Annotated in this window: 37 protein-coding genes; 17 read left to right on the top strand and 20 right to left on the bottom strand. The window is 55.6% G+C overall.

The genetic code is table 11. The features are described from left to right. Window positions 1–282: 282 nt before the first annotated feature. The 3 genes from H6G52_RS17635 (at window position 283) to H6G52_RS17645 (ending at window position 4376) form a co-directional block, all read left to right on the top strand. The gene (locus tag H6G52_RS17635; protein WP_190530061.1) at window positions 283–3519 is read left to right on the top strand and encodes a valine--tRNA ligase; all 3237 of its coding nucleotides are present in this window, start codon (window positions 283–285) and stop codon (window positions 3517–3519) included. Between the two features lie 77 nt (window positions 3520–3596). Beyond that, entirely contained in the window at window positions 3597–4052 is a 456-nt protein-coding gene (locus H6G52_RS17640) for a hypothetical protein (RefSeq protein ID WP_190530064.1), read from the top strand. Between the two features lie 12 nt (window positions 4053–4064). Next, window positions 4065–4376, top strand: coding sequence for a DUF3593 domain-containing protein (locus H6G52_RS17645; RefSeq protein WP_190530065.1), 312 nt, complete (start codon window positions 4065–4067; stop codon window positions 4374–4376). 80 nt (window positions 4377–4456) lie between these two features. Here H6G52_RS17645 and H6G52_RS17650 read toward each other — a convergent pair whose 3' ends face one another. Continuing rightward, entirely contained in the window at window positions 4457–5338 is an 882-nt protein-coding gene (locus H6G52_RS17650; RefSeq protein ID WP_099532440.1) for a DUF1838 domain-containing protein, read from the bottom strand. A gap of 269 nt (window positions 5339–5607) precedes the next feature. Here H6G52_RS17650 and H6G52_RS17655 point away from each other — a divergent pair, with 269 nt between their 5' ends. Together H6G52_RS17655 and nadA are read left to right on the top strand one after the other, a co-directional pair. Then, window positions 5608–6897, top strand: a complete 1290-nt coding sequence (locus tag H6G52_RS17655; RefSeq protein ID WP_099532439.1) for a glucose-1-phosphate adenylyltransferase — start codon at window positions 5608–5610, stop codon at window positions 6895–6897. A gap of 412 nt (window positions 6898–7309) precedes the next feature. Next, entirely contained in the window at window positions 7310–8266 is a 957-nt protein-coding gene (nadA, locus tag H6G52_RS17660) for a quinolinate synthase NadA (protein WP_190355785.1), read from the top strand. Window positions 8267–8394: 128 nt separating this feature from the next. On the opposite strand, the gene H6G52_RS18670 is transcribed toward nadA, so the two are convergent. Then, window positions 8395–9450 carry a septal ring lytic transglycosylase RlpA family protein gene (locus H6G52_RS18670; RefSeq protein WP_190530067.1) on the bottom strand — a complete coding sequence of 352 codons (1056 nt, stop codon included), beginning with the start codon at window positions 9448–9450 and terminating at the stop codon, window positions 8395–8397. Between the two features lie 317 nt (window positions 9451–9767). Further along, window positions 9768–10160: a hypothetical protein gene (locus H6G52_RS17670; RefSeq protein ID WP_190530069.1), complete on the bottom strand. Its 393-nt coding sequence runs from the start codon at window positions 10158–10160 to the stop codon at window positions 9768–9770. Between the two features lie 351 nt (window positions 10161–10511). On the opposite strand from H6G52_RS17670, the gene purM reads away from it, so the two are divergent. The 3 genes from purM to H6G52_RS17685 all read left to right on the top strand — a co-directional run bounded on the left by purM (window position 10512) and on the right by H6G52_RS17685 (window position 14085). Beyond that, window positions 10512–11540: a phosphoribosylformylglycinamidine cyclo-ligase gene (purM, locus tag H6G52_RS17675; RefSeq protein ID WP_099532436.1), complete on the top strand. Its 1029-nt coding sequence runs from the start codon at window positions 10512–10514 to the stop codon at window positions 11538–11540. A 137-nt stretch (window positions 11541–11677) separates the two neighbouring features. Beyond that, window positions 11678–12514 carry a prolipoprotein diacylglyceryl transferase gene (lgt, locus tag H6G52_RS17680; protein WP_190531294.1) on the top strand — a complete coding sequence of 279 codons (837 nt, stop codon included), beginning with the start codon at window positions 11678–11680 and terminating at the stop codon, window positions 12512–12514. 206 nt (window positions 12515–12720) lie between these two features. Further along, a complete protein-coding gene (locus H6G52_RS17685; RefSeq protein WP_242026481.1) occupies window positions 12721–14085 on the top strand; it encodes an esterase-like activity of phytase family protein in 1365 nt (454 codons plus the stop codon). A 53-nt stretch (window positions 14086–14138) separates the two neighbouring features. Here the strand turns inward: H6G52_RS17685 and H6G52_RS17690 are convergent, their stop codons facing one another. From H6G52_RS17690 to H6G52_RS17710, 5 genes are all read right to left on the bottom strand, one after another. After that, window positions 14139–15221, bottom strand: coding sequence for a hypothetical protein (locus H6G52_RS17690; RefSeq protein WP_190530071.1), 1083 nt, complete (start codon window positions 15219–15221; stop codon window positions 14139–14141). Between the two features lie 20 nt (window positions 15222–15241). After that, on the bottom strand, window positions 15242–18808 hold the full coding sequence (locus tag H6G52_RS17695) for a DNA polymerase III subunit alpha (RefSeq protein ID WP_190530073.1): 3567 nt from the start codon (window positions 18806–18808) through the stop codon (window positions 15242–15244). A gap of 86 nt (window positions 18809–18894) precedes the next feature. Then, the gene (gene cheB, locus H6G52_RS17700) at window positions 18895–19968 is read right to left on the bottom strand and encodes a chemotaxis-specific protein-glutamate methyltransferase CheB (RefSeq protein WP_190530075.1); all 1074 of its coding nucleotides are present in this window, start codon (window positions 19966–19968) and stop codon (window positions 18895–18897) included. A 225-nt stretch (window positions 19969–20193) separates the two neighbouring features. Further along, the gene (gene holA, locus H6G52_RS17705) at window positions 20194–21177 is read right to left on the bottom strand and encodes a DNA polymerase III subunit delta (RefSeq protein WP_190530077.1); all 984 of its coding nucleotides are present in this window, start codon (window positions 21175–21177) and stop codon (window positions 20194–20196) included. Between the two features lie 58 nt (window positions 21178–21235). Continuing rightward, complete coding sequence (locus H6G52_RS17710; protein WP_190530078.1) at window positions 21236–22231, bottom strand: aspartate carbamoyltransferase catalytic subunit; 996 nt, start codon at window positions 22229–22231, stop codon at window positions 21236–21238. 480 nt (window positions 22232–22711) lie between these two features. Here H6G52_RS17710 and H6G52_RS17715 point away from each other — a divergent pair, with 480 nt between their 5' ends. After that, on the top strand, window positions 22712–23248 hold the full coding sequence (locus H6G52_RS17715) for a hypothetical protein (protein WP_190530080.1): 537 nt from the start codon (window positions 22712–22714) through the stop codon (window positions 23246–23248). Between the two features lie 104 nt (window positions 23249–23352). On the opposite strand, the gene lipA is transcribed toward H6G52_RS17715, so the two are convergent. Continuing rightward, window positions 23353–24273, bottom strand: coding sequence for a lipoyl synthase (gene lipA, locus H6G52_RS17720; protein WP_370567739.1), 921 nt, complete (start codon window positions 24271–24273; stop codon window positions 23353–23355). A gap of 622 nt (window positions 24274–24895) precedes the next feature. Here lipA and H6G52_RS17725 point away from each other — a divergent pair. Next, window positions 24896–25456: a response regulator gene (locus H6G52_RS17725; protein WP_099534327.1), complete on the top strand. Its 561-nt coding sequence runs from the start codon at window positions 24896–24898 to the stop codon at window positions 25454–25456. Between the two features lie 65 nt (window positions 25457–25521). Then, a complete protein-coding gene (locus H6G52_RS17730; RefSeq protein ID WP_190530084.1) occupies window positions 25522–26184 on the top strand; it encodes a hypothetical protein in 663 nt (220 codons plus the stop codon). A gap of 111 nt (window positions 26185–26295) precedes the next feature. On the opposite strand, the gene H6G52_RS17735 is transcribed toward H6G52_RS17730, so the two are convergent. The 7 genes from H6G52_RS17735 to H6G52_RS17765 all read right to left on the bottom strand — a co-directional run bounded on the left by H6G52_RS17735 (window position 26296) and on the right by H6G52_RS17765 (window position 30599). Beyond that, on the bottom strand, window positions 26296–26802 hold the full coding sequence (locus H6G52_RS17735; RefSeq protein WP_099534329.1) for a DUF177 domain-containing protein: 507 nt from the start codon (window positions 26800–26802) through the stop codon (window positions 26296–26298). Window positions 26803–26931: 129 nt separating this feature from the next. Further along, window positions 26932–27426 (bottom strand): R3H domain-containing nucleic acid-binding protein, encoded by a 495-nt coding sequence (locus H6G52_RS17740; RefSeq protein WP_190530086.1) that lies wholly within the window; start codon window positions 27424–27426, stop codon window positions 26932–26934. After that, the gene (gene yidC / locus H6G52_RS17745) at window positions 27426–28652 is read right to left on the bottom strand and encodes a membrane protein insertase YidC (RefSeq protein ID WP_190530088.1); all 1227 of its coding nucleotides are present in this window, start codon (window positions 28650–28652) and stop codon (window positions 27426–27428) included. Before yidC ends, H6G52_RS17740 begins: the two co-directional genes overlap by 1 nt. Before the next feature lie 355 nt (window positions 28653–29007). Further along, window positions 29008–29394: a PH domain-containing protein gene (locus tag H6G52_RS17750; protein WP_099534332.1), complete on the bottom strand. Its 387-nt coding sequence runs from the start codon at window positions 29392–29394 to the stop codon at window positions 29008–29010. A gap of 100 nt (window positions 29395–29494) precedes the next feature. Further along, the gene (gene rnpA, locus H6G52_RS17755) at window positions 29495–29947 is read right to left on the bottom strand and encodes a ribonuclease P protein component (protein WP_242026483.1); all 453 of its coding nucleotides are present in this window, start codon (window positions 29945–29947) and stop codon (window positions 29495–29497) included. Window positions 29948–29979: 32 nt separating this feature from the next. Then, window positions 29980–30117, bottom strand: coding sequence for a 50S ribosomal protein L34 (gene rpmH / locus H6G52_RS17760; protein WP_099534334.1), 138 nt, complete (start codon window positions 30115–30117; stop codon window positions 29980–29982). Between the two features lie 233 nt (window positions 30118–30350). Further along, on the bottom strand, window positions 30351–30599 hold the full coding sequence (locus H6G52_RS17765; RefSeq protein ID WP_099534335.1) for a hypothetical protein: 249 nt from the start codon (window positions 30597–30599) through the stop codon (window positions 30351–30353). Between the two features lie 101 nt (window positions 30600–30700). Here H6G52_RS17765 and H6G52_RS17770 point away from each other — a divergent pair, with 101 nt between their 5' ends. Then, the gene (locus tag H6G52_RS17770; RefSeq protein ID WP_199312490.1) at window positions 30701–33034 is read left to right on the top strand and encodes an NACHT domain-containing NTPase; all 2334 of its coding nucleotides are present in this window, start codon (window positions 30701–30703) and stop codon (window positions 33032–33034) included. On the opposite strand, the gene H6G52_RS17775 is transcribed toward H6G52_RS17770, so the two are convergent. Together H6G52_RS17775 and H6G52_RS17780 are read right to left on the bottom strand one after the other, a co-directional pair. Further along, window positions 33031–33351, bottom strand: a complete 321-nt coding sequence (locus H6G52_RS17775; RefSeq protein ID WP_190530090.1) for an element excision factor XisI family protein — start codon at window positions 33349–33351, stop codon at window positions 33031–33033. The genes H6G52_RS17770 and H6G52_RS17775 overlap by 4 nt on opposite strands. Further along, a complete protein-coding gene (locus tag H6G52_RS17780) occupies window positions 33336–33752 on the bottom strand; it encodes a XisH family protein (RefSeq protein WP_190530092.1) in 417 nt (138 codons plus the stop codon). Before H6G52_RS17780 ends, H6G52_RS17775 begins: the two co-directional genes overlap by 16 nt. 196 nt (window positions 33753–33948) lie before the next feature. On the opposite strand from H6G52_RS17780, the gene H6G52_RS17785 reads away from it, so the two are divergent. Genes H6G52_RS17785 through H6G52_RS17795 form a run of 3 tightly spaced genes read left to right on the top strand, consistent with a single transcriptional unit; the run spans window position 33949 to window position 34930 of the window. Beyond that, complete coding sequence (locus tag H6G52_RS17785) at window positions 33949–34308, top strand: nucleotidyltransferase family protein (RefSeq protein WP_190530095.1); 360 nt, start codon at window positions 33949–33951, stop codon at window positions 34306–34308. Window positions 34309–34310: 2 nt separating this feature from the next. Continuing rightward, window positions 34311–34643 carry a DUF86 domain-containing protein gene (locus tag H6G52_RS17790; protein ID WP_190530097.1) on the top strand — a complete coding sequence of 111 codons (333 nt, stop codon included), beginning with the start codon at window positions 34311–34313 and terminating at the stop codon, window positions 34641–34643. A gap of 23 nt (window positions 34644–34666) precedes the next feature. Next, window positions 34667–34930: a hypothetical protein gene (locus H6G52_RS17795; RefSeq protein WP_190530099.1), complete on the top strand. Its 264-nt coding sequence runs from the start codon at window positions 34667–34669 to the stop codon at window positions 34928–34930. Here H6G52_RS17795 and H6G52_RS17800 read toward each other — a convergent pair. Further along, window positions 34855–36279: an AAA family ATPase gene (locus H6G52_RS17800; RefSeq protein ID WP_190530101.1), complete on the bottom strand. Its 1425-nt coding sequence runs from the start codon at window positions 36277–36279 to the stop codon at window positions 34855–34857. The two genes, H6G52_RS17795 and H6G52_RS17800, sit on opposite strands and share 76 nt — an antisense overlap. 232 nt (window positions 36280–36511) lie before the next feature. On the opposite strand from H6G52_RS17800, the gene H6G52_RS17805 reads away from it, so the two are divergent. Both H6G52_RS17805 and H6G52_RS17810 read left to right on the top strand, forming a co-directional pair. Next, window positions 36512–37396, top strand: coding sequence for an NAD(P)-dependent oxidoreductase (locus tag H6G52_RS17805; protein WP_190530103.1), 885 nt, complete (start codon window positions 36512–36514; stop codon window positions 37394–37396). An 88-nt stretch (window positions 37397–37484) separates the two neighbouring features. Further along, a complete protein-coding gene (locus tag H6G52_RS17810) occupies window positions 37485–38738 on the top strand; it encodes a hypothetical protein (RefSeq protein WP_190355708.1) in 1254 nt (417 codons plus the stop codon). Window positions 38739–38802: 64 nt separating this feature from the next. On the opposite strand, the gene H6G52_RS17815 is transcribed toward H6G52_RS17810, so the two are convergent. Beyond that, window positions 38803–41013 carry a hybrid sensor histidine kinase/response regulator gene (locus H6G52_RS17815; protein ID WP_190530105.1) on the bottom strand — a complete coding sequence of 737 codons (2211 nt, stop codon included), beginning with the start codon at window positions 41011–41013 and terminating at the stop codon, window positions 38803–38805. Between the last annotated feature and the right edge of the window lie 121 nt (window positions 41014–41134).

Consider the following 41134-nt stretch of genomic DNA (forward strand, 5'->3'; position numbering starts at 1 on the left):
TGGCAATGACCGGGAGACGACTCATGAGCTGGGTGATGCTTCGGTTAGGTCTAGCCTAAAACCGGATTTAGAGCTACCAAGTCGGCTTTAGCTTCTCTTTATAAATTAGCTCTAAGGGGGCGGCCGTGGGCGCTGCGGATCTCACGGAATCCCCAAAAATCTGCCGATCGCGGCGATCGTACCCAGGAAGCCGGTTCCGGGATCGAGCGCGAACAGGGGTGCGCAACCGGGTAAGATAACAGCCTGAATCATTGACCTTCATTTGCCCCAGCCCTCGTCGCCATGACTGCCCCGGTAGACGCGCTTCCCACCCAATACGATCCCAAAGCTGCCGAAGCCAAATGGCAGAGCACCTGGGAGGACTCCGCTGCCTTTGCGGCCGATGTTGATGCCGCTGGCGAGCCGTTTTGCGTGGTGATTCCGCCGCCGAACGTCACCGGCAGTCTGCACATGGGCCATGCCTTTGAGCATTCTTTGATCGATGCCTTTGTGCGCTACCACCGGATGACCGGGCGCAACACCCTGTGGCTGCCGGGGACGGATCATGCCAGCATCGCCGTGCAGTCGATCTTGGATAAGCAACTGAAGGACGAGGGAACCGATCGCTTTGCCTTGGGTCGTGAGGCGTTTCTCGATCGCGCCTGGACTTGGAAAGAAGAATCCGGCGGCACGATCGTTGGGCAAATGCGCCGCCTGGGCCTGTCCGTCGATTGGGATCGCGAGCGGTTCACCATGGATGAAGGCCTTTCCAACGCCGTGTTGGAAGCCTTTGTGCGGCTCTACGAAGATGGGCTGATCTATCGCGGCAAATACATGGTCAACTGGTGCCCCGCCTCCCAGTCGGCCGTGTCCGATTTGGAAGTGGACAACAAAGAGGTGGATGGCAGCCTCTGGCATTTCCGCTACCCGCTGACCGATGGTTCCGGCGAAGTGGTCGTCGCCACGACCCGCCCGGAGACGATGCTGGGCGATACGGCGGTGGCGGTGAACCCCAAGGACGATCGCTACAAGGCCCTGATTGGCCAAACCGTCACCCTGCCCCTGGTGGGCCGGGAAATCCCGATCGTTGGCGATGAATTCGTCGATCCCACCTTTGGTACGGGTTGTGTGAAAGTCACGCCGGCCCACGATCCCAACGATTTCGAGATGGGCAAGCGCCACAACCTGCCCCAAATCGAGATCCTGAACAAAGACGGCACGGTCAACGAAAACGGCGGCGAATTCTGCGGCCAAGACCGGTTCGTGGCCCGCAAAAACCTCGTGGCCAAGATGGAGGAGCTGGGCTACCTGGAAAAGGTGGAAGCCTATCGCCACTCCGTGCCCTACAGCGAGCGCGGCAAAGTGCCCGTGGAGCCGCTGTTGTCGTCCCAGTGGTTCTTGCAGGTGCGCCCCTTGGCGGAAAAGGCCCTGGCGGATCTGGAAAACAACCGGGAGCCGCTGTTTGTGCCCGATCGCTGGACGAAGGTCTATCGCGATTGGCTGCTGAACCTGCGCGATTGGTGCATTTCCCGCCAGCTCTGGTGGGGCCACCAAATCCCCGCTTGGTACGTAATCAGCGAAACCAACGGCCAAGTGACGGAACACACGCCCTTCATCGTGGCCCGCACGGAAGCCGATGCTCTCAAGCAAGCCCAGGCCCGCTACGGCGAAGAGGCGGTGCTGGAGCGGGATGAGGACGTGCTGGATACTTGGTTCTCCTCTGGTTTATGGCCCTTCTCCACCTTGGGTTGGCCCAACGAATCCGCGGCCGATTTCCAAACCTATTACCCGAACACGATGCTAGTGACGGGCTTTGACATCATCTTTTTCTGGGTGGCCCGGATGACGATGATGGCGGGCTATTTCACCGGCCAAATGCCCTTCAAGACGGTTTATGTCCACGGGCTGGTGCGGGATGAAAATAACCAAAAAATGTCGAAATCCAAGGGCAATGGGATTGATCCCTTGCTGTTGATCGACAAATACGGCACGGATGCGGTGCGCTACACCCTGGTGCGGGAAGTGGCCGGCGCGGGTCAAGATATCCGCCTGGACTACAACCGCAAAACCGATGAGTCGGTGTCCGTGGAAGCGTCACGCAACTTTGCGAACAAGCTGTGGAATGCGTCGCGGTTTGTGTTGATGAATTTGGCGGGGGAAACGCCGGCCAGCTTGGGTGCGCCGGAGGCCGATCGCCTGGAGCTGGCTGATCGCTGGATCCTGTCGCGGTTTAACCAAACCGTGCGCCAAACCCGCCACGACATCGATCACTACGGCTTGGGCGAGGCGGCCAAGGGGCTTTACGAGTTCATCTGGGGTGACTTCTGCGACTGGTATATCGAGCTGGTGAAACCCCGGTTGAATGGCGACGATCCGGCGGCTCGGCGGACGGTGCAGCAGGTGTTGGCGCTGGTGTTGGATGGGACGCTGAAGCTGTTGCATCCCTTCATGCCCCACATCACTGAAGAGGTGTGGCACGCCCTGACGGGGGCGGCGGCGACGGACTTTTTGGCCCTGCAAGCCTACCCGGTGGCGATCGAGCAGGCGATCGATCGGGAGCTAGAAGCGCAATTTGAGGCGATCATCAACGCGATCCGCACGATCCGGAACCTGCGGGCCGAGGCAGATATCAAGCCTGGTCAGAAAGTGCCGATCGTCCTGCAACCGGAGACCGATCGGGAGCGGACGGCCTTTGAAATTGGCCGCGCCTACATTTGCAACCTGGCCAAGGTGTCCGACCTGACGATCCAGGGCGGTGCAACCCCGGTGAAACCGACAGCCGCCCCAGAGCCGACCCTGATGGATGCGGACACGGCAGCCCTGCTAGAGGCGATCGCCGCTGACGAAATGAATCTGGATGCCGACCAACTGGCTTGGGAGCAAAGCGAAAAACGGCGGGTGGCTCTGCTGACCCTGGCGATGATCGGGACGGCGGTCTTTGCGCTCTATTTGGCCAACAGCACCCTGGATGCGATCGACGAAATCCCGTTGCTGCCCTCGATCTTCCAGTTGATTGGCTTCTTCTGGACGGTCTACCACCTGCCCAAGACCCTGCTGTTCGCGCGCGATCGAGCGGCCTTTGCCAACGGCGTTCGGCAAACCAAACTGACCTACATCGGCGAGGGCAATCCCTTCGCGGTGCGGGCCTATCCTGGAGAAACCCCGGCCGCCGCTCCGACCAAGCCACAGCCGCTCCAGTTGCCGGCCGCCCAAGCGCCGGAAGTGACCTTGCCGATCGACCTGGGCCAGGCGGAACCGGAAGCCGTCCCGATCGAGCGGGCCATGGCCGGCGTGGTGGGTACGACCCAAGTGTTGCTGCCCCTGGTGGATGGCGTGGTGGACTTGGCCGCCCTGCGCGCTAAGTTAACCAAGGCCCTGACCAAGGCCGAAGGGGAAATCAAGGGGCTATCGGGTCGCCTCAGCAATCCGGGCTTTGTGGACAAGGCTCCCCCGGAAGTGGTGGCCAGCGCCCGGGCCGCCTTGGCGGAAGCGGAAACCCAAGCCCAATTGCTGCGCGATCGCCTGGCTCAGTTGCAATAATTGCCCCAAAAATCCTGAATTCAAGCAATTTCCTGAGTTCAAGAAACAAATCAGCGTATGGCTTCACCGGAGGGGAAATGGTGCTTTATTTAGCCCAAGTGCAACAACAGGAAACGGATCGCTCCCTAGCCTTGATGCCGCTGGCGGTGCAGTCCGTCGATCGGGGATGGCAAATTACCCGAGAGCGCCAACGCCAGACCCTGCCCTTGCCGGAACAGGCTCAATGTCATCCCCAGCAGTTGGTATTGATTGAGGTGGACAATGCCCAATTGGTGACCGACTGCCAAGATGCAACCGATTGGATTTTGGAGCTGATTAAAACCTACTTGAGCCTAGGAGTCACGCCCGAGGAGTTGGCCCACGAAGCCAATCGCCTAGAGCAGTGGAAACAGTCTCTGACCCTACAAAATCAAGAGCTATCGCGGCGATCGCTGGAGTTGGAAATTCGCCGCGATCAGCTACAGGCCCTGGAAGTGGCCCTCAAGATGTCTTCCCCGGAAGAAGAGGAAGCCACCGAAGCCACTGAGGATTAGTGGGGGAAATTAATGATGTCTTTTTTATCCAAAGAAACCCTGTTTGGTTTATCTCTGTTTCCCTATTTGGGGTTTCTGTGGTTTTTGACGCGATCGGGTCAAGCGCCCAAGCTCGGTCTGATTGGGTTTTACCTGACCCTTTTATTTGTGGCGATTACCATTCCCGCCGGTATCTACGCCCAGGTTCATTACAACCAAAGTCTCGCCGATGTGGATTGGCTCCATGGCAGCGCAGAGGTTTTTTTGACCTTGGCGAATTTGACCTTGGTGCTTGGGTTTCAACGGGCCATCAGCCAACTGAAAGCCACTAAAAAGGCCCCATAGGCCCGCTAGCCCGCTGAGTTGGGGCCCCAAACTGGGGTTGCCCAGGATTGATGCGGTGGGGATGGCTCAGCGGGCGGCGGCTAAACCGCTAGTTCTGGCAGCGGGAACATTTCACCCCGCAAATAGGCCTCAAAGTGCTCTTTGAAGTAGCGCCAAGAGGTCATGTTTTTCTGGGTGCTGTGGTGATCAGGCGCGTGGCGATACTTCGGGAGACGATCGCGGATTTCCGTTTGCAGCAGGGGCGGCAAGGCCTCGAAGCCCGCCACCCGTTGACCACAGGCGCTGTAGACCAACTGCCCGGAGCGATCGCCCATTTTCATCCAAGGCAACCAAGGGCCAATCCGATGCCAGGCAACGGTCATGGTTTCAACGGCGGCCAACTCCGGATTGGTTAGCTCCGAAAGCGGAACGGTCAGCTTGAAAAACTCAGCGGCGCTGTAGTGGGGGCTGGGGCTGTAGTCCTGAAAGCGCGGGTCATTGCCCAAGGGGTTGGGATAGGCCGGAAACACGTCACAGGTAAAAATCACCGCATCGCCCGCTAGGGTCGCTCCGAACGTGCCCGTGAGGCGACTTTGCACCGGGTCATTGGCCACATGCACCACCGGCACGGTTTCCCCCGTCCAGGGATTATCCCAACTGTGGAGCACGGCCCCCGTATCGGGATCCAAATAGTAGGTCAGCTCCCGGGACACCAAGCTCCAACTGCCATCTCCGTTGTTCACACCCCTGGCCACGTTCATGCCCACGATGTCAAACAGGTGGCATTGGGTTTGGTCGGGCAGCATGGCGTAGATGGAGCCAGTCCATTCCACATACACGTCCCGATCGTCCGTGGCGGCTCGGGCCTTGAGGAAAGTAGCCGCATCAAATTCCGATCGCCCGGAGCCAGGCGCGATCGGGTGAGGGCGGGCCGGTGCTGGGGAACTGCGCAAGGAACTAGGGTTGCCGGTCTGGATACTCATGGTTCAGCCTCCACCTCGGGGGATTGGCCCAAGAGAACTGTGGCGTGGTTGACACGCTTGTCACAATTTCAATATATCGCAACAAATTTTAACAGTAACCCTCGCTACGGTTTTTCTGGACTTCAGAATCTGCTTGGGATCGCGAATTCCCGTTCGATCGGCCCGGGAGCGATCGGGCTGAAATGGCTTTACTGTCAACCCCTTGTCAATTGCCACCGAGCAACGGACACTGGACGTGGAAGTGGATTGGCAGCGCTAGAGGTCGTCTTGTGAAAAGAGTTTTAGGCATCATCCTAGGCGGCGGAGCAGGAACCCGCCTGTATCCGCTGACCAAATTACGGGCAAAACCGGCAGTCCCCCTGGCGGGCAAATATCGGTTGATCGATATTCCGGTTAGTAACTGCATCAATTCCGAAATTCTTAAAATCTACGTCCTCACCCAGTTCAACTCTGCCTCGTTGAACCGTCACTTGTCCCGGGCCTATGCCATGTCCGGGTTCACCGATGGTTTTGTGGAGGTTTTGGCGGCCCAACAAACCCCCGATAGTCCCAATTGGTTCCAAGGCACTGCCGATGCGGTGCGGAAATATCTGTGGATTTTTGCCGACTGGGACGTGGATGAATACGTCATCTTGTCCGGCGATCATCTCTATCGGATGGACTATCGAAAATTTGTGGAGCATCACCGCGCCACCAATGCCGACATCACGTTATCGGTGATCCCCATTGATGAGAAGCGGGCCTCGGATTTTGGCCTGATGAAAATTGACGGCAACGGCCGGGTAACAAGCTTTAGCGAAAAACCGAAGGGGGATGCCCTCAAGACCATGGCGGTGGACACCACCGTTTTGGGTTTGCCGGCTGACCGGGCCCAGGAGATGCCTTATATCGCCTCCATGGGCATTTACGTCTTTAAGAAAGAAGTTTTGATTGACCTGTTGAATGAGTCCGTAGATCGCACGGATTTTGGGAAAGAAATCATTCCGCAGGCGGCTCCCAATTACAACGTTCAAGCCTATTTATTTGACGGTTATTGGGAAGATATTGGAACGATCGAAGCCTTCTTTGATGCAAATTTAGCGCTGACCAAGCAACCGCAGCCACCCTTTAGTTTTTACGATGAACATGCGCCGATCTATACCCGATCGCGCCATTTGCCCCCCACGAAAATTTTGAACGCCCAGGTTACCGATTCGATCGTGAGTGAGGGTTGCATCCTCAAAAACTGCACGATCGAGCATTCCGTGTTGGGGGTGCGCTCTCGGGTTGAATCTGGCTCTGTGATTGACAACGCCCTGTTGATGGGAGCGGATTACTATCAACCCTTCCCCGAGCGGATGGACTGCCTTGAGCGGGGCTACGTGCCGATCGGGATCGGGCCAGATTCCACAATTCGCCGCGCCATTATTGACAAGAACGCCCGCATTGGCCAAAAGGTGGCGATCGTCAACAAGGACAATGTGCAAGAGGCCAACCGCGAGGAGTTGGGCTTTGTCATTCGCAGCGGCATCGTGGTGGTTCTCAAGAACGCCACCATTCCCGACGGTATGGTCATTTAAGCCATGAGCATTTGACCCGGCAATTCGGTTGACCGGAAACCGGGTTATTAAAACGGCTGAATTGAAGTGCTCAGGTCGATCGGGCAGTGATCGATCGAGCAGTGATCGGTCAAGTATCGGTCGATCGGGCAGTGCTCGATTCAATCGATCGATCCAATCAACTGAATTGACTGGATCTATCGGATCTATTCGATCGGGAGTGGGCATTCGCTGACTCCCGATTTTGTTTTGCTGGCGGTGGGATGGTTGCCTGCTTGATTGTGGAGCGATTGGGCCAACAGCGGATCAAGTCCCGAGTGCCATCCCGATCAAAGCGGACTCGAATCGCGATCGCCCGGCAGAGGGGCTGGGTGTATATTTTGGTGAAAAGTACTATAATTGCCATACTTCACCCGCCTATCTTCATACTGCCGTGTTTGCAGCCGCGCTCGATCGCCCCACCGCCGTTCCTCACGATCTTTTTGCTGCCATTCGCGACCTCAAGCGCGAACTCAACGCCGTCATTTTGGCCCACTATTACCAAGAATCGGAAATTCAAGATATTGCCGACTATATTGGCGATTCGTTGGGTCTCTCCCAGCAGGCAGCCCAAACCGATGCGGATGTGATCGTGTTTGCGGGAGTTCATTTCATGGCAGAAACAGCCAAAATTCTGAACCCCCACAAGCAGGTGTTGTTACCGGATTTAGAAGCGGGCTGTTCTTTGGCGGACAGTTGCCCGGCGAGTGAATTTGCCGCTTTCAAGGCTCGCTATCCCGATCATTTGGTGATTAGTTACATCAATTGCACCGCTGAAATTAAGGCCCTGAGTGACATTATTTGCACCAGTTCCAATGCGGTCAAAATTGTGCAACAAATTCCCCCGGAGCAACCCATTATCTTTGCGCCCGATCGCAACTTAGGGCGCTATGTGATGCAGCAAACGGGTCGCGAGATGGTGCTTTGGGATGGTAGTTGCATTGTCCATGAAACCTTTTCGGAACAAAAATTGGTGCAACTTCAGGTTCAATATCCTGAGGCGGAAGTGATTGCCCATCCTGAATGTGAACCGCCCCTGCTGCGTCATGCCAGTTTCATTGGTTCCACCACGGCCTTGCTCAACCATGTGCAGCGGAGCGATCGGGCGGCGTTTATTGTGGCCACGGAACCTGGAATTTTGCACCAAATGCAAAAGGCAGAACCCCAAAAGCAATTTATCCCCGCGCCACCCGAGGGCAATTGTGCTTGTAATGAATGCCCGCACATGCGGCTGAATACTTTAGAAAAGCTCTATTTCTGCATGAAGACGCGATCGCCTGAAATCACGATGGATGAGTCCGTGCGATCGGCCGCTCTCCAGCCCATTCAACGAATGCTGGCGATGAGTTAGTAGCTGTTGATTTCTAAACCAGTCATGCAAAAAGGGGCTAATTCTTAAAGAACTAGCCCCCCTGTTTCGGAAAACCGAAGATTAAGGTTTTACGAGCAAGCTTTACGGGAAAGCTTTACAGGAAAATTCTACGGGTTAGGAACCGATGCCACATCACCCGGGAGAGCTTGCAGGACTTCCAACCGGACGGAAGCCACCCCGGAGCTGTACATGTCGATTTCGCGAGCAGCAGCCACCGACAGATCAACAATGCGGCCACGGGTGAAAGGCCCGCGATCGTTAATCCGCACAATCACCGATCGACCGTTGCGCAGGTTCGTGACCCGCACCAACGTGCCAAAAGGCAGGGTTCGGTGAGCAGCGGTGAGGGCGTTTTGGTTAAAACGCTCGCCGTTAGCTGTGCGGTTGCCGTGGAAACCGGGCCCATACCAGGAAGCCTGTCCCGTTTGGCTCGATCGCACCGCGTAGAGCACCCCGTTATGTCGCAGGCCATTAGCGTTGGGATTGCCCAAAGCATCATCGCCCGACTGGTTCGAGGCAGCCCGCATCCGCAACTGGCCGTTGTAAGCCAAGGGTTGAGCATTGCCCAACTGGCGGCGCAGGCGGTTGGTGACCTGCACTGCATCGGCTGAGTAGCTGGCAGTGGGTTGGGGGGCAAGGGTGGTTTGGTCGATCGCAACCAGCGGCTGGCCGCCCATCGTCACCCAATAGCGATTTTCGCGGTTGCTCCACTCGTAACGAATGGCCTGGGCATCCACACCGTTGGCGTGGCGTTGGTCAATTTCGCGAGCGGTGGCGGTGGCCCGTTCCAGGGCGTTGGTGGTGCTGGCTTCGTCGTTGGCCAGGAAAGTTACCACGGGGATGTTGCGAACATAGAGCGTCACTGCTGGCCGGTTGCCCAGTTGGTGGGCATGAACCTTGGTGATTCCGTACAGTTGCGACCCGATCGCGGTGGGCTGTGGAATCGCAGCAGCGGCGCTGATGCGCGCGCCAGTCATTTCAGCGGCTGGCTGGAGGGCCAGGGTGGGAGCGGTTAACTCCGCTGCCAAGATGACTGAGGGGGTGGGCTGAGCTTGGGCCGGAATGGGTTGAATTTCTTCCCCAAGGGCGGGAGCTTCAGCACCGAAGGCGACGGCGGCCACCGAGGCAGCCAACAACGTCAATTTTTGAATGGAATAATTCATGGCGTGGTGGGGTAAACGTCACGCGCGCCTCAAACAAGGTTCAGTGATCAGGCTCTGGCCGTCCGATGCTCACGAACATGCAATGGTCGAAGGGAAACGAAGTGGGAGCTAGTTGGAGTTAACTGACAAAAGACCACCAAGGGGCGATCGGGAAAGTTAAAGACGTTGGCGCAAAATGCACCGGAGCATCAACAGGTTTTGGAGTATCAGTTAATCGCCGGGGAACTCAGGGGGAGTTCATGGAGGTTAGTCAGGGGCGATCGAACTCGATATTGCAAAACCGGGAACCTAGGAGGTCTGTCGGTTGGTCATGCACCCTAGCAGAGCATCAACACAGCGGTTCCAAAGCAACCAAGCGTCCGTCTAAACTCCAGCGCAACATTCAGCACAGTGGAGATGGCGGCTTTGGTGAACTCGGAGGCTGGCCAATGCCGGAACCCAGTTAGCAATAGTTTCAAGGAACCAAAGCTGGGAACCAACGCTGCACAGGGCAACAACACAGTGGACAGAAAGCGATTGGCCGTGGCGATCGCAATCAATGGGTGGATAGCTGAATCGGCAAGATTTCCAACCGCTTCGCACTCTCCGGCAGTTGCCACCAAGGGTTTTGTTAAGAACCGCAAAGTTTTGACTGCAAGATTGACGTAGGTTACCACAGTCAACCGCAGCAGACTGCCTGATCCCCAGTGGCGGCGCTCTGGGTCTGGCATCGGTGGGGATCGCTCCCTGCTCGATCGCCATGGAAAACAAAGGATTTCAGCCCCTTAGGCTCGATCGTCGTTTTAATAAAAATTTAAGATTTCCCGACCCTAAATTAGTTCCTTTGGGAGCGCCCACAGGACAGAATCGCAACTGGCTGAAGGCTGGGCTAAACGCTTGGAAGGCTGAAGATTCATAGTGCTTGCGGCAACCTGAATGCTAAAATCCATGCCGTTCAGCGCCCCGCCCCCAACGATTTATTTCTCAAGGGACTATTTCTTCAGGGATTACTTCTCAAGGGATTATTTCTCAAGGAAAGTCTCCCTCAGGAGCGGCGGGCGACTTCGAGAGGAACAGCAACCGTGGACTATCGGGAAGCAGGGGTCGATATTGAAGCGGGTCGCGCCTTTGTGGATCGCATTCGCGATCGCGTGCAACGCACCTTCCGTCCTGAGGTGCTTGGGGGACTGGGCGGCTTTGGCGGTTGTTTTGCGCTGCCCACGGGCTATCAGGAGCCGGTATTGGTTTCCGGAACCGATGGCGTGGGTACAAAGCTGGAAATTGCCCAAAAAACCGGTCAACACAACACCGTGGGCATTGATTTGGTGGCCATGTGCGTCAACGATGTGCTGACCTCTGGAGCCGAACCCCTCTTTTTCTTGGACTACATCGCCACGGGCAAACTGCGCCCAGAGGCTATGGCTGATGTGGTGGAAGGCATTGCGATCGGCTGTGAGCAGGCGGGTTGTGCTTTGCTGGGCGGCGAAACAGCCGAAATGCCGGGATTTTATAGCGAAGGAAAATATGATTTGGCGGGCTTTTGCGTGGGCATTGCCGAGCGCAGCCGCCTCCTGACCGGTGCTCAGGTACAGGTGGGTGATGTGGCGATCGCCCTGCCCAGCTCAGGACTGCACAGCAATGGGTTTAGCCTGGTGCGCAAGGTAGTTGAACAGGCGGGCCTGACTTGGGGCGATCGAGTGGCAGGGCTGACGGGCGATCGCACCTTAGGTGAGCTGGTACTCACGCCCACCCAAATCTATGTTCAGCCCATTTTGAACTTGCTGAAGTCTGACCTGTCGATCCATGGCATGGCGCACATTACCGGTGGCGGACTGCCGGAGAACTTGCCGCGCACCCTGGGGCCGAACCAAGCCGTAGCGGTCGATCGCAACAGTTGGCAAATTCCCCCCCTGTTCCAGTGGTTGGCCCAAACGGGCGATGTGCCAACCGCGGCCATGTTCGATACCTTTAATATGGGCGTGGGCTTCGTGGTTTTGGTGCCTGCTGCTGAAGCTGCGGCTGCCTTGACGCAGTTCAATCAATTGGGAATTGCTGCTTGGCAATTAGGCGAAGTGGTGGCAGGTCAGGGCGAAATTCTAGGGCTGTTGTAATCAGGGCTGGTTCATTAGCTTTTTGGCTATTTTTGCCGATCTTTTCGCATTCTTCCTTCTGATTGGAAGCGGCTGAAAGGCGGTTTGGAAGAAGTTTTGATCCTGTCATTGCTGTTGCGTTTGAGAGAGCTGCTGTGCTGCCACTTGCCTTGCAATTCACTTCGCCAGGGCCCGTTTTTCTGAAATTTGGCCCTCTCATCATCCGCTGGTATGGACTCTTAATTGCGATCGCCCTGATGACGGGCGTGAGCCTATCTCAATGGCTAGCAACTAAGCGTCGAATCGATCGGGATTTGGTTGCCGATGTCTCCATTTGGTTGGTGTTAGCTGCCTTGCCGGCCGCTCGGATCTATTACGTGCTGTTTAATTGGTCAGCCTATGCAGCCCATCCAGAGCGGATCATCGCCATTTGGGAAGGCGGCATTGCAATTCATGGCGCTATTTTGGGTGGCTTGGCAGCATTGTTGCTGTTTTCTCGCCTCAACAAAATTCCCTTTTGGCAGTTGGTGGATGTCATTACGCCTTCGTTGATTTTGGGCCAGGCGATCGGGCGGTGGGGCAATTTCTTTAACTCCGAAGCCTTTGGGCGGCCAACGGATTTACCTTGGAAGCTTTATATTCCGCCCGATCGTCGTCCCTTGGGCTATGAAGGATTTGAGTATTTCCATCCCACATTCCTGTACGAATCGCTCTGGAATTTGGGAGTTTTTGGGTTATTAATGACCCTCTTTTTGCGGTTACCCAATTTGCGACCCGGGACGATCGGTTGTGTTTATGCCGTGACCTATAGTTTAGGTCGAGTTTGGATTGAAGGTTTACGCACCGATAGTCTGATGTTTGGCCCCCTGCGCATGGCCCAGATGGTGAGTTTGACCGGGGTAATTTTGGGCGGTTTGGGTTTGTTTTGGCTCTATAAACTTCGTCGATCGCTGCCTGATGTGGTGAGCGTGGGTCACGAAGCTTCCAATGGTTAAGGCTCCATTCTAATAATTATCAGAGGTAACCCAGCAGAACAGGAATTAGGCTGAAAAATTGGGGCAATAAAGTTCCCCAGTTAAGACCCCAAAATAGAGATCTTCAACGGCCAAAAAATCAAAACCAAGCCAACTCAAAACCAAACTAACAAAGCTACAGAATTACCAGCCAAGTAAACCCGTTTCCTTGATCGTTGGAGATCGCCATGCACAGCAGCCCACCCGATCGCAACTTCTTGGAACCTTGGTTCCGATCCCTATCCCAAATAGCCAGGCTCGATGGCTTCGGCTGGCATTCTGGACTGCAAGCGATCGGCAAGGGACGCTTGGCCCATTGCGGCCTGGCCTTGCTCATTTGTTTTGGATTGATGGTGGGCGGTTGTGGCTTGCCCCAAGTTAGTGCAGAGTCTCGGTTGCTATTGCCATTGTCCGTTGATTTTTTGGGGGCCTATTTGTTGCCCGCTCAACAGGTCATGGACACGCCCGTGGGAGGGCTTTCGGCCTTAGCATACGATCGCCAAACCGATCAATTTCTGGCCCTTTCTGACGATCGCTCCAACTTGGCCCCCGCAAGGTTTTATACGCTCAAAATTTCCTGGCGATCAACCGACAATCCTAATCCTTCTAAGTCCTCTGTTTCTAATCAAAATTCAGTACCTTCATCGGTCAAAGCGGGGCAGATGATCGATCGCGTGACGGTTGAAAATGTCACCATTTTACGAGATGAATCGGGTGAGCCTTTTGCAGCAGGAGAAATTGATCCTGAAGGGTTAGCAATTACCCCACGAAATACGGTTTTAATTTCCAGCGAAGGCGACGTAAAACAGGGCATTCCGCCCATGATTCGCGAGTTCGATCGCAAAACGGGCATGGCCACGCGATCGCCCCTGCCCTTGCCCAGTCGCTATCTACCCGGCAACGCGGCGGACGGTTCGCTCCAAGGAATTCGCGATAATTTGGGTTTTGAGGCGCTGGGCATTGTGCCCGTGGGAGCGAATCCTTCCCCTGTGGAGCCGTTTCGGGCGTTCACAGCCACCGAAGAAAACCTGGCTCAAGATTTGGAGCCGAAACCCGAGAAAGCCGAGGGCGATCGCCCCACAATTCCGTCCCGATCGCGCATTTTACATTTCAGTTTGGGCGACGGGCCCCCATTTCCCATTTCTGAGCATTTGTACGAAATGGATCCGGCCAGCAGCACCGCCATTAGTAACGGTTTGGTGGATTTGATGCCCCTCGATCAAGGCGGCCATTTCCTCAGTTTGGAGCGCACCTTTGACCCCCTAGAAGGCTTTGGAGCCAAACTCTTTCAGGTGGAATTAGGAACCGCCACAGACACCTCCAGTTATGCCAATTTGCGGGGGGCTTTGCCCGATGTGAAACCCGCTTATAAAAAATTACTGCTGGACTTTAAAACCCTGGGCATCCCGATCGATAACTTGGAAGGATTGACCCTTGGCCCCCAATTGCCGGACGGTCGCCAAAGCATCATTTTGGTAAGTGACAATAACTTTCGAGAAGCCCAAGTAACCCAGTTTATCTTGTTGGCACTGGATGGTTTTAAGGCTCAGTAAAAGGCTCAGTAAGCAGTTAGCTGAGTACTAAATTCGTGGAGCAAGCCATCAAATCATCCATTAGGAAAATTGTTGGCTGCATAGGAAACCACTTTGGGCTGAAATTGTACTAAGTGCAGGTTACTCAGCAAGTCTTGGCTGTTGTACTGTCCCCAATGCTCAATTTCCAGAAAGTTGGCCCATGATAGCGCCGGTTTATAGACCCGAAAATAGCGCATGAGGTGGAGCGAAGCAGCACTTTCCAAGGGGCCAATAAACTGATTGCTGGGTTGCCCAAAGTCCACTGTCGAAGCCCAAAGGGTCATTTGCGATCGGGTCAGAAAAAAGCAACCCGCATGGGGATTTCCCGCTCGTTGGAATTGGATCGGTTGACCGAGAAACTGGCCAACCAAAACGCGCCGCTCAGTGAAATGGTGGGCAAATCCCGGATTTTGGCCAGTTTTGCTTTCAAAGTCTGGATCAACATAGACCTTGTGATAGTTCGCGTGATAGTTCGCTGAATGATGGCTTTCTGGATGATTGCTGCCTAGTACATCAGGATGGGTTGAGCTGACCAAATGCGAGGTAGATGAGTCAGAGCATTCACCGATTTCATCGGTTGCCCAAGAACCGGTTGCTAAAGAATTATTGAGCCATGGATTTGACCATTCAAAACGATGGGGCTGCAAGATGGCAGTCTCGCCTAGGAGTGACTGAAACCATTGTTGTTTCAGAAAAAATAGGGGATCACGAATGGTTAAATCATCTTCCAAATAACAATAATAGTCATAATTTTCCGAGAGCCGATCGCCCAAAACTCGCTGGCAATAAAACCCCAACTCCCGATCGGGACAATTCAGGGCAATATGCTGAAAAAGATGGCGACTGACGGGCAATTGTGACAACAAATGGCGATCGCCCGTTGTGCAAAGCAGAATATTTAGTTCACAACTTGTCCATTGGTTCACCTGTTGAATTTGTAGTCCCTGTTGGGGCTGATCTTGGAAGGCAATTTGGCGAGCATTAAAAAGGCTATGCAGTGCCTGAATTCCCTGGCTGAGGGCAGCAATTCGCGGCCGGGGATCGCGCCTGGCGGAACCATATTTCCCATCAGCATCAGGACGAAAAAAGTGCGGAATCGCCACCAAAATTCGCATTTTATAAAACCCTCTCAACCCTAGGACGCACTGACCAAGGCCATCGATCGGGCAGCGAATCCCGCGTTGGAAAGCGCGTGGGTGACGGCTCCCGGATCGCGCACCCGGAATTGGGGGCCAAACCGCACTAATTCACGGCGGCCATCCTCCCCGCGCACAATGGCAATCACGGGCGTTTTAGCATCATCCCCCGCCCAATTCAGCAGCAAGGTTCGTAACTGGTGTTGTTGTTCAATGTTGCCGGCCAAATCGGCAGAAATCTCGATCGTTAACAGTTGGATTTGATCAATAGGTTCCGCATCTTCAATAATGAATTGGGGTTGATCATCACGGCGATCGACCTTGCCCCAAATCATCAACTGTCGATCGGGCTGAATCAGTGGGTGAATTCGCTCATAGGCCCGGGGAAACACAATCGCCTCCGCCTGTGCCGTCAGATCTTCAATTTGCACAATGGCCATTCGATCGCCCTTTTTGGTCACCACCGGCTTCACGGAATTCAACATCACAATGGCGCTGACCGTTGCCTTGTCATCGGGTCGCTCGCCCAGTTCTGACAGGTTCATGGGAGCCAACAATCGAGAGGGTTTTTGAATATCCTTCAAGGGATGATCGGAAATATAAAATCCGAGTAATTCCTTCTCCAAATTCAACCGTTCCTGTTTGGGATAATCTTCCATCGGTTGTGCTTTGGGAGCCAAATCCAACACATTATCTGGCGTTTTGGCATGGCTTGCGGATTCCAGTCCCATGGACAAATCAAACAGATTGCCCTGGCCGCTGGCTCGATCCTTGGCCCGGCTATGGGCCCAGTCGATAATTAATTCCAAGTCAGCCATCGATTGACGGCGATTAGCCTGCAAGCAGTCCAATGCACCGCACTGCACCAATGCTTCCAAGGCCCGCCGGTTGACCGATCGCAAGTCAATTCGATCGCACAAATCAGCCAAAGATTTAAAGGAACCACCTTCCGATCGCGCCTGCAATAAACACTCGATCGCCCCCAATCCCAAGTTCCGAACTGCGCCTAAGCCAAACAGAATTTTGCCCCGTTTTCCTGACGCATCCTTGAGCGGTGTGAAGTCCACATCCGATCGATTAATATCCGGTGGCTCCACGTCAATTCCCAGGCGCAAACAACTGGCAATATACATTTGCACCTTATCCCGATCGTCGCTGTTGGATGTCAGCAACGCTGCCATATATTCAACGGGATAATTGGCTTTTAAATAAGCCGTTTGGTAGGTCACATAGCCATAGGCTGCCGAGTGGGATTTGTTAAAGCAATATTCCGCAAACTTCACCATCTGGTCAAACAAACTTTCGGCAATTTTGCTCTTGATGCCATTGCGTGCGGCCCCATCGACAAAAATGCTTTGGTGTTTTTCCATTTCCTCCTTTTTCTTTTTCCCCATGGCCCGTCGCAGCAAATCTGCTTCACCCAAGGTATAGCCCCCCAACTCTTGAGCCACCTTCATAATCTGTTCTTGGAACACCAAAACCCCATAGGTCTCGTTCAAAATGGGTTCCAACATTTCGTGGTCATAGGCGATCGCCTCTCGACCGTGTTTCCGGTTAATAAACTGTGGAATCAGACCAGCATCAAGGGGGCCTGGCCGATAGAGGGCCAAAATTGAAGAAATATCAGCCAAATTGGACGGTTTCAAATCCCGCACCACCTGGCGCATTCCGGAAGATTCCAACTGAAAGATCCCTTCCAAATCACCGCTTGCCAGCAGTTTGTAAGCATTGGGATCATCTTCCGGCACACTGTCAATATCAATGGTTTTGCCACTGGTACGCTCAATGAGGTCAATAGTTTTTTGGATCATCGTTAGGTTTTTCAGACCCAAAAAGTCCATCTTTAGCAATCCAACGGCCTCAATATCTTCCATGTAATATTGAGTGATCACTGAGCCATCATTGTTGCGTTGCAGCGGCACGATTTCATCCAGGGGATCTGCGGAAATGACCACGCCGGCCGCGTGAACCCCAAAGGTTTTGTTCGTGCCTTCAATCCGCATCGCCATATCTAGCCAGCGGCGATAGGTCACCCCCGGTAGCGCACCGGGAACCTGCTCATCTTTGTCGTATTTTTCCTTAAATTCGGGGGCAGGCGTTTCATTGGAAACCATCACTTTCAACTTGGCCGGCTTGCCCCGCGAAACGGGAATCATTTTCGCCATTCGATCGGCTTCCCCGTAGGGAATATCCAACACCCGCGCCACATCCTTCAACACGGCTTTGGAGGTCATCCGGTTGAAGGTAATAATTTGCGCCACCCGATCGGTTCCATATTTTTGGGTGACGTAATCAATTACTTGATCTCGTTTTTCAATGCAGAAATCCGTATCCACATCGGGCATGGATTTCCGTTCTGGGTTCAAGAAGCGCTCAAACAGCAAGCCGTGGTGTACTGGGTCAATGTTGGTAATGCCGAGGCTATAGGCAACTAGGGAACCGGCGGCACTGCCCCGACCGGGACCCACGGGAATATTGTGATCGCGAGCAAATTTGATGTAGTCCCAAACTACGAGGAAATAGGCCGAAAAGCCCATGCGTTGCAACATTTCCAGTTCGTAGGTTTGGCGTTCCACATATTCAGGATGTCGATCGATCAATTCCTGCCGCGAGGCCAAACCCAAGCGTTGACAAAGGCCTTGCCAAGCCACTTCTTCCACGTAGGTGTCAGCGGTGTGACCGGGAGGAACCGGAAAGTCAGGAATCCGGGGTTGACCCAAGATGTTGTAATCTTCAATTTTTTCGGACACCTTGAGGGTATTGTTAATGGCCTCTTGAATCACGTCATCGGTGAGGTGATCGCGGAACAGTTGGGCCATTTCTTCGGCCGATTTCAGATATTCTGTGCCGCTGTAGCGCAGTCGTTTATCTTCTGTAATTAGTTTGCCGGTTTGGATGCAAAGCAATGCGTCGTGGGCTTCCACATCAAAACAGGAAATGAAGTGGGAGTCGTTGGTGGCAATCAGTTGAATATCAAATTGGCGGGCTAGCCGAACCAAGGCCACATTCACCACCCGATCTTCCTGGGAGCCGTGATCTTGCAGTTCTAAATAAAAATCATCGGCAAAAATTTCTTTGTACCATTGGGCAACCCGTTCCGCCACATCAAAACGCCCGGCCAAGATGGCTTGGGGAATTTCACCCCCTAAGCAAGCACTGGTGACGATTAGACCTTCGCGATGGGTTTCTAGTAGTTCTTTATTAATACAAGGACGGGCAAAAATGCCTTTTCCGCGCACCCCTTGCAGGTTGGAAACGGTGGTTAATTTAACGAGATTTTTATAGCCCTGTTTATTTTTCGCCAGGACAACTTGGTGATATTTCGGTAATTTTCGTTTGTCATCAAGGCTGCCGTTGATGACATACATTTCGTTGCCAATGATCGGGCGAATGGGTTTGCCGCGACAAACTTTCAGCAGTTCGATCGCCCCATACATGACTCCGTGATCCGTCAGGGCGATCGCAGGCATTCCCAATTCCATGGCCCGATCGATCAAGGCGGGCAGTTGACTCGCCCCATCGAGCAGGCTGTAATCGCTGTGGATGTGGAGACCAACAAAGGACATGGCAGGAGAACTCGATCGAACCGATGGATGATGCGCTCTCCATTGTGGCCTATCGGGTTCCCGGACGCGAGTGCCTGCGGGGGGAATCAGCCGGAACGGGCCAGGCTGCCGCTGCGTTCCACCAAATGCAGGGCGATCGAGCTGAGGGGGAGCACCTGTTTGGCCGCGCCCAGCTCGATCGCCGCTCGGGGCATGCCAAACACCACGGAACTGGCCTCATCTTGGGCGATCGTCCAGCCGCCCGCTTGGGACAGTTCCAACAGGCCCCTTGCGCCGTCGTTGCCCATGCCCGTCAGTAAAATCCCGATCGCCCGTTTGCCAAAGACCCGAGCCATGGCGCGAAAGGTGGCTGTCACCGAAGGGCAATGGCCATCCACCGGCTCCGTGCGAAAGGTGACGAACCGCCCTTGCAGATCAAACTCCAATTGGTGACCTTCCGGCGGAAAGTAAATCACGCCCGGCTGCGGGGTTTGGCCCGCTTGGGCAATTTGAATCGACAGCGCGCAATTGAGGCTGAGCCAATCTAGCAATCCCCGCAAGAAGCCCGTGCTGATATGTTGCACGCAAACCAGCGGCAGGGGAAAACGCGATGGTAATTGGCTCAAAATCTCCCGCAGGGCCTGGGGGCCGCCCGTGGAAGCGCCGATCGCCCCGATCGCCCGTTCGATCGCTGGCCCTTGCACTAGCACCGACGGCAGCGCGATCGTGGGTGACGGTGAGGGGGATAGCGATCGCCGTAGCTTGAAAACCTTCACCCCCGCCAGCACCCGAATCTTGGCAACTAACTGGGCCGCCACTTGAGCATATTGTTCCGGCGAACTCATCACCGGCTTGGGGAACACATCCACCGCACCCGCCTCCAGCAACTCAAACACCGTGCGCCGATCGTCTTCGCGAACGGAGTTGCTGATTACCAAAATGGGCCGGGGCGATCGCCCCATCACCTCGCGGGTCAACTCCAGCCCATTCATGCGCGGCATGTGCAAATCCGTGCAAATCACATCGGGATAGGTCGTTTCCAGCAGTTCCAACCCCTCCAGCCCCGTGCGGGCCGTGCCCACCACTTGCAACGCACCGGTACTCTCGATCGCCCGCCGCAGGAGCCGGATGGCAATTTCGGAATCTTCAACCAACAGCACTCGGATGGGGGGTGGAGCCACTGGTATTCCCTGCCTGAAATTTTGGTGCTGCAAATCGGGAGGCAATTAATCTTTGTCTGATTTTTTGTCCTATGCCTATTGTCGCAAATTTCTGGGGGTTTGAAGCTAAAACCAGCAAGGATTTAATCCATTAGCCGATCCATTAGCCGACCATTTGCTGATTATTTTTTGAGATTCTGATCCTGTTCGAGCCATTGCTTTTTTTGAAGACAATGATTCTGCTGCTTAGTTTTTTTGGAACAGCAAACAGAGTTCAATCGCCTTAGATTGCAGCGTTTCGATCGGGTCGCTGCCCCGCTTCAGGAGGGTTTCCTGCTCCAAGAGAAGCTGGAGGCTTTTTTGAAGTGCTTTGAGTCCCATAGGTTGCACTTCTTTCTTAATGAAAAAAAGTCGCTTGGGGTTGCCCAAATCTGCCGCCTTGGCAATCACCAAATCATCCCGCTCGCCCCGATCGAGCATCAGCTTCACCCACAGCCATAGCCGAAACTGGGTGACCAGAGAAGCATGAATTCGCAAAGGATTCTCATTTCGCGCGATCAAATCCGCAATCAGCTTCAAAGCTTGGGAAATTTGCCCCAGGGAAATGGCCTTCGCCAGCTCCAAACTGCTTTGGGTGGAAACGGAAACGAGGTGGTGAATATCTTCCTTGGCGATCGGGCGATCGCCCACAAATAATTGCAGCTTTTCCAGCTCGCTATAGAGTTGGCGCGTGTTGTTGCCCACCGCATTCACCAACAGTTCCGCCGCTTCGGGTTTAATTTTCACTTTCATCGCTTGGGCGGCCCGTTTCACCTGTTGCAACAGCTCCTCCGTTTTCCAGGGAGGAATCGGAGAAAATTCCTGAATTTCGGTGTTTTTGGCCTTCTGGAGCAATTTAGTGGACTTGAGGCGGCCATCGGGCTTTTGGCGGGAGGTGAGCAGCAAAATGGCATTGTCGGGAATTTGGGGCAGGGTGCGTTCCAACTCCCGCAACCAATCGTCGGGACAGCGCTGGGCCAAGGCCGTTTCCGCCAGCCACACCAGCCGATCACCCGCACCAAAGGGAGGAGTCACCGCCTGGGCCAGGGCCGCCAACAGGCCATCCTCGCGATCGGGCGGGATTTTTTCAAAATTAAAGCTTTCCCAAGCCGCATCCACACGCGATCGCAACGGGTCGATCGCCCGCTGCATCGCAAAATCATCCTCACCCCAAAACCAATAAACCGGCATTTTGTTAAACGGTGGCGCACTCGCCCTCGGATGCTTGACTGGAGAATGGGCCAATGGGTTAGCCTTTGCCGCCCCCAATCAGGTAAAGCAACGCCATGCGCACTGCAATGCCGCTGGTCACCTGATCCGGAACCAAGCTCAGGGCCGGGTCATCCATCACATCGGAAGCCAACTCCACGCCGCGATTCGTGGGGCCCGGGTGCAACACCCGCACTTGGGGCTGACAGAGCCGCAGTCGATCGCGCGTAATGCCATAGCGTTGGTGATATTCCCGCAAGCTGGGCAGCAGGTGTTGGCTCATCCGTTCCTGTTGCAACCGCAAAGTCATCACAAAGTCCGCATCGGCCAAGGCCGGCTCCAGTTGCCAATGGATTTGGAGGGGCGATCGATCGGCCGTTGGCGGCAAAAATTGGGCAAATTCCCGAGGTAGCAGGGTTGGCGGCCCGGCCAAATGCACGGCCGCCCCGGCGGCCGTCAGGGTCCACAGATTCGATCGAGCCACCCGTGAGTGCAAAATATCGCCCACGATCGCCACCTTTTTGCCCCGCAAGTCCCCGATCGACGGTTTTTGGGGATTCAACACCTGGCAGATGGAAAACAGATCCAACAATCCCTGGGAAGGGTGTTCGTGTTGGCCGTCCCCCGCATTCAGCACACTCACCCCGGACTGCAGCCGATCCATCTCCGCCGCGATCGACTGGGGCACGCCGGCCTGCTTGTGCCGGATCACCATAATGTCCGTCCCCATGGCCAAATAGGTTTTGGCTGTGTCTAGGATCGTCTCTCCCTTGGTGAGCGAAGAGGATCCCGGCGCAAAGTTGAGAATATCCGCTGACAGGCGCTTGGCCGCCAGCTCAAAACTGCTGCGGGTGCGGGTCGAGGGTTCAAAAAACAGGTTGGTGACCACTTGCCCCTGAAGGGTGGGCACTTTTTTGGTGCGACGGGACAACACCTCGCGAAAACTAGCGGCGGTGGTCAACACAGTGTCGTAGTCTTCGCGCGAGAACTCCGCCAACGATAAGACGTGGCGGTGCGTCCAGCTTGCAGTGGTCATGGGGCGAGGGGAAATGCGGGCCAGCAATCCATTGAAGCGCAAATGCAGCGCAAACGGGTGCGCTGGTGGAGGGGATTTGACTGGGCGATCGAATCAGGGGCCGATTAATCGTTCACACGGGAACTGGCGCGGCAGTTTGTACGGTGGTTTATTTGCGCGGTGGTTTATACGGATTGGGCGATCGCGCCTTTGAAGAACCGATCAAGCACCGGCCAATCAACGACCAAGCACCCAATCAAAACAGCGACTCAGCACCCAATCAACACCCAATCAGCACTAGATTTTAAACACCCCATTCAGCCCCCGACCCAGCGCCACCCCGCCACCGACCAATCAGGGATCTGGCCCCCATTCAGACTCCATTCAGACCCAATTCAGAAAGCTTTCCAGTTCGGAGACGCTGGCTGGCCCAAACCGGCAAGATTGAGTCACCTTCTTTTCAGCCCCCCTTCAGCACTACTCCTCGTTGGAATTTTCGCCATGATGCTCGATCGCCCCAAGTTTTCTCAGGCTTCGCGACCCGCAACCCCTCGCCACGCTCCTTTGGCCTTGGCGCTGCTGGCCCTGGCCATGGTTCCGGGGTTGGCGGGCTGTAATTTGACCGGCGACCCTTCCGCCCAGGCGGCGGCAATTGATTCGGATCCGCTGCCCGACACGGTTTCGGTGGATCTGTATAAGCCGGACGGTGCTTGCAAAGGCTTGGTGGCCCAGTCGGTGAAAGTCCCGCGCGATCGGCCCTTGGAAGCGGCCGTGGGGCGGCTGTTGATTGAAGCAACCGGCGACAAACCCGATCCGGCCTTTGACCTGCGCCACTATCGCATTAGCTTGGACACGGCCAAGCGATCGGTCACCATTGACCTGCGCTTGAATCCCGATGGCCGCCGCAAGTTCCAATCCCTGTCCAGTTGCGAACAGTTAACCCTGTTTGGCAGCTTGCAGGCGACCCTCACGCGCAATCGACTTTGGCCGGTCGATCGGGTCTATTTCACCGACGGCGATCGCCCCTTGAGCCTGTAAGGGAGTAGTTAAGCGAGATCGACCCATGGGCAATGATTGGGGCAACGATGGGCAATCATCGGCAACTACGGGCAATCATCGGCAACTACGGGCAATCATTCAGCTCAATCCGCCTCCCCCGCATGGTAGGAACTGCGCACCAAGGGCCCCGATCGCACCTGGGTAAATCCCAGCTCGCGGGCCAGCGCTCCCAGGCGGTCAAACTCTGCCGGTGTCCAATATTTCTGGACGGGTAAATGGTCTAGGGACGGGCGTAGGTATTGGCCCAAGGTCAGCCGATCGCAATTCACCGATCGCAAATCTTCCAGGGCTTGCAAAATTTCCGCTTCCGTTTCTCCATGGCCCAACATCAGCCCGGACTTGGTGGGAATGGTGGGATCCAGTTCTTTCACCCAGCGCAACACATCCAGCGATCGGTGATATTTAGCGCCGCGCCGCACGGGCCCTTGCAGCCGCTCCACCGTTTCCAGGTTGTGGTTATAGCAAGCGGGCCGCAGGGCCGCCACCGCTTCCACCCGCGATCGCTGCTTAGCCTGGGGGTCGGGCTGGCCGCCCCAAAAATCCGGGGTCAACACTTCAATTTCCGTGCCAGGGGATTGCGATCGAATGGCGGCGATCGTCTGTGCAAACACATTCACCCCCCCATCGGGCAAATCATCCCGCGCCACCGAAGTCAGCACCACATAGCGCAACCCCAACAGCGCCACCGATTCCGCCACCTTGCGGGGTTCTTTCGGGTCGATCGGCATTGGCGCATGGCCCTTGTCCACCTGGCAAAAGCCGCACGATCGGGTACAAACGGGCCCCATCAACAAAAATGTGGCGGTTCGATTGGCATAGCACTCGCCGCGATTGGGGCAACGGCCCTCCTCGCAAATGGTGTGAATTTGCCGCTGCTTGATGATGCGCTGAACTTCGGCTAACTCACTGGCCCGGCCCAAGCGTGGTTTCAGCCAGGTGGGCAACCCTTCGGGCACAGCGGAACTGGGGGCACTAGCGGCACTGGAAGAAGAGGACGGCGACACAGGCGGCAAATGGATTTTGCAAATGAATTTCCCCTATTGTGGCGTAAGAATTGCGGGGCGATTGTTTGGCCGCTGTTCGGGGAAATTTTGAGGAGAATTGGGGGGCCCTTGGGGGCACTTGAGGGAAAATTGCAAGGCGCAGTTTGGGGGCGATGGTTGGCTGATTTTTGGGAGCCGTGCCGGGCGATCGCGCATGGGGGCAAGCTTGGAAACAGCAGCACTCGCGATCGGGAAACTGATCGCACCAGCGGCGGGGCTTTTCAAACCTCGGGACGATCGCCATATACTGGAATCGCAGATGCCCAAGGGCCTTGGCTGTCGATCCAGTGACCTGGAAACATCGCTGAACATCCCTGGCGGACTCAACCCCAGGATTTGCAACGGTCTTCGGGAGTTTTCGGAAAGATTTTTCCAGATATTTCCCCTGGAGACTACCGGAGAGTCCCGATCGCTCGTATCTTAAGCAGGGGTATCCATTGCCAGCCTGTTTTCGGCCCCGATGGTGGCTGAATGCGGTCTTGAGCGATCGCTTCCTAACTTTTCATGCAGCGCGCCGCCCCCTTGAAGGGCGATCGCCCCTATCACTCCCGAATCGTCTGCACGCAAGCCTAAGGAGAAAGTCGTGGCAACACACAAAATCCTCGTCATCGATGACAGCAAAGTGATTCGGCAGCGCGTCAAAGAAATGTTGCCAGCCGGAAACTTTGAGGTTCTCGAAGCCAAAGACGGACTCGAAGGGCTACAGCTCATTCAGCAAGAACATCCCAACCTGATCATGTTGGATTTCCTGTTGCCCAAAAAGAGCGGCTGGGAAGTCTATCAAGAAATTCAAACCCAACCCCACCTGCAAGCGATTCCGTTGCTGGTGATGTCGGGGCGCAAAGAAGAAGTGACCGAAAAAATTTCGGAACCCTTCGAGCGATTTGCCTTCATCGAAAAGCCCTTTGAAAAGAAAGAGCTAATCGAATCCATCAAAGAAGCAATGCGGATTGCTTCGCGGATTCCAGCCGTGGCCCCGCCGCCCGTGGCTGCACCGGCCGCCGCGCCCGTGGCTGCGCCGGGTGCTTCCGCCGCTGAAATCCAGGCCCTGGAGCAAAAAGTGGCGACCTTGCAAGCGGAAGTGGATCAACTGAAGAAGCAGTTAACCCAGCTTGTGACATTCATTAAGCAAAAGTTGCGCTAGTTCATGCGCCGCCGGCCCGCTGGCATGACCCCGCCGCCGCCTTAGCCCACTTCAAAAGCACCGGTATGAAACAGCATCAAAGTTCTGATCTTCAAAGTTCTGATTTTGAGACGGATTTTGGTGCAAACCGTGGCGACCAACCCAACGACGGACAACCAGCACCCGATCGCCCCATAACACCCAGCCAGCAGCACCCATTCTTCGCTTGGCGGGTTTCTCCTTGGCTGACCAGCGCTCTGGTGGTGAGCACGGTGCTGGCGGGCGGTCTGGTTTGGGTGGCCTCGCCGCCGGCCTGTGCCTGTGGTTCTCCCTTGCAGCCCACGGTGGGATCGGTGGTGCGGGCCCAGCAGATGTTTTATCAGGAGTATGGGCGGTTTGCCCGCGACGGCGCAGAACTACAAGCCCGGGTGGGTGCGCTGGTGTCGCCCAAGCTCAATCAGCAGTACCGCATCTACACCAGCGGCAATGCGGACACCGCTTGGGTGATGGGTGAGCATCGATCGCCCCCGGAGCTAACGCCGCTACGCTGGACACAGGTGCTGGTGAATAAACCCTTTGCCCGCAATTTGCCCTCGGATTATCAAATTCAGCTCAAGGTCAATGCTCAGGGGCGATCGAACCCAGCCCTTCAGGTGAGTCATTGCGAGATTCAGCGCCAATGGGTGGGCAATCCGCCGCTGGAACCCTTGACGTTGATGGAAATGCCGCCCCGTTGCCAAGCCCGCTAGGCCCTTAGCCACAAGATTACTCGTCACAAGATTACTCGTCACAAGATTACTCGCCACAAGATTGCTAGCTACAAGGCCAGCCAGGGCCCAAACCCGTCACAAGATTGCACCCTAGCGATCGAGCTGGTTCTTCAGGGAAGCCAGGGCCGACCAACGGGCATCGATCGCCGGTTGCGTTTCCGCAGCGTCTTCCGGCTCCAAAATTCCTTGGCAATCTTCGCTACAAAGCTGCTGGGCTGGCAATTCAAGACAAAATTGCTGATAGAGCCAATCTTCGGGATAAAAATAACCCGTTGGCGACAAAGATTCTTGTAAATCCTCAGCGCTGATCTCTCGTTCTAGGGGTAAATCTTTGGACTCTGCTGCCTCATCCAACCAAATCGGCTCTTGGGTATCGACCACCAGCCGCTGATTGTATTGACAAAGGCAGCGATCGCAAGTGAGAGTCACAATTCCTTCCGCCTGGGCCGACACCTCCAGGAAATTGCCCCGGTGAACCACGCGCAACTTGCCGCGCACGGGGGTGAGGGTTTCCAAGCCTGGCAGAAAATCCTTGAATTCCCAACCGATCGTCCGATTGGTGGCCTTCAGGATATGGGGAATATAGACCGAATCCACGGTAGGAACCCCGCAGCGGGGAGGGTAAAGATGGGTGCGATCGGGAATGGCAGCAGACCGAGGGCCATTCCCGAATGGCCAGCCCAACCCAAACCGCCGAACCCCCAAGGCCCAGCGGCGCGGGTCAAGCTAGGCTTCGGTTGACTTCAGGGCCACCACCAACCGGCGGTGGGGTTCTTGGCCTTCGCTGTGGGTGGCGATGTCGCTGTAGGCCGCGAGCATGGCGTGGAGCTGTTTGCGTTGGGATGAGGAGAGTGAGTCGATCGCCACCGACTCCCCCGTTTCACGAACCTGCGACACCGCATTGGCCGCCACTGACTCCAGCTCGGCCCGTTGCTGGGCCCGGTAGCCATTGAGTTCGATCGTGTAACCGCAATGGTCATCCCGATCGACCCCCACATTCAGCAGCATATTCGCCAAATACTGCATCGCATCCAGGGTCACCCCCGCTTCACCCACCACGCTGGTGATTTGCTCCGGAGACCAGGGCGAACCATCGATCGTGAGCCAATAGTTCAGCGCATTATCGATCGGGTCGTGCTGGGCTTGCACCTGGGTCGGCAAACCCAAGCGCCCCAGCAGCCCCTCCAGCCAAATTCGTCCCCGATCGCCCGGATCACTCATCACGACTTGCCCTTTTGCTTGTTGTTGTTCGTGCTGGGTTTGTTGCCTGGGCCCTTGCTCGGCTGATTCTTCGCCGGGCTGCTAACCTTCGTGCCCTTGGGTTCAAACGGCAGCCGGCCCGTCGCGCCATCCACCGCCACCGCCTTCACATCCACAATGCCCTGAGCTTCCGCCATCTTTTGGATATTCTCCGGTAGCGGTTCCCGAGACAAAATGAACGCTTGGGCCGTTTGGAACAGGTTCGCCACCACCATGTACATCAGCACCCCAGCGGGCAGGGGGAAAAACAGAAACATCCCCGAAAAGATAATCGGCGTTAGCTTATTGGCCGCCGCCTGTTGCGGGTTATCCGTTGCCCCTTGGCTGGAAATCGATTGGCTGACATAAAGGCTCAAACCAAACAGCAGCACCATCGCCACAATATCCCAGTGGATCCCCTCATCGTCCACTGCGCCCACATGGCCCAGCGCACTGATGAACAGGAAGCCCTTGCTCGCCGCCAGGCCGGGAATCGTCCCTTGCAGGGTCACATCCCCCGGTTGCAGCGCCGTGATTTCACCGTTGGGGCCCAACTGCACCCGCTCGGCTCCCTTCATCACTTGCCACTTGGGCGAGAGATCAATATCCCCACCGGCTTCTGTGGCCAGGGTGTTCAGGGTTTTGCCTTCGGGCGTTTGGAACTCCAGCTTGGTAGTGTCACCCACGGCCAGGCGCGTGCCACCGGGCAGCAACCCAACCACGGGATAGTGGGTGCTGTCGGAAATGTAGATGTTCTTGGGCGGGGTGGCAAACGCTTCCGGTTGCACCCGCTCAATTTGCTCCTGGGGCAAAATTTGCAGATTCACGGAGTAGGGCACATCCGCAAACGGCGAGCCGCGCAGGGTGGTGAACAGGGCAATCAGCACGGGCATTTGCACCAGAATCGGGAAACAGCCGGCCAGGGGGTTCCCAAATTCCTTGTAAACGGCGCTGAGTTCTTCCTGCTGTTTTGCGGGGTCGCTTTTGTAGCGCTCTTGAATGTCCTTGATCTTTTTCTGCATGATCGGCTGGGTGATCTTCATCCGCCGCATACTGCGGATGGAGCCAGCGCTGATCGGATAGAGGGCAAAGCGCACCACCAGCGTCAGGGCGATGATGGCGAGGCCATAGCTGGGCACGATTCCATAGAAAAAATCCAGGATCGGCAGCATGACGTTGTTTGAGAGAAATCCAACTCCGAAATCCATGCGCGTTGCGTCGGTTGTGCGATCGAGTTGTTAAAAGTTATCAAAAAACCGTCAACGGGCGGTCAACGATTCGTTAAACGGAGGCAAAACGGCGCGGCTGGCCGAGGGTGACTCGATCGAGCCGAACGCTCACCCCATGAACCAGAGCTGCCCTAGCCCAAAGATGTGACTTCAGCTTATGCAAAGTGGGGGCCCTTGGGGGGTGGTTATCAAGTGGGGACTACCGCCCTGGCCGCAGGCCGCCGATGCCGCCCCATTCGTCACAGCCCAATCAACACATAACCCTCCGCCGGAAGCCACAAGGCCGTGCAAGCAGGAGGGTTGAACATGAGCAGCGAGGGGGCGATCGGGCGGTTTAGCGGTTGCTGGTGGCGGTTTGGGCCGCTGCGCCGATCCGCTCGTTGATGTAGTCGGCGACGGCTCGGAAGTTGGGAACCGATCGCATTTCCAGGCGGCTACCATCCTTGAGGGTCAGCACCATATCGCCCCAAGCACCCCAACCCCGGGGCACGGCCACAACGGCGCGAATTTCGGGATAAATCACATCGGAGCGATCGCGTCCTTGCCAACCGCTGGTGATTGAAATGCGGCGGCTGGTGATGCGATAGCGCAACCAAAAGGCCCGCACGATCGAGCCGATGGTTAAGGGCAGGCAAATCACAGTTAGACCCAACAGCAAATTGACGATCAAATCGCCACGGTGGGGGCCGCCCTCATAGTAAACATCTTCCTTGATACCCATAGTCCAGTGCTCGTAAGGTTCAGTGCGGGCCAAATGGGGCGAATTGGGCGATCGCCGCCCCTGATGAATCGCGCAAAATCAACAGCGCAAACACAACGGTCTAAACGCTGGCTTGCTCCAAATCCAACTTGGCGGCGGTCAGCAACTGCTCCAATTCTTGCAGAATTTGGGGGTACTGACACAGGGGCATGGCTGGACGCACACTAATCACCGCCAGCCAACCGAGGGGCATGGTCGGCAAGTGCTGGCACAAAATACCGTGAATTTGTCGCCGCAGCCGATTGCGCACAACGGCGCGTTTATCAACTTTGCGGCTGATGCTGATGCCAACTTTCGGAGCCGGGGCCAGGGTGGGCAGCGTGGGGGCAACGGCCGCCGATGGTTCGCTGGGGGCGATCGCGGGGCTTGCCGGTGGCCGGTAGACCCAAAGGGTTAGGTGCTTGCTGCGATACCGTTTGCCTTGCCGATACACTCGGTCAAAGTCATGGCGATGTCGAAGTCGGTAGGCTTGGGGTAAGGCCATGCACGTTTGGGTGTAGGGGCGATCGCTCAACCACCCTGGAGCAGACTGCCGGTGAGCAATCCTTAAACCGCCAACCGAGCGCGACCGCGACGGCGACGAGCATTCAGCACGCGGCGACCGTTCTTAGTCCGCATCCGGGCACGGAAGCCGGAAACACGCTTGCGCTTGCGATTGGTTCCTTCAAGAGTACGCTTGGTCATGGTTGGGCTAGCTCCGAGTGGGCGATTGGCGGACTAAGCGTTGACCAAACGGGAGCGGGGGCGATCGCACGGGAACGGTTCACGGCTGCACCCAACTGCTGTCTGGCTTGGCAGTCCATATAAATAGGTTCAACAAATTTTGCGCCTGTCTAGGTGTTAGAAAGCGCGACTTTCGATGATATCACGAGCCGGTGCGTTGGCCGGAGATCCGCAAGTCGCGCGGGGCCGCGATTCTATTGATCGGTGTTGTCGTCGGGATTGCTGGGGGGTCGATCGGGAAAGTAGCCGGTCATTTTGCCCAGCACCAGGCCGCCGATGCCCAGCACGCCTTTTTCAAACAGGCCTTTGAAGGTTTGGAACAGCTCGGACTGTTGGGGATTGATCTGAGGCTGGTTGGCCAGGTGGATGGCGGCCCCACCCGAGAGGGCGGTGAACAAAACGGAGACGATCAGCAGTTGTTGATAAATTTGCGGGCGTTTCATTGGGAGGTGACTCCTGTTGTCAGAACTCCTCCACTAAAAAACAGTTGGCTCTCAGATGTTGGATGCGAGAAAATTCTCAGAGGTGATGAGAAATTCTCAGCATGACTCCAGCCCGCGCCAAAGAAATTTTCGACAAGTTGCCACCCAAGCGAAAGGCTGTCCTAGAGCGAATCGTGCGCGGGGAAACGAAGGCCAAGATTGCCACAAACGTTTGCGATGGCAGCACAGGGGCTGTGACGCAACATTTGCGGCAACTGTATAAGGCGTTTGGGATTGCGGGAGATGGGCAAAGTAAGCTGCCGATACTGATTGCGGAGTTCAAGGCTTGGCAGGTTGCTTGGGGCGATGCGATCGAGCCTGTTCAATTTGAGCCGCCATCGGATGCGATCGATGTGGCGTGGGTGCGATCGCGGGTGGAGGCGGACTTGCGGCGGCGGTGCGGCACGATGCGGGTGCTGGATATGGAACAGCCGATCGCCCTGGGGACGATTTACACCCAAGTGAATGTGCTGGAAAAGCTGACTGCAAATCAGCGCCTCAGCTCATCGGAACTATTGGGAAATTTGGATGAAATTGAAGAGTTTGATCGATTTTGTCTAGGTAAAGTTCGCCAAGAGAAAATTTCGGGCTTAGATGCTGTCACCCGACATCAGGCGTTGATGGTTTTGGGTCGGCCGGGCGCGGGTAAAACTACGTTTTTGAAGTATTTGACAATTGCTTGCTTGGATGAAAAATTCTTAGGCGATCTTGTGCCTATTTTTGTCACACTCAAGGAATGGGCAGAGTTTCCAGGTGAGCCAAATTTACTGAATTATATATCTCGGCAGTGGTCAGATTGTGGGATTGCTGATGCTGAGTCGGTTTTGTATCAATGCCTGAAAAATGGTCGAGCGCTGGTCTTGTTAGATGGACTGGATGAGGTGTTGGCAGCTCATACGAATCGGACAATCCGAGAAATGCGGGATTGGGTTGATCGTTTTCCCGGAAATCATATTCTTGCTACCTGTCGAATTGCTGCCAAGGAATACACATTTGAACGCTTTACCGAAGTAGAGGTGGCAGATTTTTCGGAAGAACAGATTCAAGAGTTTGTCACTGATTGGTTTACTCATCACCAAGATTTATCCAAAATTGAACGATTCCTAGTCCGTCTAAAAAATGAACGACCGATTCTGGAGCTGGCTAGCAATCCGCTATTGCTGACCTTGCTTTGCTTGGTGTTTGGCGAGAGTGGTGATTTCCCCACTAATCGAGCCAAGCTCTATGAAGAGGGTGTGGATCTGCTGCTGAAAAAGTGGGATGGTAAGCGGAATATTCAGCGCGATCAGGTCTATAAGAATCTGTCAATTAATCGCAAGGAAGATTTGCTCTCGCAGTTGGCGCTAGCAACGTTTCAAGAGGGAGCTTATTTCTTTGATCAACGGGTGGCGGAAGATCAAATCATGGACTATATCCATAATTTGCCCGATGCCAAGGACGATCCAGAAGCCTTGCGGTTAGATAGTGAAGCCATTTTGCGCTCGATTGTGGCTCAACATGGCTTGCTGACGGAACGAGCACGGGGGGTCTATTCCTTTTCTCATCTGACCTTTCATGAATATTTTGCTGCGCGAGAAATTGTTTCCAGCCAAAATTGGCAACTTCTAACTCAGAATTTAACAAAGAAAGCTTGGCGAGAAGTTACACTATTGGTGGCTGGTAGTCTTCGGCGAGGTAACAGCTTAATTCTAACGTTGAAACAGACAGCGGATGATCTACTAAAAGACAATCAAGGATTGCAAGATTTCTTGAAATGGGCAAACGAAAAAGCAGAGCCAATAAAATTGCCTAACAAAAAATCAGCCGCAATTGCTTTTTACCTATTTCAAAATCCCTTTATTGCCATTGCTATTGCTGGCATAGACAGTGCCAATGGTACGAGAACTTTGGAGCTCGATTATACTCTTGATTTGGATATGAAGTTAGATAGAATTTTGAATAGTGCTACTAGACTCAGTGCTGGACTTAATTCAGACTCGGCTTTTGGTTTCGATTTTGAATTTATTCTTCATTACATAAATGATTTAAAATGCGAATCTTTTTTTAATCAAATCACGAATCTAAATAATCAATTTCAAGAAATCGCAAATTGTCCCTATGAGAAACAGAAAGAATGGTGGATAGCACAAGGAAATTCATGGACTAATCAACTGCGGCACGTAATGACTGAGTATCGCAATATCGGTCATGATTGGCAATTTTCTGATCAACAAAAAGATCTTTTAAGGAAATATCATGATGCCAATTTGCGATTGGCAGAATGTTTGAATACGGATTGTTATTTGTCCCGGGAAGTGCGGCAAGATATCGAAGCCACAATGCTGCGCCCGATCGCCCAAATTGAGGCCTACTACGCCGCCAAAGGCAAACCCTATCCACCCCTTCCCAACCCCTAACCCGCGATCGCAGACATCGGCGATCGGGCACTCGCAGGCACAAAATCCTCCTCCCGCAACCCCAACTCAATCAGGTCATCGATCAACGTATCCGTGCCGTTCCACTCCACCCGAATCTTCTCCCCGATCGCCCGTAAATGCACCACCACGCTGTGGATGCGATCGCGCCCCGACCACCCCACATTCATCAACAAATAATTCCCCGTTTCCCCATCACAAACCGCAATCAGCTCCACCCCCCGATCCGTTCGCGCCAACCCCACATACCGCTGAAAAACCGTCTGAATCGCCTGCCGAAAATCTACATCCCCAGCCATTGCAACACCTCCAGCTCAGGATCAAAAATTAGTAACTGAATTTGCTCTCGAATTAACCAACCCTGAATCACTTCTTTTGAAAAATATTCAGAATAAATTTCCTGAGGAACTGCCAAATATAAACGTCTCTCAGGCTCATCACGCTCTAGCAGATAACGATATAAACCATATTGCCCGATCGCTTTCTGCAATTCAGTAATTGTAGAAACTCCGCCAAGAACCTTAACTTCAACTGCAATTTTTTGAAGTCCCCGTTGAGCTGCCAAAAGCTTTTCAGCGCCCAGATCAGCAAATACCAATAGCTCTTGATCGCCCAAGGGCAAGGGATCGTGGGTGATTGTCCAACCATCCTTCTCTAGGGCATTGCGAACAGCGTCATGGTACAGATCACGGCGTGACATGGCAGTTAAAAATCTTCCTCCCGTAACCCCAACTCAATCAGGTCATCGATCAACGTATCCGTCCCGTTCCACTCCACCCGAATTTTGCGGGTGAAACAGACATAGGCATCCTCCGCAAATGCTGCTCACTCCCAGTCTAGCCGCTGCCATTTCCCGCCCGATACACTAGACAGCAACCACCCCACTCGATCGCCCCATGCCGCCCTCTGGTCTCTCGGTGACAGAACTCTATCAACGCTTGCAAACCAGCCCCCAAGAGATCGCGCAGTTCTGTGAAAAATGGGCGATCGTAGAACTAGCGCTGTTTGGGTCTGTATTGCGCTCAGACTTTCGACCGACCGGAGCTGATCCAAGCGATATTGATTTGCTCTATCAAAGCGCCCCGGAAGCGCACTATGGTTTCAAGTTTTTTGATTTGCAATCAGAACTAGAAAAATTACTGCAACGTAAAGTTGATTTGATTAGTAAAAAGGGACTTGAAATGAGCCGCAATCCCCTACGTCGCCAAGAGATTCTCAACGCCGCTCAAGTAATTTATAAAGTCTCCAGAGTATAAAAATGAGCAGAGATCAGCAAGCGATTCTCGATATCATTGATTCGATTGAACTCATTCAAAACTATACTCGATCAAACAATTGGAGCCAAGCCAGAACAATAGAATATGATGCAGTTATTCGGCGCTTGACGATTATTGGCGAAGCGACCAAGCGCCTATCAATGGAGTTTCGCACTAACCATCCGGAAATACCGTGGAAAGCAATGGCTGGGCTACGGGATTTTGTCGTCCATGAGTATGATGTTATCAATCTGGAAATCATCCAAGATGTGGTGAATTTTGAACTTCCCCAACTGTTACCACTTCTCAAAAGTTTGCTAGATGGAGAATTCTAATTAACCTGAAACAAGACTTTGGGTTGCAACTGACCGATGATGCCGACTTTTTTCCCGAGTGGCGATCGCCCCAAGCCAACCTCAACCCCCTCGAACAACAACTGCTCGATCGCGTCAAACAGAACGTTCAAACCCTGCTCGAAGACCCGCCCCTACTCGAAGACGGCGTGAAAATGGTTGTGCTTGCGCCCCTACGAGGCTTGGGGTCGGGCTATTGCGGGCGCTGGACGATCACTTCGCGGATCCGTTGCTTGCGATCGGGGTCGATCGCCACCAATCGCACATAACAATCCAGGTTTTCCGCCAGGCAGGTTTCCAACTTCCCGATCGCCTCGGTTTCCTGGTGTGGTTCCGCCGTTCCGTAGCATTGCCAGGAATTCGCGTTGTAGTGGCGCTTGTCGGCCACCTCGATTCCCAGCCGGTAGCCGTTGTTAACGATCGGCACAAGCTGCGATCGAATCGTCGGGCCCAAAGGCTGCACCAACTTCGGCCGCTGGCTGCTGCGATATTCCAACTTTGCTTCCAAATCGGGATTGCCACTCAAGGGCGGCAACTCCGGTTCTAGCTTGGGCCGGGGCACGCCGCTGGGTTTGGCTTCCGGGGCGATCAGCTGGGTTTGGGTGTGGGTGGCCACGGCCGGTTCGGCGGCGATCGGCTCCGGTTGGGCAGTGGCGCTGTAGGGGCGCGATCGACCCTGTAGCCCGTTGGTTTCGCCTTGGCCGTTTTGGCTCACCGTTTCGCTGGCGGCATTGGCCTCGCCGTGGGGATTGTAGGCCGCCACCAGGTGCAGTTCCCGAATTCGATCTTGCTCCTTCACCAGGGCCGCCCCGATCGCCTTCAGTTGCTCCAGGGTCGGTTGTGGCTCCGCAAACTGGGGCAGCGCTTCCTTGGATTTCAGCAGCCGATTCGACACCTGCGCCAAGCCCGTATCTTGGATGAACTGCCGCACCAGGTCGTCATAGACCCGCGATTTCATGGCCCCAAAGAAGTCCACGGACTGGTTGGGGAAGGTTTCCACCAGCTCGGCCACGGCCCGATCGGCCAAACCCAGACCCTCAAACATGCCGCGCACCACCTCCAGCCGTTCCGCCGCCGTCGGTTCCCAATAGAACTTGTCCATCCGCCCGTCGCGGATCAGGGGCGCGTAGAGCGTGCCAAAGTCATTGCCCGTAACGATGATCGGAATCCGGCGCACCGGCTCGCTGTCGTAGCTGCCGGGCAACTGCACGTTGGTGGGGTTGTCGGCAATGTTCATCAGGGTGGCGTTCACCAGTTGGGTGTTCACCGTGTATTGGGTCAGGCGATCGAACCGGCCCGCCCCCGCATCAATATCGTTAATCAGCAGCACACACATCCGCCCGCGCACCTTCACCATGTCCGAGGCTTCCCGGTAGCGCAACCGCAGCAGCCGCGCCGGGTCGCCCGCATCGGGGCTTTCCAGTTCGCCGCCGGAAATATGCACCGCGTCGATGCCCATTTGCTCAAAAACTAGGTTGCACTGGAAGGTTTTGCCCTCGCCTTTTTTGCCGTGAATGCCCAAAATCAGCGGTACGGGCACACGGGGCAAGTTCAAGAAGTTCTTGACCACATGGACGGCGACTTTCTCGGTGAAGCGGGGCGAAACGAAGTAGGACATGGTGCGCAACGGAGACAACGGGAACGGCGCAACCCAAGCGCCAGGGCAATTATCGCCTATCCCGTACCCCTCCCCGATCGAACCCTGATTAGCAATTGTTTTGGGTGCGATCGGGATTGCGATCGGGATGCTGTTGGCAAAACTAACCAATCGGCCCCTTGTATCAATCTCCTTACGAATAAAGAATCCTGACCGGTCAAGAATAGGAACTGGGAAAAAAGAAGTGAACAGTATGGCCGAAATTGCATTTTTGGGATTGGGCGTGATGGGCAGCGCCATGGCTGCCAACTTGGCCCGGAGTGGAGCAACGGTGCGGGGCTGGAATCGCACGCCCGATCGCCCGACGGTGGCCCAAGCGGCGGCGGCAGGCGTGGCGATCGCTCCCGACTTGGCCGCAGCGGTGGCCGAGGCGGATTTGGTCTTTTCCTGTTTGGGCGATGTGCCCGATGTGCAGCAGGTGTTGTTGGGAGCGGGCGGCGCGGCAACGGCGGCGCGAACCGGGGCGCTGTTTGTGGATTTCACCACGATCGGGAGTGTGGCCGCAATCGAGCTGGGAACAGCCTTGCGATCGCTGGGGTTTGGTTTTTTGGATGCGCCGGTTTCCGGGGGAGACGTGGGGGCCCAGCGGGGAACCTTGACGATCATGGTGGGGGGTGAGCTGGCGGATTTTGAGCGATCGCGCCCTTGGTTGGCTCCCATGGGCCAAACCATTCGCCACTGCGGCCCGATCGGCAGCGGCCAGGCGGTGAAGCTCTGCAACCAGGTGTTGGCCGCTGGTCACATGCTGGCCCTGTGCGAGGCCCTGCAATTGGCCGCTGCCCAGGATTTGGATCCGCAGTTGGTGATTGAGGTTTGCAGCACCGGAGCGGCCGGATCTTGGGCCTTGGCGAATTTAGGGCCGAAAATTTTGGCGGAGGATTTGGCCCCGGGCTTTGCGATCACCCACATGCAAAAGGATTTGCGTTTGGTGGCGGAAGCTGCCGGTCACTGCGCTTTACCGGTGACAGACCTGGCAAATCAGATTTTTCAGCGGGTTAGCGCCCTTGACGACGGCCAAGGCGCACAACAAGGCACACAAGCAGCGATTCGCGCCTATAAGACAACGATCCCGAAATAATTCTGTGCAATTTGAGACCGTAAGCTAAAGTAGACACTCGGTAGGTTGTTCTATTTTCTTGTCAACGTTGGGTTGGCAACCTGTGATCGTGAAATCTGTTGCAAACTCCCTGGTGTCTAGTCCAGCTTCCCCTGGGCGTATCCTGTGGGGACGGTCGATCGCCCTTGGCGTTGCGGGCACGGCAATCGTGTTAATTGCCCTGCCACTCACGGCCGGCAAGCAAACCCAGCCCAAAACGGAGGCCAGCACACCCTTACCGGTGTCGCCTCTCAGTTTTGATTTACCCGGTGATGATGCTTCCCGATCGGGTTCCGGCTCGATCGCGAGTCAGCCAACCGGCGGCAGCAACGGAGATGTGCCCATTTCGGATCCCTTTGCCGCCAACCTGGAATCCATGGCCACGGTTCCCACCACCAGCGGAGCAGCACCCGGCCAAACCGGTGCTGCTCCCAACAGCGGCACAGGGGCCACCGGAAGCACAGCCACCGGTAGCCAACCCAACCCAACCCAATCGGCCCCAGCAGCGGCCCCAACCACCGCCCGCCCCACGCCGGCCGCTCCGCTGAAACCCAGCAATGCCAAGCCGCCCACCGCGCCACCCACCCGACCGGCTCCCAACGGCCAAACGATGTTTTGGATGGAGCAGGCTCCCCAGCGGGCGTTTAATTTGCAAAAAGATTTGCCGGTTTATGCCCAAATTTTCCAAAGCCCCACCTCCATGGGTGTGGTGGCTGTGGGCGTGGCCGAAGGAAACTATCGGTTGATGGTGCAAAACGGCAGTTTGTTTGTGCAGCCCACGCCGAACTATTACGGCCACACGGATCCGGGCAATTTGTCTTGGGGGCAGCGGGTCACCAACTACGGGGCTTGCAGTGACCAGGGCCGCAGTGGCGGTAACTTGGCCGTGGCCGATCGCGCCTGTGTGGAGCGGTTGTCTGGGCGGTTGCCCACGGCCCTCACGGATCTGTATGCCGCTGGCATTGATCCCTACGAAGATTTGCAAGCCTTGGTCAACGCGATCGACCTGTATAACCAAGCCAGCCCGGTTCACTCCCGCTGGTTTCCCCAGGCCTTGGCGATCGCTCGGCGGGGGGGTCTCTCGGGGCTGGAGGCCTATGCTTGGGCCCGAACGGCTTCCTTTTATTTAGACAGCAACGATCGGTTGGACATCCGCAACGGCACGAACCGGGCTTCGGGCCTGTTGGGCATTTGCTCCCGGGAAGGTCGCGCCGTCACGCAATGGGAATGTGTCTATGCGGATCAGGCCCGTCGCGTCCAGGCGATCGCCACCACTTACCAGAGTTTCTTGAAGCTGGCCACCAACAAGAGCCGCCGGAGCTAGGAGCTGACTGTTTTTTGCCCGATCGCTCCATGGATGATTGAGGTGATTGAGGTCACCCTTAGGCCTAAACCACCGCTGCTGCTCGATCGCCCGTTAACCGTTCAATGCTGGCCACCAACTCCGGCGTAACGTGGGGCTTCAGCATATAGTCTGCGGCCCCCAAACTCAGGGCCACCTGTTTATATTGCGTGCCGCTACAGGAAGTCAGCAGGATCACGGGCACTTGGGCGGCGTTGGGATGCTGGCGGCGGGCGTTTAAGAACTCTAAGCCCGTCATGCGCGGCATTTCAATATCAGAAATGACGAGATCAATATCGGAGCGCTGCCGAAGCTGGGTCAAGGCTTCCAACCCATCAACCGCTTGCACCACACGATAGCCCTGGCGCTCCAGGGTCAGGGTCAAAAGGCGGCGCTCGGTGTCGGAATCTTCCACCACCAGCAAGGTTTTGCTGCCTTGGGCGGTGGTGGGACTGTGGGGCGCGATCGGGGCATTGGGCAACTCAGCGGGCAATTCCGGCGCGATCGCTGGCGGGGCGGCGGGCTGGGGCAACTCCGGAGGCGCGGCAGCAACGATCGGCACGGCCTCGACTTGGGCCAACAGTTCGTTACCGTCGATCGCCAAGACCATGCGCCCATCGCCCAAAATGGTGCAGCCATAGATGTAGCGCGGGGCGGGCAGGGCTTCCGACAGTTGCCGCAACACCAGTTCCTGTTCACCCACAACCCCATCCACCTCGATCGCCACGGGGGTGTCACCGGCATCCATCAACAGCAAGGGCGCGAGGCGATTGCTCAAAAATGGCGTGATTGCGCCCATGTCCGATCGCAACAGGCCCGGAGCCAAGGAACTGTAGCGCATCAGTTCCGCCAGTTTGCGAATGGGAATGGTGATTTCGGGATCTTCGCTGCTGGCTCGCCACCGCAAAATTCGCTGTCCCCCGAGCATTTGGGTTTGTTCCGGTTGAGGAATCAGAATTTGGCGGACGCTTTCTGAGGGCAGAGCATAGGCCGCGCGATCGGCCTGGCAAACCAACAGGCGAGCGGTCATCAAACTCAGGGGTACGCGCAGAATGAAGGCCGTGCCACGCCCGGGACTCGATTGGATGGTGACGGAGCCTTTGAGGGATCGCATTTGCGATCGCACCACATCCAACCCCACGCCGCGCCCAGACAAATCGGTGACTTTATCGGCGGTGGAAAAGCCCGGCTCAAATAACAAATCCAAGAGGGCTTGGTCTGAGGCGGTTTGGGCCCGATCGGGCGTGAGCCAACCGCGTTCGATCGCCTTCTGTCGCAGCCGTTGGGGGTCGATGCCTTTGCCATCGTCGGCCACCCAAATCAACACATGGTTGCCCTGTTGTTGGGCCCGCAGCTCGATCGTCCCTTCGGCGGGTTTGCCCCGATCGCGCCGTTCTTCCACCGCTTCAATGCCATGGTCAAAGGCGTTGCGCACCAGGTGCAACAGGGGATCATAAAGCTGCTCGATCGCCACCTTGTCAATGGCAACCCGCTCCCCCACCACTCGCAAATGCACCGTTTTGCCATAGCGGGCGCACAGTTGCCGCACCAGGGGCCCGAAGCGATCGAACACGGCCGCCGCCGGTTGCATTCGGGTATCCATCAAACTGTCGCGCACCTGACCCAATAATCGGCGTTGTTTGTCGAGGGTGGTGGCCGTTTGTTGGGCATAGCGTTCCACCACTTCCGCCGTGGAATCTAGCCGCTCGGCACTGTCGAGGGCCGCATCGATCGACTGTTGCAAAATCAGATCGTTGGCACTGGTGGCGGCGGGAGAACCATTAAGCGATCGGCGATCGGTGGGACGCTTTTCTAGTCGATCGCGTGCTTCCGCCAGCAGGCGACGGTGTTGGCGCAGGCCTTGGCGAAACCGTTCCAGGGCCGATCGCAACTGTTCATCCTGCAAACTTTGACGATTTTCATTAATCAACAGCTCCCCCACCAGGTGTTGCAGGGATTGCAGCCGATCGATCTCCACCCGAATCAGAGGGGTTGGGGTTAGGGGTTTGCTGTCCACCCGTTGCGGTTCCGCCGATCGGGCCGGTTCCGGAGTTCCACGGGGGGCCGTTTCCGTCGTCACCAAGGGGGCAGGCGGGGAATTGGGCGGGGCCGGAACTGGTGCGGCAACGGGCGCTGGAGCAGGTGCGGCAACCGCAGGCGATCCCCCAGCGATCGGGGGGGCAGGTGTGGGAGCTGGCGGGGAATCCGTGGTCAGATCCAACGTGCCATCGGTCAAATCCAACCACCCGGCCGGCATCTCATCACTAGACCTCTTGCACGAATCAAATTGGATGTGTTGCCTGGTAGTTGAGCAACCCGGCCAGCAGATGAAGCCTCAAGCCAAAACGGCGACGACGATTGCGATAGCGTCCTGAGAA

Origin of the sequence: Limnothrix sp. FACHB-881 (genome assembly GCF_014698135.1) — a bacterium.
Taxonomy (GTDB): Bacteria; Cyanobacteriota; Cyanobacteriia; order CACIAM-69d; family CACIAM-69d; genus CACIAM-69d.

Coding starts and splice junctions, on each gene's coding strand:
- H6G52_RS17635 (WP_190530061.1), top strand. CDS start 283: ATGACTGCCCCGGTAGACGCGCTTCCCACCCAATACGATCCCAAAGCT.
- H6G52_RS17640 (WP_190530064.1), top strand. CDS start 3,597: ATGGTGCTTTATTTAGCCCAAGTGCAACAACAGGAAACGGATCGCTCC.
- H6G52_RS17645 (WP_190530065.1), top strand. CDS start 4,065: ATGATGTCTTTTTTATCCAAAGAAACCCTGTTTGGTTTATCTCTGTTT.
- H6G52_RS17650 (WP_099532440.1), bottom strand. CDS start 5,338: ATGAGTATCCAGACCGGCAACCCTAGTTCCTTGCGCAGTTCCCCAGCA.
- H6G52_RS18670 (WP_190530067.1), bottom strand. CDS start 9,450: ATGAATTATTCCATTCAAAAATTGACGTTGTTGGCTGCCTCGGTGGCC.
- H6G52_RS17670 (WP_190530069.1), bottom strand. CDS start 10,160: ATGCCAGACCCAGAGCGCCGCCACTGGGGATCAGGCAGTCTGCTGCGG.
- H6G52_RS17685 (WP_242026481.1), top strand. CDS start 12,721: ATGCACAGCAGCCCACCCGATCGCAACTTCTTGGAACCTTGGTTCCGA.
- H6G52_RS17690 (WP_190530071.1), bottom strand. CDS start 15,221: ATGCGAATTTTGGTGGCGATTCCGCACTTTTTTCGTCCTGATGCTGAT.
- H6G52_RS17695 (WP_190530073.1), bottom strand. CDS start 18,808: ATGTCCTTTGTTGGTCTCCACATCCACAGCGATTACAGCCTGCTCGAT.
- holA (WP_190530077.1), bottom strand. CDS start 21,177: ATGCCGGTTTATTGGTTTTGGGGTGAGGATGATTTTGCGATGCAGCGG.
- H6G52_RS17710 (WP_190530078.1), bottom strand. CDS start 22,231: ATGACCACTGCAAGCTGGACGCACCGCCACGTCTTATCGTTGGCGGAG.
- H6G52_RS17715 (WP_190530080.1), top strand. CDS start 22,712: ATGATGCTCGATCGCCCCAAGTTTTCTCAGGCTTCGCGACCCGCAACC.
- H6G52_RS17730 (WP_190530084.1), top strand. CDS start 25,522: ATGAAACAGCATCAAAGTTCTGATCTTCAAAGTTCTGATTTTGAGACG.
- H6G52_RS17740 (WP_190530086.1), bottom strand. CDS start 27,426: ATGAGTGATCCGGGCGATCGGGGACGAATTTGGCTGGAGGGGCTGCTG.
- yidC (WP_190530088.1), bottom strand. CDS start 28,652: ATGGATTTCGGAGTTGGATTTCTCTCAAACAACGTCATGCTGCCGATC.
- H6G52_RS17750 (WP_099534332.1), bottom strand. CDS start 29,394: ATGGGTATCAAGGAAGATGTTTACTATGAGGGCGGCCCCCACCGTGGC.
- rpmH (WP_099534334.1), bottom strand. CDS start 30,117: ATGACCAAGCGTACTCTTGAAGGAACCAATCGCAAGCGCAAGCGTGTT.
- H6G52_RS17765 (WP_099534335.1), bottom strand. CDS start 30,599: ATGAAACGCCCGCAAATTTATCAACAACTGCTGATCGTCTCCGTTTTG.
- H6G52_RS17770 (WP_199312490.1), top strand. CDS start 30,701: ATGACTCCAGCCCGCGCCAAAGAAATTTTCGACAAGTTGCCACCCAAG.
- H6G52_RS17775 (WP_190530090.1), bottom strand. CDS start 33,351: ATGGCTGGGGATGTAGATTTTCGGCAGGCGATTCAGACGGTTTTTCAG.
- H6G52_RS17780 (WP_190530092.1), bottom strand. CDS start 33,752: ATGTCACGCCGTGATCTGTACCATGACGCTGTTCGCAATGCCCTAGAG.
- H6G52_RS17785 (WP_190530095.1), top strand. CDS start 33,949: ATGCCGCCCTCTGGTCTCTCGGTGACAGAACTCTATCAACGCTTGCAA.
- H6G52_RS17790 (WP_190530097.1), top strand. CDS start 34,311: ATGAGCAGAGATCAGCAAGCGATTCTCGATATCATTGATTCGATTGAA.
- H6G52_RS17800 (WP_190530101.1), bottom strand. CDS start 36,279: ATGTCCTACTTCGTTTCGCCCCGCTTCACCGAGAAAGTCGCCGTCCAT.
- H6G52_RS17805 (WP_190530103.1), top strand. CDS start 36,512: ATGGCCGAAATTGCATTTTTGGGATTGGGCGTGATGGGCAGCGCCATG.
- H6G52_RS17815 (WP_190530105.1), bottom strand. CDS start 41,013: ATGCCGGCCGGGTGGTTGGATTTGACCGATGGCACGTTGGATCTGACC.